General features: G+C 42.8%; 44 protein-coding genes and 1 pseudogene. 21 read left to right on the top strand and 24 right to left on the bottom strand.

Annotation, left to right across the window (positions count from 1 at the left end; genetic code table 11):
• The 7 genes from BMX05_RS10995 to ubiB form a co-directional block, all read left to right on the top strand.
• Window positions 1–429, top strand: a 429-nt coding sequence (locus tag BMX05_RS10995) for an RNA-guided endonuclease TnpB family protein (RefSeq protein ID WP_177166887.1), incomplete at its 5' end; no start/stop codon positions are given.
• A 204-nt stretch (window positions 430–633) separates the two neighbouring features.
• A complete protein-coding gene (locus BMX05_RS11000) occupies window positions 634–870 on the top strand; it encodes an HP1242/YdcH family protein (protein WP_093311811.1) in 237 nt (78 codons plus the stop codon).
• A 144-nt stretch (window positions 871–1,014) separates the two neighbouring features.
• Window positions 1,015–1,464 (top strand): ATP-dependent zinc protease family protein, encoded by a 450-nt coding sequence (locus BMX05_RS11005; protein WP_093311815.1) that lies wholly within the window; start codon window positions 1,015–1,017, stop codon window positions 1,462–1,464.
• Between the two features lie 53 nt (window positions 1,465–1,517).
• Window positions 1,518–2,429: a 30S ribosomal protein S6--L-glutamate ligase gene (gene rimK, locus BMX05_RS11010; protein WP_093311819.1), complete on the top strand. Its 912-nt coding sequence runs from the start codon at window positions 1,518–1,520 to the stop codon at window positions 2,427–2,429.
• A 255-nt stretch (window positions 2,430–2,684) separates the two neighbouring features.
• Complete coding sequence (ubiE, locus tag BMX05_RS11015) at window positions 2,685–3,470, top strand: bifunctional demethylmenaquinone methyltransferase/2-methoxy-6-polyprenyl-1,4-benzoquinol methylase UbiE (protein ID WP_093311824.1); 786 nt, start codon at window positions 2,685–2,687, stop codon at window positions 3,468–3,470.
• 37 nt (window positions 3,471–3,507) lie between these two features.
• A complete protein-coding gene (locus BMX05_RS11020) occupies window positions 3,508–4,137 on the top strand; it encodes an SCP2 sterol-binding domain-containing protein (protein ID WP_177166888.1) in 630 nt (209 codons plus the stop codon).
• Between the two features lie 21 nt (window positions 4,138–4,158).
• Complete coding sequence (ubiB, locus tag BMX05_RS11025) at window positions 4,159–5,814, top strand: ubiquinone biosynthesis regulatory protein kinase UbiB (protein ID WP_093311833.1); 1,656 nt, start codon at window positions 4,159–4,161, stop codon at window positions 5,812–5,814.
• A gap of 3 nt (window positions 5,815–5,817) precedes the next feature.
• Here ubiB and BMX05_RS11030 read toward each other — a convergent pair whose 3' ends face one another.
• Genes BMX05_RS11030 through pseB form a run of 10 tightly spaced genes read right to left on the bottom strand, consistent with a single transcriptional unit; the run spans window position 5,818 to window position 15,652 of the window.
• Entirely contained in the window at window positions 5,818–6,489 is a 672-nt protein-coding gene (locus BMX05_RS11030; protein ID WP_093311836.1) for an HAD family hydrolase, read from the bottom strand.
• Complete coding sequence (locus BMX05_RS11035; RefSeq protein WP_218139045.1) at window positions 6,473–8,389, bottom strand: NAD-dependent epimerase/dehydratase family protein; 1,917 nt, start codon at window positions 8,387–8,389, stop codon at window positions 6,473–6,475. Before BMX05_RS11035 ends, BMX05_RS11030 begins: the two co-directional genes overlap by 17 nt.
• Complete coding sequence (locus tag BMX05_RS11040) at window positions 8,379–8,951, bottom strand: GNAT family N-acetyltransferase (protein ID WP_093311841.1); 573 nt, start codon at window positions 8,949–8,951, stop codon at window positions 8,379–8,381. The genes BMX05_RS11035 and BMX05_RS11040 overlap by 11 nt, the downstream gene beginning before the upstream one ends.
• Window positions 8,952–8,957: 6 nt before the next feature.
• A complete protein-coding gene (locus BMX05_RS11045) occupies window positions 8,958–9,716 on the bottom strand; it encodes a class I SAM-dependent methyltransferase (protein WP_093311844.1) in 759 nt (252 codons plus the stop codon).
• A gap of 26 nt (window positions 9,717–9,742) precedes the next feature.
• Window positions 9,743–10,630: a class I SAM-dependent methyltransferase gene (locus BMX05_RS11050; protein ID WP_093311847.1), complete on the bottom strand. Its 888-nt coding sequence runs from the start codon at window positions 10,628–10,630 to the stop codon at window positions 9,743–9,745.
• 18 nt (window positions 10,631–10,648) lie between these two features.
• Complete coding sequence (pseI, locus tag BMX05_RS11055; RefSeq protein WP_093311851.1) at window positions 10,649–11,689, bottom strand: pseudaminic acid synthase; 1,041 nt, start codon at window positions 11,687–11,689, stop codon at window positions 10,649–10,651.
• A 10-nt stretch (window positions 11,690–11,699) separates the two neighbouring features.
• Complete coding sequence (pseF, locus tag BMX05_RS11060; protein ID WP_093311856.1) at window positions 11,700–12,413, bottom strand: pseudaminic acid cytidylyltransferase; 714 nt, start codon at window positions 12,411–12,413, stop codon at window positions 11,700–11,702.
• Complete coding sequence (locus tag BMX05_RS11065; RefSeq protein ID WP_093311860.1) at window positions 12,414–13,460, bottom strand: putative sugar O-methyltransferase; 1,047 nt, start codon at window positions 13,458–13,460, stop codon at window positions 12,414–12,416. It lies immediately after the preceding gene.
• Between the two features lie 28 nt (window positions 13,461–13,488).
• Window positions 13,489–14,646 (bottom strand): UDP-4-amino-4,6-dideoxy-N-acetyl-beta-L-altrosamine transaminase, encoded by a 1,158-nt coding sequence (gene pseC / locus BMX05_RS11070; RefSeq protein ID WP_093311863.1) that lies wholly within the window; start codon window positions 14,644–14,646, stop codon window positions 13,489–13,491.
• Between the two features lies 1 nt (window position 14,647).
• A complete protein-coding gene (gene pseB / locus BMX05_RS11075; protein WP_093311867.1) occupies window positions 14,648–15,652 on the bottom strand; it encodes a UDP-N-acetylglucosamine 4,6-dehydratase (inverting) in 1,005 nt (334 codons plus the stop codon).
• A gap of 112 nt (window positions 15,653–15,764) precedes the next feature.
• Here pseB and cysC point away from each other — a divergent pair, with 112 nt between their 5' ends.
• Entirely contained in the window at window positions 15,765–16,373 is a 609-nt protein-coding gene (gene cysC, locus BMX05_RS11080) for an adenylyl-sulfate kinase (RefSeq protein WP_093311869.1), read from the top strand.
• On the opposite strand, the gene BMX05_RS11085 is transcribed toward cysC, so the two are convergent.
• The 5 genes and pseudogenes from BMX05_RS11085 to BMX05_RS11100 all read right to left on the bottom strand — a co-directional run bounded on the left by BMX05_RS11085 (window position 16,354) and on the right by BMX05_RS11100 (window position 21,679).
• The gene (locus BMX05_RS11085; RefSeq protein ID WP_093311872.1) at window positions 16,354–17,340 is read right to left on the bottom strand and encodes a hypothetical protein; all 987 of its coding nucleotides are present in this window, start codon (window positions 17,338–17,340) and stop codon (window positions 16,354–16,356) included. The two genes, cysC and BMX05_RS11085, sit on opposite strands and share 20 nt — an antisense overlap.
• A 123-nt stretch (window positions 17,341–17,463) precedes the next feature.
• Complete coding sequence (locus tag BMX05_RS12415; protein WP_177166889.1) at window positions 17,464–17,640, bottom strand: hypothetical protein; 177 nt, start codon at window positions 17,638–17,640, stop codon at window positions 17,464–17,466.
• Window positions 17,633–18,616: pseudogene (locus BMX05_RS11090) on the bottom strand (NAD-dependent 4,6-dehydratase LegB). The gene BMX05_RS12415 and the pseudogene BMX05_RS11090 overlap by 8 nt, the downstream one beginning before the upstream one ends.
• A gap of 10 nt (window positions 18,617–18,626) precedes the next feature.
• Window positions 18,627–20,618: a tetratricopeptide repeat protein gene (locus BMX05_RS11095; protein WP_093311876.1), complete on the bottom strand. Its 1,992-nt coding sequence runs from the start codon at window positions 20,616–20,618 to the stop codon at window positions 18,627–18,629.
• Between the two features lie 149 nt (window positions 20,619–20,767).
• A complete protein-coding gene (locus tag BMX05_RS11100) occupies window positions 20,768–21,679 on the bottom strand; it encodes a nucleotidyltransferase family protein (protein ID WP_245710710.1) in 912 nt (303 codons plus the stop codon).
• A gap of 382 nt (window positions 21,680–22,061) precedes the next feature.
• On the opposite strand from BMX05_RS11100, the gene BMX05_RS11105 reads away from it, so the two are divergent.
• Complete coding sequence (locus BMX05_RS11105; protein WP_093311880.1) at window positions 22,062–24,299, top strand: flagellin N-terminal helical domain-containing protein; 2,238 nt, start codon at window positions 22,062–22,064, stop codon at window positions 24,297–24,299.
• A gap of 273 nt (window positions 24,300–24,572) precedes the next feature.
• Window positions 24,573–26,792 (top strand): flagellin N-terminal helical domain-containing protein, encoded by a 2,220-nt coding sequence (locus BMX05_RS12915; RefSeq protein WP_093311883.1) that lies wholly within the window; start codon window positions 24,573–24,575, stop codon window positions 26,790–26,792.
• 117 nt (window positions 26,793–26,909) lie between these two features.
• On the opposite strand, the gene BMX05_RS11115 is transcribed toward BMX05_RS12915, so the two are convergent.
• The 4 genes from BMX05_RS11115 to BMX05_RS11130 form a co-directional block, all read right to left on the bottom strand.
• Window positions 26,910–28,109, bottom strand: a complete 1,200-nt coding sequence (locus BMX05_RS11115) for a DUF1513 domain-containing protein (protein WP_093311886.1) — start codon at window positions 28,107–28,109, stop codon at window positions 26,910–26,912.
• Window positions 28,110–28,129: 20 nt separating this feature from the next.
• Window positions 28,130–29,305 carry an imelysin family protein gene (locus BMX05_RS11120; RefSeq protein WP_177166890.1) on the bottom strand — a complete coding sequence of 392 codons (1,176 nt, stop codon included), beginning with the start codon at window positions 29,303–29,305 and terminating at the stop codon, window positions 28,130–28,132.
• Window positions 29,306–29,326: 21 nt separating this feature from the next.
• Window positions 29,327–30,799 (bottom strand): di-heme oxidoreductase family protein, encoded by a 1,473-nt coding sequence (locus BMX05_RS11125; protein ID WP_245710711.1) that lies wholly within the window; start codon window positions 30,797–30,799, stop codon window positions 29,327–29,329.
• Between the two features lie 125 nt (window positions 30,800–30,924).
• Window positions 30,925–32,250 (bottom strand): imelysin family protein, encoded by a 1,326-nt coding sequence (locus tag BMX05_RS11130; protein ID WP_093311894.1) that lies wholly within the window; start codon window positions 32,248–32,250, stop codon window positions 30,925–30,927.
• A gap of 436 nt (window positions 32,251–32,686) precedes the next feature.
• On the opposite strand from BMX05_RS11130, the gene BMX05_RS11135 reads away from it, so the two are divergent.
• The 3 genes from BMX05_RS11135 (at window position 32,687) to BMX05_RS11145 (ending at window position 35,784) form a co-directional block, all read left to right on the top strand.
• Window positions 32,687–33,718, top strand: a complete 1,032-nt coding sequence (locus tag BMX05_RS11135) for a TRAP transporter substrate-binding protein (protein WP_093311899.1) — start codon at window positions 32,687–32,689, stop codon at window positions 33,716–33,718.
• 87 nt (window positions 33,719–33,805) lie between these two features.
• Window positions 33,806–34,405: a TRAP transporter small permease gene (locus BMX05_RS11140; protein WP_093311902.1), complete on the top strand. Its 600-nt coding sequence runs from the start codon at window positions 33,806–33,808 to the stop codon at window positions 34,403–34,405.
• Window positions 34,402–35,784 (top strand): TRAP transporter large permease, encoded by a 1,383-nt coding sequence (locus BMX05_RS11145; RefSeq protein ID WP_093311907.1) that lies wholly within the window; start codon window positions 34,402–34,404, stop codon window positions 35,782–35,784. Before BMX05_RS11140 ends, BMX05_RS11145 begins: the two co-directional genes overlap by 4 nt.
• Before the next feature lie 88 nt (window positions 35,785–35,872).
• On the opposite strand, the gene BMX05_RS11150 is transcribed toward BMX05_RS11145, so the two are convergent.
• Window positions 35,873–38,059: a bifunctional diguanylate cyclase/phosphodiesterase gene (locus BMX05_RS11150; RefSeq protein ID WP_093311910.1), complete on the bottom strand. Its 2,187-nt coding sequence runs from the start codon at window positions 38,057–38,059 to the stop codon at window positions 35,873–35,875.
• Window positions 38,060–38,203: 144 nt separating this feature from the next.
• Between BMX05_RS11150 and uvrD the strand changes: the two genes are divergently transcribed.
• From uvrD to BMX05_RS11180, 5 genes are all read left to right on the top strand, one after another.
• Window positions 38,204–40,423 (top strand): DNA helicase II, encoded by a 2,220-nt coding sequence (uvrD, locus tag BMX05_RS11155; RefSeq protein WP_093311914.1) that lies wholly within the window; start codon window positions 38,204–38,206, stop codon window positions 40,421–40,423.
• 480 nt (window positions 40,424–40,903) lie between these two features.
• Window positions 40,904–41,968 (top strand): potassium channel family protein, encoded by a 1,065-nt coding sequence (locus BMX05_RS11160; protein WP_093311919.1) that lies wholly within the window; start codon window positions 40,904–40,906, stop codon window positions 41,966–41,968.
• A 50-nt stretch (window positions 41,969–42,018) separates the two neighbouring features.
• Window positions 42,019–42,795, top strand: coding sequence for an NAD-binding protein (locus BMX05_RS11165; RefSeq protein ID WP_177166891.1), 777 nt, complete (start codon window positions 42,019–42,021; stop codon window positions 42,793–42,795).
• A 25-nt stretch (window positions 42,796–42,820) separates the two neighbouring features.
• Window positions 42,821–44,365 carry a coiled-coil domain-containing protein gene (locus tag BMX05_RS11170; protein WP_093311926.1) on the top strand — a complete coding sequence of 515 codons (1,545 nt, stop codon included), beginning with the start codon at window positions 42,821–42,823 and terminating at the stop codon, window positions 44,363–44,365.
• A 270-nt stretch (window positions 44,366–44,635) separates the two neighbouring features.
• Window positions 44,636–46,771 (top strand): mechanosensitive ion channel domain-containing protein, encoded by a 2,136-nt coding sequence (locus tag BMX05_RS11180; RefSeq protein WP_093311932.1) that lies wholly within the window; start codon window positions 44,636–44,638, stop codon window positions 46,769–46,771.
• Between the two features lie 288 nt (window positions 46,772–47,059).
• Here the strand turns inward: BMX05_RS11180 and BMX05_RS11185 are convergent, their stop codons facing one another.
• The 3 genes from BMX05_RS11185 to BMX05_RS11195 form a co-directional block, all read right to left on the bottom strand.
• Window positions 47,060–48,364 carry a GGDEF domain-containing protein gene (locus BMX05_RS11185; RefSeq protein WP_093311936.1) on the bottom strand — a complete coding sequence of 435 codons (1,305 nt, stop codon included), beginning with the start codon at window positions 48,362–48,364 and terminating at the stop codon, window positions 47,060–47,062.
• Window positions 48,365–48,792: 428 nt separating this feature from the next.
• A complete protein-coding gene (locus BMX05_RS11190) occupies window positions 48,793–49,224 on the bottom strand; it encodes a lysozyme inhibitor LprI family protein (protein ID WP_245710712.1) in 432 nt (143 codons plus the stop codon).
• A gap of 106 nt (window positions 49,225–49,330) precedes the next feature.
• A complete protein-coding gene (locus tag BMX05_RS11195; protein WP_281246224.1) occupies window positions 49,331–49,678 on the bottom strand; it encodes a GNAT family N-acetyltransferase in 348 nt (115 codons plus the stop codon).
• Window positions 49,679–49,719: 41 nt separating this feature from the next.
• On the opposite strand from BMX05_RS11195, the gene BMX05_RS11200 reads away from it, so the two are divergent.
• Window positions 49,720–50,976, top strand: a complete 1,257-nt coding sequence (locus BMX05_RS11200; protein ID WP_218139046.1) for a DNA methyltransferase — start codon at window positions 49,720–49,722, stop codon at window positions 50,974–50,976.
• Between the two features lies 1 nt (window position 50,977).
• The gene (locus BMX05_RS11205) at window positions 50,978–51,886 is read left to right on the top strand and encodes a hypothetical protein (protein ID WP_093311939.1); all 909 of its coding nucleotides are present in this window, start codon (window positions 50,978–50,980) and stop codon (window positions 51,884–51,886) included.
• Here the strand turns inward: BMX05_RS11205 and BMX05_RS11210 are convergent.
• Window positions 51,875–52,165 carry a GNAT family N-acetyltransferase gene (locus BMX05_RS11210; RefSeq protein ID WP_177166892.1) on the bottom strand — a complete coding sequence of 97 codons (291 nt, stop codon included), beginning with the start codon at window positions 52,163–52,165 and terminating at the stop codon, window positions 51,875–51,877. The genes BMX05_RS11205 and BMX05_RS11210 overlap by 12 nt on opposite strands.
• A gap of 131 nt (window positions 52,166–52,296) precedes the next feature.
• Here BMX05_RS11210 and BMX05_RS11215 point away from each other — a divergent pair.
• The coding region (locus BMX05_RS11215; protein WP_143051968.1) for an RNA-guided endonuclease InsQ/TnpB family protein at window positions 52,297–52,763 on the top strand (467 nt) is incomplete at its 3' end.

A 52,763-nucleotide genomic window follows, 5' to 3' on the forward strand; every position in this document is an offset into this window, starting at 1 on the left:
CAGAAGGTGGCGAAACTTCACGCCAAAATCTCCGATTGCCGGCAGGACAACTTGCACAAGCTGTCCCGCAGATTGATTAACGAGAACCAAGTGATCTGCGTCGAATCCCTGAAAGTGAAAAACATGATCCGCAACCCGAAACTGAGCAAGGCCATTGCTGACGCTGGCTGGGGCGAGTTCGTGCGCCAGTTGGCGTACAAGGCGGAATGGGCAGGGCGCTCACTGGTCGCCATTGACCCGTGGTTCCCCAGCTCCAAACGCTGTTCGGGTTGCGGACATACCGTATCGTCGCTGCCGTTGTCGGTCAGGAAATGGCGCTGCCCCGAATGTGGCGCAGACCATGACCGCGACATTAACGCCGCGACCAACATTAAAGCCGCCGGGCTGGCGGTGTTAGCCCTTGGAGAGAATCCGGGCTGGCGGTGTTAGCCCTTGGAGAGAATGTAAGTGGCATGGGGTCAGTCCCCGTGTCCTGTTCTCGATGAATTGGGAATCCCCTTCCTTTAGGGAGGGGAGCAGTCAACGGCTCAGTGCACTTAATTGACGCACGGCAAAGGCAAGGCATTGATAAAAGGCGCATACTCAAAGACAAGCAAGTTTATCCACAATGCTCCAACCCAATAGGTGCGCCTTATGTTAGAAAATCATAACCTTGTCAATGAATTTCCCGAATATCGCGACAAAATCCATGATCTTAAAATGGCAGATGCACATTTTGCGCGCTTATTTAACGAATATCATCAAGTAGACCGTGAAGTACACCGCATTGAAGTGGGTGCAGAAAATCCTTCCGATGTTTATACCGAAGATTTGAAAAAAAAGCGCCTGCTCTTGAAAGATCAGCTGTATGCCATTTTGCAAGATGCCTAGCCATCGGGTGGGGGAGACATTCCCCTCCTTCGGCAAAATAGATGCTAGGTAATCTGGCGGAAATTGCCTAGAATACTTAATAGACGCAGGCTTTCGAGCCTGTATTTTTTTGTGCTCTTATTTTTGGCACCGAGAGTTCAACGCATGAGCAAACCTGTACTATTTCATTCCCAAAAAATTACTGTTGGCTGGAAAGAAGTCATTCGCTTTCCCGATCTGGGTATTCAAGTGCGTGCCAAAATTGATACAGGTGCGAAGACTTCCGCCTTACATGCAGTAGAAATTCAGGGTTTTGAGCATCAAGGCCAGCAGTGGGTACGTTTTACTTCTTTTAATGAGGAAGCTTTAGGCGATCCTGAAGTGAAATGCGAAGTCCCTGTGTATGATGTACGCCGTGTGCGTAGCTCTAACGGGCACGCACAGCAAAGATATGTGATTAAAACTCGGATGCAGCTTGGTGCCTTAGAACAAAAAATTCAGCTCACTTTAGTTGACCGCAGTAAGATGGACTACCCTATGTTATTAGGCCGTCGTGCTATGGAACACCATATTTTAGTGGCGCCTGGGGCGTCCTATTTGCACGGACAACCTTAAAACGCCCTACGCCCCCTTTCCTTTTTTTCCTGATATTTTTAAAAGGTGCTGCGATGCATATCGCTATTTTGTCGCGTAATTCGTCTTTATATTCCACGCGGCGCTTAATTGAAGCAGCCGAACAAAAAGGACATAGCGTCAGGGTGATAGATACCTTACGCTGTTATATGAATATCGCTACCCATAAACCAACGATTCATTACAAAGGCACAGATTTAGAAGCCTTTGATGCGGTGATTCCACGGATTGGCGCTTCTGTTACTTTTTACGGCTGTGCTGTTTTGCGTCAGTTTGAAATGATGGGGGTTTGTCCTCTGAATGAGTCTGTCGCCATTACTCGATCACGCGATAAGCTGCGCTCTTTGCAATTATTATCCCGCAAAGGTATAGGGTTACCTGTGACAGGCTTTGCACATTCTCCAGATGATATTCCTGATTTAATCACCATGGTTGGCGGCGCCCCTATGGTCATTAAGCTGCTTGAGGGCACGCAAGGTATTGGTGTGGTCTTAGCTGAAACCAATAAAGCGGCTGAAAGTGTGATTCAAGCGTTTATGGGCTTAAAAGCCAATATTATGGTGCAAGAATATATTCGCGAGGCAGGCGGCGCCGATATTCGTTGCTTTGTAATCGGTGATAAGGTGGTGGCAGCAATGAAACGCCAAGCTGCAGCAGGTGAATTCCGTTCTAATTTGCATCGTGGTGGGAGTGCTTCTCTGATCAAAATTACGCCTGAAGAGCGTTCTACTGCAGTACGTGCTGCGCGTGCTATGGGCTTAAACGTTTGCGGCGTGGACTTATTACGCTCCAATCATGGGCCTGTCGTGATGGAAGTCAATTCTTCCCCAGGTTTGGAAGGGATTGAAAACGCCACAGGCAAAGATATTGCGGGTTTAATTATTAGTCATCTAGAAAAAATGGCTTTATCTTCAGCAAAAAGCACGCGCACGCTGGGCAAAGGTTAGCGAAAGTCATTGACAGGTGCTCAAAGATTTTCCCCTGTGATAGCTCCCCCTAAGATAGGGGGAGGAGGGCAAAAGGGAAGTTTAACCTGATCTTGGGTCTTCTCGTTTGATCGGTTGTGCTACGCTTGCCCCATCCTGCGTGGCTGCACAAAATGAACAGCAGGCCAAATCCATCCTGCGTTCTGGCAAGCATTTGTATTATCATAGGGCAAATTTGCTTTTGTTCAGGAAATATCCTGCGTTATGAGGTTGCCCATGTCTGATTCTAATCCGCATCTATCAACATCTGCCCAAAACGAATCCCACACCACGCATTTTGGTTATCAGCAAGTGGACGTGCACGAAAAACAAGCCAAGGTGGCAGAGGTTTTCCATTCTGTGGCAGCTAAATATGATTTGATGAATGATTTGATGTCGATGGGGATCCATCGTTTATGGAAGCGCTTCACTTTAGAAAAAAGCGGCGTGCGCAAAGGTCAGCGAGTCCTTGATATTGCCGGTGGTACAGGCGATTTGACGATGGCTTTCTCGCGCCGCGTGGGCCCAGATGGCCAAGTGATTTTGGCAGATATCAACGCTTCCATGCTGCAGGTGGGGCGTGATCGTCTCACTGATAAAGGCTATGTGGGTAATGTGGAGTATGTGCAAGCCAATGCAGAGGTTCTGCCTTTCCCAGAGGCGCATTTTGACTGTGTTTCGATTGCGTTTGGTCTGCGTAATGTTACGGATAAAGATCGTGCACTGGGCGAGATGGCGCGGGTATTAAAGCCTGGAGGTCGTCTATTAGTCTTAGAGTTTTCTAAGCCGAATAACCCCTTGCTGAGTAAGGCCTATGACACTTATTCTTTCACTGCTTTACCTTTTATGGGGCGTCTAGTCACTCAAGATGCTGATAGTTATCGCTATCTTGCAGAATCTATCCGTATGCATCCTGATCAAGAAACCCTCAAGCAGATGATGCAAGATGCAGGCTTAGATCAGGTGCAATATTACAATATGACAGGGGGAATTGTTGCACTGCACAAGGGTATTAAGTTTTAATCTTTGGATGCCGTCACAGCTGCCAAGGAGTTGTCTTATGTCCCTACTGACCCATGCGCTTTTAGAAAGTGCACAGAACTTGCTGAACTGGGTGATTCAACAATCACCGAGTAGCCAAGCAGATCTGCAAAAATTACAGCATACACGTATTGCCTTGATTATCCCTGAGCGTGGTGCGCTTTGGATTGAAAGCAATGGCCAAGCACTTTATTTAAGTGCGGCGACTGTGTTGCATGCCGATGGGTTAGCAGCAGAAGCAGATACTTGGCTCGTTGCGACCCCAAGTGAGTTAATGCAATTATTGAGTGCGCAAGATCAACACGCGCACCTGCTTTCTGGTCATTTAGAAGTGGGTGGGGATATGCGCAAACTACAAATATTGCAAAAAGTGCTCACGCAAGCACCGATAGATTGGAATTTAACTTTTGTGCCTTTGCTCGGCAGTTTGCCAAGTCAAAAACTTGCCAATATCCATGAGGTGATACAAGCGCAATGGCGTGGCGATTTGCGTGCTTATCTACATGAGGAAACTCGGCTAATTCCTGGCAAGCCTGAACATCTCAATGCACAAGATGAGCTACAAGCATTGCAGATGCGTCTAGAAAATTTGCGCATACGCCAGCAAGATTTACAAACACGTGTACAAAATTTAAGCGCGTTGCGCTGATGGTATGGGGAGCTGGCTCACTTGTCTCGTTTACATCGATTACTAAAAATTGCCCAAGTTGTTGCTCATCAACGCTTGGATACCTTAATTCCTATTGAGCGCCTGCCAGCACCTTGGCGGCCCTTATTAGGGCGCTTTTCTCCTATGCGTTTATTGCCAGAGAACCACAAATCGCGTGGAGAGCGTTTGCGTCTTGCATTAGAAGAATTAGGGCCAATTTTTGTTAAATTTGGGCAAATGTTATCAACGCGGCGTGATTTATTACCGCAAGATATTGCTGACGAGCTGAAAAAGCTGCAAGATCAAGTGCCTCCCTTTCCTGCTGAGCAGGCGCAAGCCCTGATAGAAGAAGCGCTCGGGCAAAATATTCATCAGGCATTTCAGGAATTTAGCTCCCAACCTATGGCCTCGGCATCCATTGCACAGGTACACGCTGCCCGCCTGCATTCTGGGGAAGAAGTCGTTGTTAAAGTAATACGACCGCATATTGATAAAATTATGCGTAAAGATATTGCTTTGCTTTATACCTTCGCCCGTATTTTATTAAAAGTTTGGCCAGATTCTAAACGCTTACATCCGGTTGAAGTAGTTGCAGATTATGAAGTCACTTTATTTGATGAACTAGATTTATTAAAAGAAGCCGCGAATACCTCGCAACTGAGACGAAATTTTATTAATTCAGGCTTACTCTATGTTCCCAAAGTTTATTGGGAATATAGTCGCCGTAATGTGATGGTACAAGAGCGTATTTATGGCATTCCTATTGCGCATTTAGATTTACTGCGTGCCCAAGGCACGAATATGCATAAATTAGCAGAGCGTGGTGTTGAAATTTTCTTCACGCAAGTTTTCCGTGATAATTTTTTCCATGCGGATATGCATCCAGGTAATATTTTTGTTGATTGCACAGACCCTAATAACCCTCAATATATTGGGATTGACTGTGGGATTGTGGGTAGCCTAAGTGTTGAAGATCAAAATTATTTAGCGCGTAATTTATTAGCTTTCTTCACGCAAGATTATTATGAAGTGGCACGTTTACATATAGAATCTGGCTGGGTGCATGAAGATACCCGTGCCAATGAATTTGCTGCGGCAATTCGCGCAGTGTGTGAACCCATTTTTGAAAAACCTTTAAAAGATATTTCTTTTGGCCAAGTACTGATGGGGTTATTCCAAACAGCACGCCGTTTTAATATGGAAGTCCAGCCACAATTAGTTCTCTTACAAAAAACCTTACTGAATATTGAAGGTTTAGGACGTCAGTTATATCCTGATCTAGACCTATGGACAACAGCAAAGCCATATTTAGAAAATTGGATGAAAGCCAGAGTTGGCCCAAGAGGTGTTTGGCGCAAAGTGAAAACTAATTTCCCCGATTGGTTAGAACAAATGCCAGAATTACCTTTACTGGCCCATGATACTTTAGCCCAGCTTAAAAATTGGGAACAACATCAAATTCAGCAACAACAAGCATTAATTCAAGTTCAGCAAGAAATTCATCAGCAAAACGCACGCAGACGCGCGCGTTTATTAGGTTTATTAGTCTTGGGTTTGGCGAGCTATCTTATTGCCACAGATACCCCCGTAGACCTCTTATGGCAGCATATTGAACAACAAACTTGGCCGGTTTGGGGGTTAATCCTACTGGGTGGGTGGTTGCTTGTGAGGGGGTGAGGGTTAATCAAGGTTTACATTTAAAACCTCTGTCAGCGAGTCCAGCGTTTCTATATGAAACCTAGCATCATATCCTGGTTTTGCAACTTGCTGACAGTACATCCCCCGATGAATTCTAACCGTAGTCACACCTAAAGGATTTAAATTAACAAAATCCTTAGCCGGATTATCACCAATATAAACCATTTGTTGCCAAGTACAGGTCTCTCTTTTTTTAATGATTTCAAAGCAATAAGTGGATGGCTTGGCATGTTTTAAACCATATCTATGTGTGATCATGGTTTTTCGAAACCAAGGTTGAATATTTAGAGCTTCTATTTTGATTTGCTGAACGACTTTGTGCCCATCAGTTACTAAATAAAGCGGATATTGATTCGCTAGTTTTGGCAGAAGATTTTTTGCATCATTAGATAAACTAAGTGAAGGCAGATGATGCCGATAAATTCGCACACACTTTGATACAAGTGTGCAGCTCTCTTTATGATGATGAGCTAACCATAAATTAAATATGCGTCCTCGCCCTTCTTTATTTAGAATATCCAACATAAAATAAAAAGATGCTCTTGCATCCCAGCCAAAAGCCGACTCTCCATAGTCGGCTACAGCCTTTAAGCCACTCTCAACATAAGTACGCTCTTCATAAAGCGTATCATCTAAATCAAAAACTAGAATCATAAAGAAGAATATCCTGAGGAACGCGGATTTGACGGGCTTCTTTATCAGAACGCAAGTAAGGTACTAAATCGAGGTTTTGATTATCCCATTCAAGTAATGTCCAGTACCAAATATCTAAACCGACAGCAACAGAAGCCGTTGATGCGCCACCAAAACGTGCATTTAGTTCTATAATGTGTGGATTGCCTAATGAATCAATAATCACTTGCAAAACAACAGGGCCATGTAGAGGTAGGGCTTCAAGTAATTGAGTACATTGGGCTTCTAACCTAGTATCTCTAAAAGTGGTTGTCACGACTGACTCACCCTGAGCTACCTGATTTCGTTCACGTAATACCAAACCTTTCACTTTGCTTGTCTTGTCTAACCAAGCATCTACGCTGATTTCTTTGCCTTCAATAAAAGGTTGGTAAATAGGCTGAGCTAGCTTAGCTCCCCACTCTAGTGCAGCATCAAGAGTTTCAATATTTAGCCCGATTGAACGACTGCCTGCACCGTAACGCTCTTTTACTACAAAAGGCCCTTTGCCTTGGGGATGTTCCCACGCAGGTATAATTGGAAAACCTTTGATCTCACCAAATTTTGCAAATGCTAATTTATCAAGGCTGGTGGTAATTGCCTCAGGCTCTGAAACAATGACTTGTATTCCTTCTTTTTCCAAGGCTTTCCGGTGTGTTGCCCAAAACTCTAATTCACCATCTCTAGTAGGAATCACAAGCTCTATTTGATTTTCTTTAAGAAGATTTAAAATTTCTTCAAAGTTTTCCACAGATGTAGCAGGCAATAAAATTAATCCATCGCATACAAATTGCGCATGAGCATCTTTATTTATGTCGCCAGCATAAACAAGGATCTCCTTATCAAAACGATCCTTCGCCTCTAAAATAGATTTAATAAGTGGGATTTTTCTAGATGCGCTACTGATTAATATATTGCCATTTTGTTTTTTCTGCTCACAAATGAGCTGAGATTTTTCAAACTCAATGATTTCCGAAATGGCAGATTCTAACGTGTAAGCTGGCTCCCAACCGGCTATTTTTTCCTTAAATAAAGACATATCTGCACACGAAGCTTCATAGTCCATATCAATGTCATCAATTAAGTCTACCTCCAAATTTTGGAATCTTCTTTGGAGGATATCCACAACATCAGAAACCCTTCTAGACTTTCCTGTACCTAAATTGATAATACCATTGATATCAGGTGTTTGTGCAAGTCGCACTAGAGCAAATGCTGTATCTTTAGCATAGATGTAATCAAACATACCCTCTGGACGGAAGACAGTGATCTTTTCTTCTCGAAGGGCAGAGCGTATCCAACGAGAAATAACGTCTCTAGAATTGCATCCATATCCACGAAAAATTCTAGCACAAACAGATGTAAACTGAGCTGATTTAAAGCCATTTAAGAAATTTAATTCTATTTCATGGGCCAACTTTGCCATACCAGTTAGGTTTCTTGGTGCGATCGGTGTGCTTTCTGATAAAAAAGTAGGAGTCAAAGCTGGTTTTTTGAAAATATATTTACTTGGATCATAAATTAGATAACTACTTGCAAATAAAACCTTCCTTAAAGTAGGGGTATCTTTAAAAATATCCATTAAATGATGACTAAGCCTTACATTATTCCAAAAGTTCTTCTCCCAGAAATCATAATTTTCTGTACTTCTTTCAAATGTTGCTGCCAGATGAATAAATATTGTTGGTGAAAAACCTTCTATCTCCGCATGCGATATATGGTTAAGATCTCCCTGCCTGTATCGAACTTTTTCTGAAAGATCTTTTGGTCTTTTTTTTAAATCACCAACAAATACTTCAGCACCAAGTTGAACTAAAATTCTTGTTAATTCAGTACCAATAACACCAGCACCACCGCTAATAAAAACTCTTTCATTTTTCATAAATAGCACCATGTATTATGCTGTCGCAATATTTATTATTAAGAAGTATATGATTTCTCATAATTCCTTCTAATTCAAAACCGCAATTCTCCAATACATTTATGTGATCTTTTCTGAATGCATATGTTTCAGTGTAAAGGCGATTTATTTTTAGAGATAAAAAAGCGACCTCTTTTATAAGATTTAAATAGTTTGAAAAATATTTTCTATAAAGTACTTTATCTTTCGTAAGACAATCATTAAGGAGGAATGAAATCTCTGCCCTACGATGTTCCCAAGCAATATGGACTAATCCACCATAGCCGATACGCTTTTTCTTTTTAAAGAAAGTAAAAAGTATATTTTTAGGATAAGGTTCTTGCATTGATGGCCATACTTCATTGCTGAAATATGTTTTTTGTTGGTCTTGAGAGATTGGTGCTGGCTGTCTTAATACATCTAGCTGTGCATTACGCCATACTCTGATGTCTTCAATATCTTCCTCCTGAATAACCCTCAGCTTAAAATCTTTAGTAGAATATTCTTGCTTTGGCAGACAAAGATATGATTTAAAATCTTGCATAGTGAATTACTCAATCACAATGTAGGAAGTAAGCGGACTTAAAGGTGATCGACGAATGGAAAAGTTCTGCAAGCCTAAAACCTCTTTCACTGCTAATGTCTCACCCGGAAACTCAGGACAATTTAATTCATCAAATGCAAGAATACTTCCTTTTGTTAAATGTGGGAGAATTTCCTGCAAACAATTTTTTGTTGGTTCATATATATCAAAGTCAAAATAAGCGAGTGCAACAATAGTTTCAGGATGGCGCTGTAAGTAGTTAGGCAGGGTATTGCTGGCATCTCCTTTAACTAACTCAAACTTTTTTTTATGTGCAATAGGTGCATTTTGATTATGAAAATCTAGAATCTCATCTAATTGCTGCTCCCAATTTCCGGAAACGCTATAAGCACCTAGAGTACACATATTCCCATCTTTTTCATCCACAGATGGAAATCCAGAGAAAGTGTCAAAACCGATAATTTTTCTATTATAATTATAAGGCTCTAGCATACCTCTTAACGCAGAGAATAGTGCCATATTTTGGCCCCATCTAACACCAAACTCCATAACAACACCATGTATGGGAATGATTTTCTCATATAAACTTTGTATAAAATTTATTCTAGCTAAATTCTGCCTTGTTATAAACAAGCCTAAGTTATCAAGAATCTCTGTATCTGGTATTTGAGCTGTACGCAGCATATTGGCAAGCTTTTCTTTTGATAAAACTTCTTGATTTGTTGAACCTACAATAACCTTATGTTGGTTGTCGGTAGTTTTCATTTTTAATTTCCTTTTAAGAAAAAATTTTAATGAGTTGGAGATAGAAAACCAGTAATATTTCGTCCTAAGCCTACATCTGCAAGTGCCTCATAAAAATTATTGGCAGCCAAGCTCCCTTTAGCACCAATTAAATTCTCTAACATAATGCGTGCTTGATGTGCCAAAGGTCCTTGGTTAGGGTCTGATATATAATTAGAGCCTTGATGAGCCAAATATATGTCAATTGGAAAGTCTGCTAACAAAGATTGGCATTGCCATCCAGTTGCTTGTGCTATAGATTTTAAGCTAATAGAATCAAAATAAGAAAGGTGATCAGGGATTGCAATCCAAAAGCGTCTTGGTATTGATTCATTTGCTAACAAACTTTCTTGTAGATCACTAAAATCATTAGGCACGGTAACAATAAGGGTTCCTGTATCCTTAACAATATTTCTAATAGAGTTCAATAATGTGACTGGATCAGTTACATGTTCTAAAACATTATTCAACCAAATTAAATCATAGCGTTTATTTTCTTTTATTCTTCTTTGTAGCAACTCAAATATATTGCCTTGTTCTACATAATCTAGAATGCTTGGATTCATGTTTTTTATGCCGCTAATAGAATGATCCAAACCCTCTATATCCCAACCTCTCTTTTTAGACTCGGCAAGTGCAAATCCCTCACCACAACCAACATCTAGTACTTTGCCAATCTGGAAACTGTCACCTTTTAGTGACTCTAGTTTATCTAATTTCTGGGAGATTTTTATCTTAATTACTTGTAGTTCTTCTTCTGAATATTTTCTTCTATAACTACCACATTCGTTTTGGTAGTATTTATTGGCATAATAATCTGATAACTCTTGTTCGGATGGTTTGTTAATAACCTGCCAGAATCCAAGTGGGTGTTTTTCTAATCTAGTGTCATTCATGTTAAATATATTCCCATATTATTTTTTTATATGATCAAAAGTAAGTGGTGTCCCAAAATCTATATCATAAGCAGATGCTTTACCTATAATTTCATTGAGATACTTTGGTGGTAGTCCATTTGCAGGGCGAATAGACCTAATATTATCAGATGTAAATTTCTCACCTTTTTTTATTGATTTGACTACATATAATGACCTACGGTGTTTCAATACACCTGCTTCACTTTTGGTAGGGCGATAACAAGGAGAACCCACAGCAGACCAAGCGATTTTAGTATGTTCTACTAGCTGCTTTAATTCATCTGGTTCAAGAGAAAAAGCACTATCAACACCACCTTCTGCACGCGATAACGTAAAATGCTTTTCAATAATACAGGCACCTAGGGCAGTGGCTGCAGTAGCTGTAATATTATTTAAGGTATGATCAGAAAGCCCAACTAAAACGCCTGTTTGTTTTATTAGATCAGGGATACTTGATAAATTTGCTTCTTCTGGTGGTGTAGGATAAGCACTAGTACAATGCAATAAGGCAATGTCCTTCGCACCTGCTTTTTGTGCAGATTTTACAGCAAGATCTATCTCTTCAAAAGAAGCCATGCCTGTTGAAATAATCACAGGCTTACCTTTGCTTGCCACATATTCTATTAACGGAATATCGACAATTTCTGGTGAAGCAATTTTATATGCAGGTGTATTTAGCTCTTCCAACATATCTACTGCAGAATAGTCAAAAGGCGCCGAAAATATGGTGATATCTACAGACTTTGCTTTTTCAAATAATCTTGCATGCCATTCCCAAGGTGTATGAGCTTCTTCATACAGTTCATATAGATATCTTCCATGCCATAGACCACCCTCCACTTTAAATTCTGGTGCATTATGGTTAATCGTTATCGTATCTGCACGATAAGTTTGCAGTTTAATAGCATCTGCCCCTGCTTTTTTTGCCTGCTCTATTAACTCAAATGCTCTATTAATATCACCATTATGGTTCCCTGACATTTCAGCAATAATGTAAGGTGGTGCATGCTTACTAATTAAACGACCGTTAATTTTCATTATATTTCTCTTATAAGTAATTAAGAGTTAATTTTTCTTTCTGCCAGGCACTAAACATCCACTCTGCTCTTTTCCAATCTTCTATCGTATCTATATCTTGGACGCGAGAAAGTGGTAATTTTATAGGAACAGCATAATCACCAAAAACAGGTTTTCCACTTAGCCAAGCTTCTCTAGTACCCCAATAAAACTGACCAGCATCATGCCAGGCTTCTTCTAAATCTTGCGAACGAATATGAAAATTTTCTGGATTAAACATCTCAATTCGGCCCGAGGCATTTACACGCAGTGCACGTTGAATTGGAAAAGCATAATTGGTTACGCTAAATGTAAAATCAGCTGCCTCTTCTTGTAAGCACTGCAATCCTTTTTGTAAATCCTGCGGTTGAATAAAAGGTGCTGTAGCATATATACAGCATGCCAGCTTGACATTTTGCTTTGTTAGCTCTTGATATAAATTGATAGTATGTTCAATAACTGCTTGGGTCCCAGTAAAATCATCACTCAGTTCGGCAGGCCGCATAAAAGGAATTTCAGCACCATATTGTAAGGCGACATCTGCAATTTCTTGATCGTCAGTTGATACGATGACTCTATCAAAACAGCCAGAACTTAAGGCAACTTCAATTGAGTAAGCAATTATAGGTTTGCCACAAAATGCTTTAATGTTTTTGCGTGGAATGCGTTTGCTGCCTCCACGAGCGGGGATAATAGCAAGATTCATTTAAACCTCTTTAGATTTAAATAACATGATTTCAGAATGAAAACCGTCTGCTGTTTTAAATCCGAAAGGAATAACATTTTTTGTTACTAACTGATAGTTTGGTAACATATGTTCATAATCTTCAGAAAAAATAGGCTTATCTACACCAAAACGATGTTGTGAACGCAATTGCTTTCCTTCACGCATATTACGTAATAATATCCATTTTGCTTTAAGCCTATCAATATTATCAAGATAGTTCTTGACAATTTCTGGCTCCATTTCCTGAAAAGAGATGAAGTTTACAAATAAGTCTATTTTTCCCCGTAAAGCTTCAATTTTCCAAGATGGTAGCACAGTTATTTTTTTAAGTTGATCAATAAATATTTCATCGTTATCCTTTAATTGTGAATACTCACTGAAGTTTTCTTGCATCACAATGTTTTTTAAATAATATTCTGAACAGAATATGGTTGGCGGAATATCTATATTAATATAGCTTGTATTTGGCATGGTTTGGTACACTATTTCACCTAAAGTACCAAACCCACCACCAATTTCCAATATTGAACCAATTTCTTCTAAATCAGTGTATTTTTTTAAAAATGATAATCCGAGTAAATAGTTTAGTGATGATCTACTGTATTGCTTGCCTTCAATATCGAAATGTTCTATAGGAGATCCTATCTCACTTTCACTAAATTTTAGCAGATCAGGGGATTTGTTATTTGCATGTTCAGAGGCACAAAGCACACGATAATCAGCTAGAGCGGCACTATAACCAGAAAGAAAAGCATTTAAATAATTTTGCTGTTTTAAAGATAAGCCCTGACTTTCAACAAATTTTTTTAAAGAATGCATGGTCTCTTCTGGAAGTGCATTTCCAGGGTAACCATAAGTAGGAACAAAAAAGTTGAGTGCGCTTGGTAAATTCCGAAAATGAGCGACTCCCTTTTCAGATAGTTCTTCTATCATTAGCTTAGAAGCTTCTCTCCAAAACACACTTGGCTGATAAAGTGTTGACTGGCTTTCTAGTTCATTTAGTAATTCTTGATAAAATATATTCATGTAATACCTTCAAAAAATAAAAATTGCTCTAAATAACAATATTTTTTACACTGGACACAATTTTATCTATTTGCGCTTGTGTCATCGATGGGAAAAGAGGCAGACTAATCACTTTTGAGTAATAGGCTTCTGCTATAGGGAAATCACCTCTATTAAATCCTTTCTGTTTGTAATAAGGCTGCATGTGTACAGGAATATAATGTAAATTGACGCCTATCCCCGCTGATTTTAGTTCACTAAAAATATCTATATGTGTTTTTTTTAACTTTTCCAAACAAAGTTGGATAGGATATAAATGGAATGCTGAATATGTCTCCTCGTCTTGATAAGGACAGGTAAAATTTGTACCGGAAAATGCTTGATTATAATGCTGAGCAAGCATTCTACGCTTTTTGACAAACTCATCCAACCTTGTTAGTTGAGAAAGCCCCAAGGCAGCTTGGAGTTCCGTCATTCGATAATTAAAACCTAAATCTATTTGCTGATAATACCAAGGGCCATCCGGTAAGTGCGTCATCGCTTGAGGATCACGAGTAATACCGTGACTACGCAATAAATGCATTTTCTCAGCTAATGCGCTTTGGTTTGTCGTAGCCATACCACCTTCAGCAGTGGTAATAATTTTCACTGGATGAAAACTAAAAACACAAATATCAGAATACTGGCAATGGCCTATATATTGGCCTTGATATTGACCACCAATAGCATGAGAAGCATCTTCAATAATTTTAAATCCATATTCTTGACTTAATTGATAAATCCGCTGCATATTGCAGGACTGGCCCGCAAAATGTACTGGAATTACAATCTTTGGTAATCGATTTTCGGCTTTGGCCTGAAGTAATTTTTCTTCAAGTTTATTGGCACATAAATTATAAGTTTGCGGATCTATATCAACAAAATCAACTTGGGCTCCACAATAAAGCGCACAATTTGCCGAGGCAACAAAAGTGATTGGCGAGGTCCATAGCCAATCACCTTGAGTAAGTCCTAAAGCCAAACAAGCAAGATGCAAAGCACTGGTGGCACTATTAACAGCGACGGCATGCTGTGCCCCTACTTTATTGGCAAGTGCTTGCTCAAATGCGGGCACTTGAGATCCTTGTGTTAAAAAATCAGATTTTAGTACCTGAATCACTGCATCTATATCTGCTTGAGAGATATCTTGACGGCCATAGGGGATCATATTATCTAATGCCTGCCATTTGATTAAATAATTTAATTTCCTCTATCCCTAAAAAATTAGGATTAGTACCTGAGTTATATTCAAAACCTTGATCCACTGCTTTTCCTTGTTCACCTAAAGCATTTTTTTCAAAACTATTGGTGCGCCCTATAAAGGTAATCGAAGGAGTAATCACATAATGATCAGAAAACTCTAAAGTCAGATGTGAATCATCTGCCGGACACATAATCTCATGTAATTTTTCTCCGGGGCGAATACCTATGATTTCTTGTTCTAACTCTGGAGCAATGGCAGTGGCTAAGTCAGTAATACGCACTGACGGAATTTTGGGAACAAAAATCTCGCCACCTTGCATACGCTCAAAGTTTTTTAAGACGAAATCAACGCCCTGTTGCAGAGTAATCCAGAAACGTGTCATCCGTGGATCGGTAATGGGTAAATGTTGACAACCTTGAGCTTGTAACTTTTTAAAAAAAGGCACCACAGAACCACGGGAACCAACAACATTACCATAACGCACAACTGCAAAACGTGTCGGATGACCTCCTGCCATATTATTAGCGGCCACAAATAATTTATCAGAGGCTAGCTTAGTTGCACCATATAAGTTAATGGGATTGGCGGCCTTATCTGTAGAGAGTGCGATCACTTTCTTAATATCATTGGCTAAAGCAGCATGGATAACATTTTCTGCACCATTAATATTGGTTTTAATACATTCCATAGGATTGTATTCAGCCGCGGGCACCTGTTTTAATGCGGCTGCATGAATCACATAATCCACACCTTGCATGGCTTGAGTTAGGCGTCCCTTATCACGTACATCACCAATAAAGTAACGCATACAAGGTGCATTGAATTCTTGTTGCATCTCATATTGCTTGAGCTCATCCCTAGAAAAAACAATCAATCTCTTAGGGTTAAAATTTTTTAACAGAGTTTCTGTATATTTTTTACCGAAAGAGCCTGTGCCTCCAGTAATAAGAATTGAGCTGTTATTGAACATAAAGGTTACCGTATAAATGATGAATTTTTTTGCAAATTGATAGGTACTTTGTTATTTTTGGTCTACTAATTAAGATCCAATTTTTTATCGGAAGTTTATTGAGGGCTAACTTATGAACACAACCAACCTTTATCAGCAAGATATGCTGGTAACAAAAGCACATAAATCTAAAATGAAAAACCAGACCCCCAAAGTCCTGTGGTTTACGGGGCTTTCGGGGGCTGGAAAATCTACTTTAGCTAATGCATTGGAAGTAGAGCTATACCATCTCGGCTATCATACGCATATTCTAGATGGTGACAACGTACGTCAAGGCTTAAATAAAGATTTAGGGTTTACTGATGCAGATAGAGTTGAAAATATTCGTAGAATGGCGGAGGTTGCTAAGTTAATGAATGAAGCTGGTATTATAGTAATAACTGCTTTTATTTCTCCTTTTGCAAGTGAACGAAAAATGGCGCGTCAGCTTATCGGAGAAAATCAGTTTATAGAAATCTTTGTGGATGTTCCTTTGCAAATTGCAGAAGCCCGTGATCCGAAAGGTTTATATAAAAAGGCAAGGCTGGGTGAGATAAAAAACTTTACAGGTATAGATTCTGTATATGAAGTCCCTAATGACCCTGATCTTCATATAAAAACAGACCAACTTTCTATACCTGAATGTGTAAAAACTATAATAAAGCACATGAAATTGAGCGGCTTTAGACCTGATACCTGCTGATATAGCTTTTAAGTTCTTCTGGGATGTAGTTACTTGATTCCAAATAATTAATCATGTTTTGTTGTATATTACTTTTTAGTTGGTGGCTTAACTTAAATTGGTAAAAATCTTTTTGTGGCTCTAAGTTAATGTCAAGCTTGCTTGCAAACTCTAACTCTTTACCTTTTGGCATGTTTTCAGTGAGTCTCCTACAAACTAACAGATTGTTTTTTTTATCAGAAATAATGGCGCTTTCTAATGCTGCCTCTGGGCCTGAATATTTCTTAGATAACTGGTGTGTTAAATGTCGCCTTTTATTAAGATGGGCAAGTATCTGTATTTGAAGATTTGTTAGTTTGGTGTTTAATTTTTTAAATCCATAAATCAATCTTTCCTCAGGTATTTCGCAGCCTGTATGTTTGCTTAATATTTTCCAGAATCCATGTAAATCATCTTTCATTAACTCAAAAGGTAAAATAATAATCTTAGCAAAATGCCTGCTATAAGCATCGCATAAATACTTTATATCTAAAGAGCTTTGAATGAACATAGACTGCTGATTCACAAAGTCTTGTGCGTCAGTGTAGCCACCTTGCTTAATGCTTTGGCTATAAATGGACCTAATCCAAGATAAAGGGTCTCTTACTACTATTAATATAGTTTCTGAAATTTTTAATAGGCTCAACAGATAAGCTGTTTCATCAATATATGGCCTTATAAAATAAGAGTTTTCAGGCTCATTAAGATAAGCAGTAGAAAGGCTCTCGTGAGATACCACGACAGATTGACCATCAACAGAAGCATTATCAAATCTGATTTGAACTTCATTAGGATCTCTATCTAAACCTATCGTTTTATCTCTGATGAAATAGATAAAGTCCTCCATACCACGCCAGCATAAGCAGTGATCTTTAGATTGAAACCAGACATTCTGCATATAAGTAGTGCCGGTTTTCATTAAACCTATATGAATAAAGTTGTTTTTCATTTTTTACCTTTGGTTCTGTAATAAAAATTCAGCTAGCTTAAAATCAAATTCATCATCTATATGTGGGGTAGCGGTCTCGTTGACGGTGGCAACGGCTGCTTTTGCCCCTGTATAAGCGGCTATTTATTGTTCAAAACGATCTACATATGCGCCAACACTAGAAACAAAGGTTGTTTCTAAGGTATCTAGTACGTATTCGCGTTCTTTTCCTGTAAACACAGGCGCATGTAAAGGAATAAAATCCTTGGTTTGATAATACTCACGAATAAAATCAATCAGGGGTGTCAGAGCATTAGACATTATAAATCCCTGCTTTATAGGCAGCGAGTTTTTCCGGCTGAGTAAACCAGGTTATCGTCGCTTGCAAACCTGTGCGAATATCATATTCGGGTTGCCACTGGGTGAGTGATGTAATTTTGGTATTATCACCCCACAAACGAAAAACTTCAGATTTTTGTGGGCGCAAGCGCTGTTCATCAGTGACAAAAGTCACATCTGCATCCATGATTTCCTTGATAAGATGCAAGGTATCAGCCACAGAAATTTCATAATTCGATGCAATATTCACGGTTTCACCAATGGCTTGTTCACATTGAGCTAAGGCTAACAAACCACGGCAAGTATCTGCAACATAATTAAAATCTCTGGTCGGGCTGATATCCCCCAGTTTGATTTCTTGAACCCCTGTGGCAATTTGACTAATGATAGTGGGAATGACAGCGCGTGCGGATTGCCTTGGGCCATAAGTATTAAAAGGACGGGCAATCGTCAACGGCAGATTAAAGGCATTATAAAAGCTCATTGCCATCGCATCAGCCGCTATTTTAGAAGCACTGTAGGGGGATTGCGCCTGTAATGGATGGGCTTCATCAATAGGGATATAACGCGCCGTGCCATAGACCTCACTGGTGGAGGTATGAATCACGCGTTTCACTTGATTTTCTAATGCCGCCTGGCAAATATTGAGTGTCCCCTTAATATTGGTATCAACATAAGTATCCGGCGCGACATAAGAATAAGGAATAGCAATTAAAGCTGCCAAGTGAAAAATAATATCCACACCTTGCGTAATATGCTTACAGTAATGTGGATCACGTATATCCCCTGTCAGCACTTGGACTTGCTTTAGATGGGCAATATCTTCTAACTATCCCCAAGTGTTAAAAGAATTATAATGTGCCAAGGCTTTCACTTGATAACCTTGTGCTAACAAAAGTTCTACCAGATGGGAACCAATAAAACCATCAGCACCAGTGACTAAGACTTCTTTATACATAAAATCGTACCTATTTTATTAAATCTTGACATAGCAAGGCACTAATTTCTGTAAACCAAGAAACTTTATCTTTTTTTATTTGTCTATAAATAAATTGCATGTTATTAAAGTTATAAGGTTTGGTGGTTTCCCTACTCACCTTAAGGTCAGGAACAAAAGTGTAAGTTTTAGTTCCAGAAGCAGCGGATAATATATGTACTGAAGTTTGAGGTGTGACTACAGCATCCATATTTACCATAATCGCCACAACATCTTCCAGATCTTCTTTCTGGTTAATGTTAGGTGGATCAATAATATCAATACCCAGCGCACGTATTTGTGCTAGTTCTTCTTGGCATTCATCATATTGTAAGTTAACAAAATAAAATTTTTCTTGTAAATCCCAAATCGGCTGTAAATCCTCAATGCGTGCATAGTACATTTTGCGGTGCTCTTTCATATTAGAGCTACGCCAGCTTATTCCTAGAATCGGTTTGTCTTGGTAGTTAGAAAAAAATGATGCCCACTGTTCAGCTTTAGATGGGTGAGGTTTTAAGTAAGGGGTAACACCTCTCTCAGTAAAGTGTGTGGCTTGATCACAAAATTTATCTAAAAAACAGCCGCCTGTATAGAAGTGATGGCTCTGGCTACTTGGTATATCGCTTTGCTTAGCAGCTTTGTTACTATAGAAAAGACCATTAATGGTATTAATTGAGCTATCATTTTCTTCTAAGAAAGTGATTCCATCAAAAGAGCTAGAGAACAAAGGGATGAGTTTTTTACTTACCACAATACTCACTTCACTAAAGTTATTTTTTAGGTAGTTGAAATAACGGGCATAAAAAATTTCGTCGCCTATACCTTGCTGCCTAAAAACAATGATACTGTCTGTTTTTTCTATGGTTTCCCCGCGCCATAATCTAGCATTATCACCCAAGTATTTTTTAATGGTTTGGCTTTCTATAAAAACATTGGTTAATGCTTGCTCAAGATCGCCGCTATGCTGGATGCTAAGTGATTTTTTATAAAAGTGAGCAGCAGTATCTAATTCCATTAAGTTGTGATAGCAATAACCTACAGAGCTATAAATTAAGGGATGATCTAATTTTAGGTATTTCTCTGAAAAATTTATGGCTTGCTCAAATCCTATATGGTCTGCAATAAATTTTATAATCGCAAGAATCACTTCTGGATGACCTGAAAATTTTTCTTCTAAGGTGGCTATTAAGAGTTGTTGTTGCTTAGTTTCACCCTGTATTCCTAAGAATGAAAATAAGTTAAGGTAACTCTTGTAGCTATTAGGTGCATATTTAATGGAAAGATCTAAATTTTTCTTAGCTAGCTCTAGCTCTCCTTCTTCTATATAAATAGCAGCAAGATTTGTATAAGCATCCGCATTGAATTTATCTAGTGTGATTACTTTTTGTAAGTAGTCTTTAGCTTGTTGTTTACGTTCTTGCTTCTCGTAAAGTACGGCTAAGGCGTTCAAAGCAGATAAATATTTCTCGTCTAGTTCAAGGCATTTTAAGAAATGAGCTTCAGCATCTGCAATTTTATTTTTTGCAAGTAATGCCATGCCTAAATTTAGGTTTGCGGGACAGGATTTAGGATTTACCTTAATAGCATTTTCTAATGCCTTAATAGCTTGATCATACTCATGAGTTTCACGATAAGCTAAGCCAAGATTAACCCAAACTTTATCATTTTTAGGGTCAAATAAAGACGCTTTTTTAAAAGTGTTAATTGCCGTTTTTTTGTCTCCTGTATCAAGTTGGGCTAAGCCTAAATACATAAGCAAACTAGCATCTGTTCTACTATAGGTAACGGCTTTCTCTAGTAAAGGCAAGGCTTGTTGGCAGCAATCACCTTCTACGTAAAGCTTGCCTAGCGTTTTTAATGCTAGTAGATGCTCAGGTGCTAGGGTTAATATTTTCTTGCTTGTTTCTATGACTTTCCCCCAATTATTCTTCTTTTGGAAGTTAATAAGTCTTTCTTCTAGTTGCAAAATCTTTTGATTCTTCATGCCAATAGCCCTATATTATAATGCTGTTGATATCCATTTTTGCGCGTTGAAATCATTTAAACGGCTAGTATCAAGCCAATATTTACGAAGAGGAAACAGGTTGATTTTTCTCCTTCACCCAACTTATTTGCAAATAAATTAGGCATATCTCAAAACTGGCCTTGAGGAGCCGCTTGTACTAACTCAGGTTGTAGTGCATAAATACCTGCATTAACAAAAAATTTATATGCTGGTTTTTCTACAATGCTCTTAACATGATAACTATCAGCCTCAATTACACCGTAAGGTACTTGATATTCATATTCACGTACACCTAGAGTAGCAAGTCCTTGATGCTCTTCATGAAAGTCTAATAAGTTGCCAAAATCTATATTAGTGAGTAAATCCCCATTCATCATAATTAAGGGGGATGAAATTTCTTGATTAGGCAAAAGCCCTAAAACGCCGCCTGTACCTAGGGGTTTTTCCTCGTTGATATAGTCTATTTTTACTCCCCATTGGCTGCCATCACCAAAATAAGATTTTATCATTTCTGCTAAATAACATGCAGAAATATAAAAATGATTAAATCCTGAATTAATAAAATTTTCTAAGATGATTGCTAAAATAGGTTTGCCACCCACTTTTAATAAGGGTTTAGGGCAGTTTTCGGTTAAAGGACGTAGACGAGTTCCCAAACCACCAGCCATTAAAAGGACACTGTTTTTGCGTGCCTCTGGATACAAGAGTTTTTCTAAAGTTTCTAATCGCAAAAGTTGGCCGCTTTCATCCACTACAGGCAAATGCAGCAAGCTTTTTTGCTGCATTAGCTTGCGCATACGGGTAGCACTCCAAGTATTGAAGGCCACACTTGGATTTTTATGCATCACTTGGGTGATAGGGGTTTGTAGATCTAAAGATGCTAATAGCGCACGCCGGATATCACCATCGGTCACGGCTCCTAGTAAAGTGTTTTCTGAGTCCGTCACCAATAAGATACGTAAAGCACCCTTATCCATCATATGGATAGCCATCTTTAAGGGGGTTTGTGGGCTAATCACAATATCTTTCCAGTTTCTCATTTCAAGTTCCCACCTATAGGCGAAGTCAGCTTTTTAGTCGATGAGCATATTTTGCCAGCTTATCTTAAGAGTTTATCGACTCAAACAAGCCCCCCTTAACTTGTATCTCTTAAAGGGTTTCTAACGCAAGAAGTCTACAGCCCGACCACGCATTGTCTAGTAATAGCTCAGCTCACAAAAATGTATCTTGATGTTACTGTTTTTAACTTAAGAAATGAGCGGGCTACCCGCTATTTGAGCCATATGCATAGAAAAACAAGGTTTAGATGCATTTAAACAGTATATTTGGCTGAAAAAATCTAAAGAATGACATCTATTTTCCTAATGAATAAACCTGTACTTTTCTGTCGATCATGTTGCTGACATAAGGAAGAATCAGACCATGCCTCAAATTATCAATACCAATATGGCGTCTTTGATGGCGCAAAGAAATCTAAATAAAGCGCAACAAGCTAATGAAACCGCATTACAGCGTCTTTCCTCTGGTTTACGTATTAATAGCGCAAAAGACGATGCCGCTGGTTTGGCGATTTCAACCCGTTTTGATGCACAAATTCGCGGTACCAATATGGGGATTCGCAATGCCAATGACGGTATCTCTTTAGCACAAACAGCGGAAGGTGCTTTGGGTGCCGTCAATGATAACTTGCAACGCATGCGTGAATTAGCTGTGCAAGCAGCGAACGGTACTTTAAATGATACGGACCGTGCTGCCTTGCAGCAAGAAGTGTCTGCTCTAGTTAGTGAAGTGGATCGTACGGTACGGGATACCAATTTTAATGGCACTCAGTTACTGGATGGCTCTTTTGGTGGTGTGAATTTCCAGATTGGTGCGAATGCAGGTCAGACGGTGGGTGTTAGCATTGGTAATATGAGTACGAATGTACTTGGTGCTGCAGATACGGCGGGTGTCAGTGCTTACGGCAATAATTCGACCCTAGCAAAAGGTGATGTAGTAGTCAATGGGGCTGTGATTGGGCCTTCTTTTACTTCGGATGATAATGCCTCTTTTACGGACAAAGCTGCTTCAGCAATTGCTAAAGTGGCTGCATTTAATGCCCTAGCTGATAAAAGCGGTGTGATGGCTGAAGTCAATGTGAACCGTGTGGAAGGCTCACAAATGACAGCAGCAGGTGCCGCTGCAAGTGCCGTGCTGGCAGTCAATGGGATTCAAATCACCGTCGGTGTGAGTGGTCAAGATCTTAATTCTGATCGTGAAGCTGTGGTGGCCGCAATTAATGCCAAATCTGATCTGACAGGTGTCACTGCGATCAACACGGGGGATGATGCGACAGGTGTGGTATTGGAAGCCAAAGATGGGCGTAATATCAGCTTAGGTCTTGCAACAACCGCAGGGGGCGGCGGTGCGATTAATTCAGCAGCATCCGCTGCAGCTGCCTTAGGCCTCAATACAAATATGTTGGTAGATACGGCTGCTAATATTGCGGATGCAAACAATTATGGCACTGCCCATACCCACGCTGGGGGATATACTTTACGCTCCGTTGATGGCCGTGATATTGAGATCACCTCGGCCACCAACAATATTGATCATGCAGGCTTAGTAGAAGATACCTATGAAAAAGGGGTAGCTTCAGTTTCCAATACCCTCGCCAATAAAAGTGTAGGCAGCACGACTGGTTTAGCAGGTGCTTCTGCTGCCTTTGGTAATGTGAATAATCTACAAACGGGTGATTTAGTGATTAATCAAGTTGCTATCACCTCAAGCCGTGCGACGGATGATACTGCTTCAATTGCTGGTAATGCTGGTAGTGCGATTGCTTTAGCCGCTGCGATTAATCGTTCTTCGGAGCAAACAGGGGTTACTGCAGAAGTGGATGAAAATTTGATCCTAGGCGGCGTGATGGATCTTTCAGCGAGTGATGCGCAATATGCAGGGGATTTTGATTTGAATGGTGTCAATATCCAGTTTTCAGTGACTGCAGATACAGGCACACGACGTCAGGAAATTGTTACTAAAATCAATCAAGTTAGTGCACAAACTGGGGTAACTGCGATTGATACCGGTGAAGATAATAAAGGAATTCAACTTGTTGCAGCTGATGGACGCAATATTGTGCTTGATAATATTACTGCAAATAATGGGGGGATGACTTTAGGGGACTTACAAACTGCAACCGGGATTGGCTATACAGGCAATACCGCAGATACAGGTGTGATTCATAAAAGTACGGTGACTTTAACCGCAGCGCAAAATATAAGCATAGAAGCAGGTACTCAGGGTGCCGCTGGTTTAGCTCATGCTGGTTTTAAAGTAGGGACTTATGGTCAATCAGAAGGTGGCCAAGCGTTAAAAGATGTTGATATTTCCACCATTGCTGGGGCGAATCAAGCACTGGAAGCCATTGATAACGCTTTACATCGTGTTGCGGAAGTGCGTGGCGATCTGGGGGCTTTCCAAAACCGTATGGAATCGACGATTCGTACACAAGAAATTGCCTCAGAAAATTTGACGGCCTCTAACTCTCGTATCCGTGATGCAGACTTTGCTGCGGAAACTGCGGAACTGTCGCGCACCCAGGTACTCCAGCAGGCGGGTGTTTCTGTATTAGCCCAGGCAAACCAGCGCCCTCAGTCTGTATTGTCTTTATTAGGCTAAGGCTGGTTGGTATTTCACTAGGAATCGCTTGGATGGCCTGTGAGCCTTATTCTTGAAGTAGCAGGCCAGCCTTTCCTTGTGTGCTTTTGGGGACCAAGGAAAGCAAGCATAAAGGTGGATTTTGCAGTAAAGTTCGTTGGCTCTTCGCCGTTAACTCAAATACACCCAGTTTGATCTGGTGGCTATCTAACAAAGTTCGCTAAAGCTTGGTCACAAGACGCCGATACTTCAGAGTGTGAGTGTCCCAGCAAAAATAACTTAGGAGTTATTCTCATGGCTCAAGTCATTAATACCAATATGGCGTCCATCATGGCGCAGCGCAATCTGAACAATGCTCAGAAAGCCAACGAAACTGCCTTACAACGCCTCTCTTCTGGTATGCGTATTAACAGCGCCAAAGATGATGCCGCGGGTCTAGCGATTTCTACTCGCTTTGATGCGCAAATTCGCGGTACTAACATGGGTATCCGTAACGCAAACGATGGTATTTCTTTAGCACAAACTGCTGAAGGTGCCTTGGGTGCGGTAAATGATAACCTACAGCGTATGCGTGAGTTAGCGGTACAGGCAGCCAACGGTACTTTGAACGAAACTGACCGTGCAGCACTACAGCAAGAAGTTTCCTCCCTGGTCAGTGAAGTTGATCGTACGGTGCGTGACACCAACTTTAACGGTACCAAACTGCTTGACGGCTCTTTTGATGGTGTGAACTTCCAGATCGGTGCCAACTCAGGCCAAACTGTGGGTGTCACCGTCGGTAATATGAGCACTAATGTACTGGGTGCTGCAGAAAGTGCAGGTGCCAGTGCTTATGGCAATAATGTAAGCCTTGCGAAAGGGGATGCCGTGGTTAACGGCGTGGTGATTGGCCCATCTTTCCGTGAAGATGACAAGGCTTCTTTTGCCGATAAAGCCAACTCAGCAATTGCCAAAGCGGCTGCCTTTAATCTGCATTCAGATGAAACAGGTGTAAGAGCAGAAGTTGATGTCAACCGTGTGGAAGGCGGTAATATGGCAAATCGCACTACGGCCACAGCTGCAAGTGCGGCCATTGCGATTAATGGTGTGACTGTCACTATTGGTATCGGTGGCCAAGACGCTGAAGCAGATCGTGAATCTGTCGTGGCAGCAATTAACGCTAAATCGGATCTAACCGGTGTAGTTGCGATTAATACAGGCGATGATGCTACCGGCGTAATATTAGAAGCAGCGGATGGCCGTAATATTACTCTGGGTATTGCAACTGATGTGGGTACTATAAATTCAGGTGCGAGCGCAGCTACTGCTCTTGGCTTGAATCAAAATATGTTTGCAGGTGCAGCAGCCACTTTAGATAACTCAGCGTCTTACGCGACTGCCAATACCCATGTAGGTGGTTATACCCTGCGTTCTGTGGATGGCCGTGATATTGAGGTTAAATCTGCAACTAATAATATTGCCAACGCAGGCTTAGTTGAAGACACCTATGAAAAAGGCGTTTCTTCCGTTTCTAATACCCTTGCCAATAAAAGTGTAGGTGGTGCTAGCTTGCCCACCGCTTCTACTGCCTTTGGTACCTCTAACGACCTGCTAACGGGTGATTTGGTTATTAATAATACCTCCATTGCTGCGACCCGTGCGACCGACGATACAGCCTCTATCGCAGGCAATGCGGGCAGCGCGATTGCCTTAGCGGCGGCGATTAATCGCTCTAGTGAGCAAACAGGCGTGACTGCAGAAGTCGATGAAAATGTTATGCTTGGCGGTACGATGAGCCTTGCTACCGCTGGTGCTACTGCTGCTGGTTCCTTTAGCTTAAATGGTGTGCAGATCCAGTTTTCGCAAACGAGCGATACTGGTGTACGTCGCCAGGATGTGGTGGCTCAAATTAACCAAGTCAGCGCACAAACCGGCGTTACAGCGATCGATACCGGCGAAGATAGCAAAGGCATCCAGTTAGTCGCTGCAGATGGTCGTAATATTGTACTTGATGCTACTGGTACTACCGACATGGCAGGTTTACAGGCAGCTACAGGTATTGTGGGAAGTGCTACTGGCACCGATGTGGTTTCTATTACTAAAAGTACTGTGACCTTAAAAGCCGCCCAAGATATTACTGTGGAAGCTGGTACCAATGGTGCCGCTGGTTTGGCTAACTCTGCCTTTAAAGCTGGGACTTATGGCCAATCTGAAGGTGGTCAAGCACTGAAAGATATTGATATCTCCACAGTGGCGGGTGCTAACAAAGCCCTTGAAGCCATCGATAATGCCATTAGTTCAGTCGCGCAAGTGCGTGGTGATCTGGGTGCTTTCCAAAACCGTATGGAATCCACTATCCGTACTCAGGAAGTCTCTTCTGAGAACCTCACAGGTGCGAACTCTCGTATCCGTGATGCGGACTTTGCTTCTGAAACTGCGGAACTGTCACGTACTCAGGTACTTCAGCAGGCCGGTGTTTCTGTGTTGGCGCAGGCAAACCAGCGTCCTCAGTCTGTACTATCTCTACTTGGGTAATTAATCCCATTGACTGGGTTGCTTGCAGCCCAGTTCTAAAAACACTACCGGCTCCTTTAAGGGGCCGGTTTTTTTATGTGTATGTAATTGCCACGCAGAGTTTTGTGACGATCGGTATCAAACGCTTAAATGGTTATCCCATGACCAAGGGGCTTGTACCAGTGATTCCAAAGTTGCCGTTTGCGGATCCAACCACGCCAGCACCCCAGTACCAGAAGTGACTAAAAACCCAAAGCTTTGCTTTTGTGGATGCCAATAAGCACGCACGCCTGCGGCATCTTGCAAGGGCAATAAGGCATGGCAACGTCCCTGTGATAAATCCCATAGGCTCACTTGATGTCCACGCGGCGCAGTGGCACACCCCCAACGACTATCTGGGGTAATCGCAACACTGGCAATATAAGCCGCTAAGGCTTGCCATTGGGTGGCACTGGCTTGCAAGGCTGTTAAGGTACCGCTAGCTGCTTGATAATAAGCCAATAAAGGTGTATTCGCTGGCGGTGTGCCCTGATACTGATACCCCACCAAGATATCCCCATGCGCACTTTGATCAAGGTGACGCAAGCTTAATAAAGGGTCTTGTGGACGATACGCCGCCAGCACTTCCCCTGTATGGCGATTTAATTGCACCAAGGCCGAATCAATATGCGGTAGATTTAAAGCCACACGTCCATAATCTGGATGTGTGAGTAACCCGCCATTGGCAATCCACAAACTTTCCCCATCCACACTCAGTTTTAACTCGTGCGGACCTATACCCGCTGTTGGCCAGGCGCTGACACGCTGCCAAGTCTGTTCTGGTGCTTCAGGCACCTGATAACAGCTTAGCAATCCCTGTGCTTGTGCGTTGCCAAGTGCATCTTGGTGATAGGTATTTTCACAAGAGTATAAAAAACGCCCGTCTGCACTAAAGACCCCATGCCCATAAAAATGGCCTTGTTCAGGTGTCGTTAACGTCGTGACTAAGCTTTCTTGTTGCCAATCCCAAATGTAGGTCTGTGTCCCTGGACGTCGTGCTACAAACGCTGCCCAAGGACGTTGAGGATGCAAGGCCGCGCCATGCATCCGTGTTGGGCTGGCATACACGCGCGCTTGGGTTGGCAAGTGCGGCTGATTTTGTAATAAAAGACGCGTATCCATGGCTACTAGATAATGCTGTCCTTGTGCATCTGTCGCGGCACTTAATAAGGAAGCTTGCCAAGAAGCGCCTGGTGTCTCTGTCGTTAAATGCGCCCATAAAGGCGCACTCAAAGCACTGGTGGTCAAAGTTGCTAAACGCCCCAGCCAATAACGACGTTGTGGGTTAAAGTCTGCCATCTGATAACCTAAGCGCCTCCTTAATCCCCATCTTGTGCATTAAAGCCAATGACAACACCAAGCAGAGGATTCAGTTCTTGATTAATCATGCCTTCCAACTGGGTGAGTTGGTGAATGAAGGTTTCTAATGCTTGAATCCCCTGCGCATCTTCCGCTTTTAAAATTGCAAAAGCTGAATCTTGCGTCAGCGCTGCCAAACTTTGCTGAACTTGCTGCCAAGCCTGATCGATACGCTGGGCTAAAGGCGCTTGCCCTAAATCCACCACATATTGACGTAATCCATACCCTTGGTAGGTCTCAGGCAATAAGGTGGATACTTCTTGCGGCAAATTAAGTGCTTGATAATCACCAGACCAGACACCTGCTAAGGTATCAAGGCTGCTTTTGATCGCTTGCAAACTGGTTTGACTGCGCCAAAATTCTAATTGCCAAGGGCGCCTTTGCTGAGGCTCCCCCAAAGCGCGTCCTAATTTGCGCTCGCTGACCAGTTGCAAATACAAGTTCATATCGCGCACTAGGGTACTAATTGCGGCACTGGCACTAGGAAAATAGCCTTCACCCACGGCAGCTTGGCGGACTTGATAAGCCAAGCCCTCCTCTGCTTGCCACGCTTGATACATCTCTTGGCTCACGCGTGCTAAATTGGCACTGATCGCTTGCCCCAAAGCACACAGATTTTTTTGCCCCTGTGCCTTAGGATCAAATAGCAGATATTCCAAAGCGGGCAAGCCTTGCAACGCGATACTGGCTTGATAAACCGCTTGTGCATCAGGTGTTGGCTCAACGGCTAACCAAGCTTGGGTTTGCCGTCCAACCAAATCCTTTTTATCCGGCCAAAATTGCACCCGCCATGCGCGATTTTCTGCCGCCAAAGGGCCAAAAGTTAACCAGCGCACTTGTGCCCAGGCTTGCATACTCTGTTGCCATTGTTGGCGTAAAGAAGCGAAATCACTTTGAACACAGGCTTGCGGCCAAGCCTGTGCCAGCGCCGCACTGGATTGCGCAAATTGTTGATGGGCAGGCAATAATAAATTGACGCTGATATGTCCCAAAAATGCATCTTGATTGGCATGGGCTAAAGCGGCAAAGGTTTGCGCATCGAGTGCATCACTGGTTTGTGCATAAGCAGGCAAAGCAGCAAAACTTAGGGTGCTACTGAGACAAGCCACGGCGATTTTTTGACTTAATCGAGACAAGGTGTGATTCTCCATCTTGGCTTACAAAGAATTTAAAAAGGCCAAAATCGCTGCTCTATCTTGTGCGTCCAAGGCTTTAAAACCGGCTTGCGCACTGGCAGCTTCCCCGCCATGCCACAAAATAGCCTCGGTCAAATTGCGTGCGCGGCCATCATGTAAAAAATAGGTATGGCCGTTGACCACTTCGGTTAAGCCGATACCCCATAAAGGCGCGGTACGCCATTCCCGCCCATTGGCATGGAACTCTGCCCGCCCATCTGCTAAGCCGTCTCCCATATCATGTAAAAGCAAATCTGTGTAAGGCCAAATGTTTTGTGCCGATTGTTCTGGATGCTGCTCACTCGCGGCCGTTTGCCAATGGGGTGTATGACAACTTGCACAACCCAATTCATTAAATAACAGTTTGCCACGTAGAACTTGCGGATCTTCTGCATGACGACGCGCAGGCACAGCCAAATTACGGGCATAAAATTCGACGGCTTGGCTAATATGTGGCTCAACTTCTACCCCAGTGGTGGACTCTGGGCTGATGCCATTAGGCGCACGTTCACATGCTTGTGTGGGCATACAATCCGTATGGGGATGCAAATGCGTGGTCAAGCCCATATCTCCAGCAAAGGCACCAGAGTTTTGTTGCATCACCGTCGGCATACCTGCTTTCCAACCAAAACGCCCGAGCTCATGCGCTTGGGTTTGAATATCCCATACCCAATTGGCTTTTCCAGAAATACCATCTTGATTGGCATCCTCAGGATCGGCTTGCGCCACTATGGCCTCCGCAGGGATCATTTCTAACAGCCCCAGTCCTATCATAGGCGGCGCGACTCGTGGCGAAAGCTGAATATTCTCCGCAGGTGCACCATAGGCAGGATCAGCAATTTGATAATGAGGTTTTCTTAGCTCGACTTGGGTGCCATCAGCCAAGGTTTCCGTAAAATAGGTATACTCAATCTGCATACGCCCTTCAGGCTGAAATCCAGGCACCGCGAAATCTTGTAACTGAGTGCCATAAATCGGATCAGGAATCACGCCTTCGGTACCTTGCAAGCGTTGCGCTTCTTGCTCAGGGGTTGATGCCGGAATACTCAAACGCAAAAACATAGAGACTGCACTCGTATCGCCCGCTTCTGGTGGATGGCCGCGACCATCTTTAATATGGCAATTTTGGCAAGCGTTGGTGTTATATAAGGGGCCAAGACCATCACGTGCATCTGTGCTTGCAGGTGCAATGACCCAAGGGTTGCGGAAAAAACTATTGCCTACATTAAAATCCAGCTTACGCATCAAGCTCATATTGGCCGAGGGTAAAGAAAAGGCATTGCGGTCTGTCTTAAACACCGTGGCCTCACCACCGGCACGGACTTCACTGGGATCAAACTCAGCCAGCGGTCTTTGATCCGCATGGGCAGATGCAATCAGCAAACAGGTCGCGCTGAGGGCACCGAGCAAGGGGTAAATAATTTTTCTATTAAAAAGCATCATGTGTTGAGGCATCCTCGCCTCCTCCCTTTATAAAAGCTAACCAAAATATTTTTTGATCTATATCAAACGGTCTATAACGAAAAAAGCCGTATTGATGGCCCAATACGGCTTGTCACCTTCATTCGGGAAAATCCCTGTTAGAATTCATGATCTGCAGTATCTGGATTGAGGTTTGCAATCCCGAGTGCTTGGGCAGCATCTTGAATACTTTGGGTTTGCGTGACCAAAGCCAAAATGGCATCTTGAATCACACGTGCCCCTTCTTGATTACCGGGGCGAATCAACATATCAAATTTCACCGGAGAGCCTTCAGCTTCTGCTAAGGTCACCAAAGTCTGCAAACGTTTTTGCGTGGTTTCTAGTTGTGCCTGCAAGCGTGTATCCAAATCTGCATTTTTCTGCGCAACTAAGGCCGCTAAGCTTGGCCCTTGCACCCAAGTGCCATCCAAGCGCTGATAACGGCCTAGATAAACATTTTGAATACCTAAGCCATTGTAATAATGGGAATAATGGGTGTTATCACTGAAACAATCGTGTTCATCTTCAACCGAATTTGCTGTCAGTGCCACCTTCATACGCTCCCCAGCCAATTCCCCTAAAGACAAAGAGCCCATGCCGTAGAGCATCTTTTCTAGACCTTGCTGAGCAGGCGCTTGTGTCAGCTGCGCACGGTAATTATCCGCTTGATTGGGCTGCCATTGATCACGCATCCACGCCAAATCTTTAATTAATAACTCAGTGGCTGCCCGTAAATAAGCAACGCGGCGCTCACAGTGGCCACCGGTACAAGCATCATTGGTGACAAAATCTGTATAAGGACGCTCGCCAGCACCTTCGTTAAAGCCGTGTAAATCTTGACCCCAGAGTAAAAACTCAATCGCATGGTACCCAGTAGCGACATTGGCCTCCGAACCACCAATTTCATTAAGCTCAGCTAATAATTCTGGTGTAATGTGGGTCACATCCAGAGTTTGCGCGCCGACTTGAATACTTTGATTAGCAATAATATTGGCTAAGGCACCGCCATTACCTTGCTCGTGCGGGTAAGCATCTTGCTTGACATAATCAATCAAGCCTTCATCCAAGGGCCAAGCGTTTAATTGACCTTCCCATTCGTCAACAATCACATTGCCAAAGCGGAAAACTTCACTTTGCTGATAAGGAACACGTGCTTGTTTCCACGCTTGGCGTGCGGTTTCCAAGGTCGCTGCCGATGGTTGAGCAATCAGGGCTTCAACGGCATTTTGCAAAGCTTGTGCACTGGTTAAGGCATCTTGGAATACCGCTAAAGCTACCTCTGCATACTGATTGACCACAGCGTCTGCGGTGATTTGTGCGGCTTGTTGCACTTTCGCAGGTGCTTGGGTACTGGCATGTACTGAAATTGCTGGCAATCCTGTGCCTAAGGCCAGTGCACAACAAAAGGTTAAGGCTTTGGGGGGACTCGGTAACCAAGATTGCATTTTTCCAACTCTCCTTAGACAGGCTGCGAATATGCCCTAGGTGATATTTATTCTCTATCATAAATTTTTATGGGCAGCATTTGTATTCGCATATCATATTGATAATTCTTCTCAACTGCAAGTCCTAATCAGCCAGAGAGACCTTGTTCCTATTTCCACCCATTTCCCTCGGTTGGCTTGTGCGGAAATCCACACATTTAATCAAGCTGAGTCACAAAAATTCCCAGCAAGTACATTAATTACAGAAAATATTTTTATTTAAATGCTTTTTGTATCAAGAAGTTAATTTTTTCTGTGGCTAAAAATTTCAACTTGGCCCTAAGTTTGCGTTATAGACGTTTAGGTGAAACTCTCACACCTAAAATTCCTAAGTACAACAAATAAATGATAACAATTGATGACAGCCTGAGCCGATTCAGGACTAGGAGTTCAGACCATGCACCTCAAAGCATTTGCAAAAAAATCAACACGTTCAACCACTTTAGCAGCAGCGATCACCTTGGTAGCTGGGAGTTTGTTAACCAGTGCTGCCAATCTGTGGGCCGCCACCCCAATTACTGTTAAGTTTGCCCACGTGGTGGCAGAAAATACGCCAAAAGGCAAGGCAGCCTTGCGTTTTCAAGAGTTAATGCATGAGCGTTTAGGAGATAAAGTCAAAGTTGAGGTTTACCCAAATTCGCAACTTTTTGGCGATGATAAAGTGTTAGAAGCCATGTTACTTGGCGATGTACAGATCGCGGCGCCTTCGCTTTCTAAGTTCCAAAAATACACCAAGCAGTTGCAAATTTTTGATTTACCTTTCTTATTTAAAGATATGGCTGCGGTAGATCGTTTTCAGCAAGGGCCGGTGGGGCAAAAGTTGCTGACCTCATTAGAGCGTAAAGGCTTGATGGGGTTAGGCTATATCCACAATGGCATGAAGCATTTATCGGCGTATGACCCGATTCGCGTACCTGCAGATGCTGCGGGCAAAAAATTCCGTATCCAAACTTCGGATGTTTTAGCCGCCCAGTTTGAAGCCGTTGATGCGGTCCCTTTGAAAAAGCCTTTCTCTGAAGTGTTCACCTTGCTACAAACCCGTGCGATTGATGGTACAGAAAATCCCTGGACCAATATTTATTCAAAGAAATTCTTCGAAGTTCAGCCCTATATCACAGAAACTAACCACGGTTTACTGGATTACATGGTGGTGACCTCAGCGCGTTTCTGGAAAAAACTTCCAGATGAAGTCCGCACAGAAATGAAAAAAGCTATGGATGAAGCCATTGCCTATGGTAATCAAGTTGCACGCGAGCAAGAAGAAAAAGACCGTCAGTTAATTATTGATTCTGGCGTGACTCAAGTGATTAGCATTGGTGAACAAGAGCGGGCTTTATGGGTAGAAGCGATGCGCCCTGTTTGGAAAGAGTTTGAAAAAGAAATCGGTGCTGATGTCATTCAAGCAGCTTTAGACGCCAATCAACCTTAATTTAATAACCGTTTCTCTCCTGCTTAGCGCTGCCTACTTTGGGCAGCGCATTTTTTACCCTGCAGGTGCATTACGGGAGGAATCCTGATGGGATTACGTCTAATTCATCGTTTAGAAGAAAATATCCTCGCCATTTTATTAGTCTTTATGACGTTTCTAGTGTTTGCCGAAGTGGTGATGCGCTTTGTCTTTAACGCTGGGATTGCTTGGGCGCAAGAAGTCACCTTGTATACCGCTGCTTGGTTTGTCCTCTTTGGTGCCTCTTATGGGGTGAAAGTCGGTGCCCATATTGGGGTGGATGTGGTGGTCAAGCTCCTGCCTGCCCCTTTACGTCGTTGGGTCACCCTGACTGCTTTGGCCATTTGTCTTGTGTATTGTGCTTTGTTTTTATTGGGAGCTTACGACTATATCAGCCTCATGTATGACATAGGAATCGAGATGGAAGATGTCGCCTTACCTAAATGGGTGGCCTTAATGATCTTACCAATCGGTTTTATGCTGTTGGTTGTGCGCTTTCTGGAACTGGCTTGGAAGGTATGGCGCGGTGAAACAGAAGGCTTTCATCTAGCGGATGAAGGCGAAGAAAGCATGCAGCTCGCACAAGAACTAAAAGCAGAACAAGCTTCTGCAATCAGCCAAACAGTGGCTGCCGATGCAACAAAAGATGCTCAGGAGCCTAAATCATGACCATAGGCATACTTTTTTTATTACTCTTTGGCTGTATCTTTATGGGAATGCCGATTGCTTTTGCACTTGGCTTTTCCAGCGTGACCACGATTTTGCTATTTTCGGATGATTCTCTGGCCTCGATTGCGCTGAAATTATTTGAAGCCTTATCGCATCACTACACCTTATTAGCGATTCCGTTTTTTATCTTATCCTCTGCCTTTTTATCTACAGGTGGTGTGGCCAAACGTCTGATTAATTTTGCTGTAGATGCTATTGGTCATGTGCGCGGTGGCTTAGCTATGGCTTCCGTCGTGGCGTGTATGCTATTTGCCGCTGTTTCTGGCTCTTCACCTGCGACTGTGGCGGCGATTGGCTCCATCGTGATTGCGGGTATGGTGCGTTCTGGCTATCCAGAATCCTTTGCTGCTGGGGTCATCTCTAATGCGGGGACCTTGGGAATTTTAATCCCACCTTCGATTGTCATGCTGGTGTATTCCGCGGCAACTGAAGTTTCTGCTGCCAAAATGTTTATGGCCGGTTTGATCCCTGGGTTAATGATGGGTGGGATTTTGATGATTGCGATTTATATCGTCGCACGCATGAAAAACTTACCCGCACAACCTTTCCCAGGGGTTCGCCAAGTTTTGCGCTCAGGCAGTATTGCTATGGGCGGCTTAATGCTGATTATTATTGTTCTCGGCTCAATTTACGGCGGCATTGCCAGCCCAACCGAAGCCGCTGCAGTGGCCGCTTTATATGCTTGGTTGGTCGCTGTTTTTGGTTATCGGGATATGGGGCCGTTAAAAAATATCCCTTGGCGACATGCTCAAGAGCCTTTAGCACGCTGCCTTGGCCGTAATCTATGGCAAATTAGTTGGGCCTTCCCAAAATCTTTTTGGGATGAGGAAGTGCGCAAAGTGGTTTTGGATTCAGTCAAAGTTAGCTTAATGCTGCTGTTTATTATTGCTAATGCCATGCTCTTTGCACATGTACTGACCACAGAACGCATTCCGCACACGATTGCAGAAACCATTGTCAACTGGGGATTACCCGCTTGGGGCTTTTTGATCGTAATGAACCTGCTGCTGTTAGCCGCAGGGAACTTTATGGAGCCTTCGGCTATTTTGCTGATTATGGCGCCGATTTTATTCCCGATTGCCACTCAATTAGGTATAGATCCGATTCATTTAGGGATTATCATGGTGGTCAATATGGAGATTGGTATGTTAACACCACCGGTCGGTTTGAATCTTTTTGTGACCGCTGGGATTACAGGGCGTCCTATGACTTGGGTGATTAAAGCCGCCTTACCTTGGTTGAGCTTATTGTTACTCTTCCTCATTCTGATTACTTATATTCCAAGTATTTCCCTGTTTTTACCTAACCTCTTGGGTTAAACAAATCCGGCTTGCTAGGGCAATAGAGGGCCTCCTTATGGGGGGCCTTTTTTGCGCGCTGGATAAGCGCTTCCCCACCCTCACCTCATTAAGGTGCTAACGCTTGGGCACGGCTCTGCTGCCAATCTTGTAAGACTTGCACAAACTCAGTGGCCGGAACCGGCGGGCTAATGTAATAGCCTTGGGCAAAATCACAATGTAAACGTCGTAAAAAGGCAATTTGTGCAGCGGTTTCCACCCCTTCACCGACCACATGTAAACCCAAACCATGGCCAAGGGCTACAATCGCACGGGTTAAAGTCCCCGGTTGTTCATCACTGGTAATTTCTTGTAGAAAACAACGATCAATTTTAAGCACATCGACAGGAAAACGCTGTAAATACCCTAAGGAAGAGTAACCAGTACCAAAGTCATCAATCGCCAAGGTAATACCTAAATTGCGCAATCTGTGCATAATATCTCGGGTTGCGCTGGCATCTTCCATCAAGCAACTTTCGGTTAACTCCAGCTCTAACAGATGCGGTGGCGCTTGGGTTTCTGCGAGAATTTTTTGTACTAAATCCACCAGCTTGTCATTACGCAACTGATGCGCGGAAATATTGACCGCAACTTTAATTTCTAATCCTTGCGCACACCAAGCGGCAATTTGACAACAAGATTCATAGAGTACCTGCTCGCCTAATGCCCAAATCAGTCCGGTTTCCTCCGCTAGTGGCACAAAAATCCCTGGGGAAATCATGCCATCTTGCGGGTGTGGCCAACGCACTAAGGCTTCCGCTTGGGTAATCCGATTAAGACGCAAACACAGCTTAGGTTGGTAATATACTTGTAAGCTTGATCTTTGTAGGGCTTGGCGTAAATCTCTTTCCAAGCGCAAACGTTCTAAAGAACCATCCTGCATATCCTCGCTGTACAGCTGCACATTATCGCCACCAAGTTGCTTAGCACGATTACGTGCCATATCCGCTTGATTAATCAGAACTTGTAGCTCTCGGCTGTGATCAGGAAATAAGCTCACGCCAATACTGGCTGACATTAAAAGTTCATGGCCAAGCAAAATAAAGGGGCGCTTTAATTGCTCGATAATCCGCTGACCAACAGATAAAACCGCGTCATAATGACGGCAGTTTTTAAGGACAAGTACAAATTCATCGCCACCTAAACGCGCTATGGTATCTGCATCCCGCACGCAGGCACTGATACGCTGCGCGGTTTCCTTTAATAAGGCATCGCCGACCTCGTGGCCTAGGGTATTATTAATGGCTTTAAAACGATCTAAATCTACATGTAATAAAGCCACTTTTTGATTGTAAATCCGTGCATGATTTAAGCTGACATGCAAACGATCACGGAATTGGTTACGGTTGGCTAATCCAGTGAGGGAATCATAATTGGCTAAATAAGTGAGGCGTTCTTCTGCTTGGCGTCTTTGGGTTAAATCAGAGAACATCCCGATATAGTGATATTCGTTTGTATAAGTCGAGGGTACGGCATACACCTTTAACCATTGGGGATAGACTTCCCCGGATTTTCGCTGTTCTTCTAGCTCACCTTCCCAATGGCCACGTTCACGTAAGGTTTGCCCAATTTGTCGGTAATGTTCGACAAGGTCAGAAGTCACATGCTGATAAATTTCTAAAAAACGTCGGTTTAATACCTCTGCCTTACTAAAGCCACTGATACGTGTAAAAGCCGCATTAACAAAAATAATGCGGTATGCATGATCTAAAATAAAAATGGCTTCCGTGGAGACATCAAAAACCCGCCAAGCTAAACGCAAGCGTTCGTGTCTTTCTTGCTCATCACTAATATCACGACGGGTTCCCAGCATACGTAATGCGCGTCCGGTGTCTGGCTCCCGTTCCACGACACGGCCGTTATCTTCAATCCAACGCCAAGCACCACTTTTATGCTGAATCCGAAAACGGCACCGGAATTGATCTGTATAGCCTTTGAGGTTATCCACCAAGGCGCGTCTTAATTTGGGGTAATCTTCCGAATGCACAAAGGGCTGCAAATTCCCCATAAAATGCGGTACTTCGTCTTCTTGATAGCCAAAAATTTGCTCAAAATGTGAATGATAAATGGCATCGGATTGTAAATCCCATTCCCATAACCCCAAATTGCTTGCCTCAACCGCGCGTGCAAAACGTTCCCTTTGATGAGTGAGCGCATCAATTTCACGCTGTGCTTGTACCAGTTGGGATTTTAAACGCCCTGAAACCTGATGTTGTCTTACTTTGCGTCGATACGACGTCCTGTCTTTTTTGGCCATAGCTTCATGTTCCCGCAGTCATCCAATTAGAATTCTTGTTATTATTTAATGCAACTCAGTGTACCTGATGCGTATCTTTTGTGCATAGTTTCCGCTGGTGATGCCCATAGACCAAATTTCTAATCACATCTTCTTGAGAGAATTATGACGCTTTCTTCTACCTCTGATCTTCTAGTCGATCTCAACCCACAGCAAGAAGCTGCGGTTACCTCAAATAGCCCTTATTTATTAGTGCTTGCCGGCGCAGGTTCAGGCAAAACGCGTGTGTTAGTGCAGCGTATCGCGTATTTATTACAGCAACAATCGGCCTATCCTTGGCAACTACTTGCAGTCACTTTTACCAATAAAGCCGCACGTGAAATGCGCGAGCGTTTGCAAGCGGTCGGCATCGCCGAGGCAGATACGGTTTGGATGGGTACTTTTCACGGTATTGCGCATCGAATATTGCGCCGCCATGCGCATGTATTGGGTTTAGAAGAGAGTTTCCAGATTCTGGATGCAGATGATCAATTAAGGATCATTAAGCGCTTATTTAAAGATCATCAAATCGATGATGAAGCCATCTCACCACGCCAAGTGCAACATTTTATTAATCAACAAAAGGAAGAAGGTTGCCGTGCTGCTTATGTATTGGCTGTCACCCAAGAACAAAAACAATATGCAGAAATTTATGCTTTGTATGAACAAGCCTGTCGGCGTAAATCCTTAGTAGATTTTGCCGAACTTTTACTCGCTGTACATGAGCTTTTACGTGATCATTCCGATATTTTGGCGCATTATCAGCAAAGATTCCGTCATATTCTGGTCGACGAATTTCAAGATACCAATACTTTGCAATATGCTTGGCTACGTTTGCTTGCTGGGCAAGATGCTAAACTCACCGTGGTTGGTGATGATGATCAATCCATCTATGGCTGGCGCGGGGCACGAATTGAAAATATCCACGCCTTTAGTGAAGATTTTCGTCCCTGTGAAGTCTTGCGTTTGGAGCAAAATTACCGCTCTAGCGGCCATATTTTAGCCGCCGCCAATGCCTTGATTGCGCATAATCCACAACGTTTAGGCAAACAACTCTGGACCCAAGGTGCGCAAGGGCAAGCCATTCAAGTGTATGCTAGCTTGGATGAGCAAGACGAGGCGACTTTTATCGTCAATCAAATCCGCAAATTACGCCAAGCGGCAGACTTCACTTATACCCAAGTTGGGGTGTTATATCGTTCGAATGCGCAATCGCGTGCTTTAGAAGAAGCCTTACGGCGTGCGCGCTTGCCTTATCGTATTTTTGGTGGTCAGCGTTTTTACGAACGCTTAGAAATTAAAAATGCTTTGGCTTACTTACGTGTGTTAGTGCATCCACAAGATGATGCTGCGTTAGAACGCATTATTAATGTGCCCGCGCGTGGGATTGGTAGCCGTACGCTTGAGCGTCTGCGTCAGTATGCCTTACAAGAAGGCATCGCCTTGTGGGATGCCGCACAAGCCTTATGTACCCAAGGCCTGTTCACAGGGACAACTCGTGCCAAAGTGCTCGCGTTTCTGCACCTAATTGAACATTTACAAGCGCAGATTCAACCCCTAGCCCTGCATGAGATTATCCAAGAAGTGCTGAACACCAGTGGCCTGCTTGAACATCACGCCTTAGAAAAGGGAGAACAAGGACGTACTCGGGTAGAAAACCTGCAAGAGCTCATCTCAGCGGTACGGACGTATCAGCCGATGCAAACCGAGGCCATAGAAACTGGAGAAGATACCCAAAATGCAGGTAGGCAAGTACTCGCAAGCTTTCTTGCGGATGCAGCTTTAGATGCCGGTGAACATCAAGCTGCAGAACACCAAGAAGCGGTACAATTAATGACCTTGCATGCGGCCAAAGGCCTAGAATTTCCTTATGTTTTTATTGCTGGGGTGGAGGAAAATTTATTTCCTCACGCACGCTCAACACACGAGCCGCAAGAACTAGAGGAAGAAAGACGCCTCATGTATGTAGGGATTACCCGGGCAATGCGTACTCTCTACCTGACATATGCACGTAGCCGGCGTATTTTTGGTCGTGAGGAGCGCCATCTACCTTCGCGCTTTTTGCGCGAGATTCCAAGCCAACATCTGCAGGAAATCAATACGTTTCCAGAAAAACGGCCAGCACCAGCCCATCAAGCGCCTAGAAAATCTAGCGTCCAACAAACGCAAGTAGCGCACCAAGCCCTTAATTTACAGCTGGGGCAAAGAGTGAAACATCCATTATTAGGCGAGGGCATTTTAATGGCGTGCGAGGGTTATGGTGAACGCGCGAAAGTCCAAGTGCGCTTTGCAGAAGGCGGTGATAAGTGGTTGATTTTAGGCATGGCAAAATTAGAAGTGCTTTAATTCATTATACAAGATTGGGCTGTTAAACAGCCCAAGTTCTGTGACAACTCACCTTATCATTGAATTTTTATATATCAAAAAACGACAACTTATTTACTTGTCTCCTTCCCTTATTTTTATACAAGTCTTTTATTGATATATTAGAATATACATTCTGTGTACCATTTTATATCCTCACTTTTGCACTTTAAAATCCTCAATTTATTGTATCTTTATGTAAGTATTGCAATATTTTGTTAATAGTGATGACAGTTAACTCTATACTGTGTTTAATAACGACCTTACCTTGAGCTTGATTTGCTTTTAGGTAACTAAACTTGACCAAGTAAACATGATAATAAAAAGCATCTTTCTGCACTAAAAAGGCATTTTGTTAGCGCACTTATTTGTTGTAGAAGCTCGTGGTCATTTGATCTTAAATATAGTTTGCTGTCAGCCTGTTGCACTTAAAGTGCATTGACTCAGATAAAAGGAGGTTCTATGAATTATACTAAAATATTTAAAAACCTTGGCTTTGCAGTTGCGGGGTTAGCAATTTACCTCGGACTGCTATCTACCTTAATTCACTTTGAAAAACAAGCCGAATCCCCCAGTATTAATACCTTAAGTGATGCCGTCTGGTATTCTATAGTGACTATGACCACTGTCGGTTATGGGGATATGTCGCCACAAACTGAGCTAGGTAAAATTATTGGTTATATTTTTATCTTTGCCAGTATGGGGGTGTTAGGTTTTCTTATTGGACGCATTAGTAGCTTTATTAATGAGATCCATGAAAATCGTCGCCTAGGTTATAACGGCACTAAGTTTATGAATCATGTTGTCATTATTGGTTGGGATCGTTTTGCACAAAATGTTGTTGACCAATTAGTGGCTTCTGATATTAAAGTGGCTGTCATTATGGATCAGCGCGCCCAATTAGAGCTAATTTCAGAAAACTATGATCGTGAACAAGTGTATTTCTTACTTGCAGATCATCATAATTTTGAACTAGCACGTAAAGCCCATATTGAGGCCGCGAGTATTGTCTTTGTCAACCTTGAAGATGATACAGAAAAACTCGTTTATTTAATGAATAGCCAGCAGTTTTATTATCGTGATTTAAAATATGGTGTGGTTGTTAATGATGATGAACTCATCCCTGCGTTTGAAGCTGCCGGCGCGGATATTGTGCTCTCCCGTGATGAATTTGATGCCAAGCTCACAGCGAGTTTTATTTTTGAGCAAGAAGTCGGCAAATATACAGAAAAAATGATTTCAGGCTCGAAAAAAGAGGATGATTTTGAAATCCAGCAATACAGAGTGATTAGCCAAAACCGCTTTAGAGATAAGCTGTATTCAGAAGCTTTTTTTGATATTAAAAAGCAATTGGATGCAGTCCTAATCGGCTTAGCGACCACGATTGAAGGGGAGCGTGTTGTTTTAAGTAATCCAGATGATCCTAATTTAAGAATCTCCGAAGGGGACTACTTGATTTTGATTGCGTCAGGTCAAGTTTCCAAAAAGCTACAAAGGTCTTTTGGAGTGAATGAAGGTTCGCTCTAAGTAGGATCTATTGACATTCTGAAATTTCTTTTTACCTAGGGGACATGCTGATGTCGTCAATACTACCGAACTTTAAGAACTTTATCGTAATTGTGGGTTGGGATAAGTTTGCTGATTTAGTCACAGAACAACTTGCCAATACCCAAAGACAAGCGATTGCTTTAGTCGATGATCAGAAAATTGCTGATCGGGTCAATTCCACTTATGACAATCAAAAAGTTGTCGCCATTAAGATGGATTATTTTAATATTGAGAAGCTGAAAAAACTGCCTTTAGATCGTGCTTTTGGCATTTATGTCAATCTAGCAACGGATCGAGACCGCTTAATGTATGTGTTTCAATTACGCAAACATTTCCCTGAACTTGCCATTATTACCCCAGTGGTTAACCAGAAGCTTAAAGAAAGCTTTGCCGTGATTCCGAATATTTTCCCTTTATCTCGGGATGCAATTAGCGCGAAAATTTTTGCAAGCCATTTATTTAAGCAGGATGTCGCAACTTATCTCAATGAGCTTTTATCTCCGGCCACTTGTGATAAAGATCACAAATTACGCCAATATAAAATTTTAGCTGATAACCCCTTATGTAATGAGATGTATGGGGATGCCTTTATTAAGGTTAAACAGGATTACAACGCAGTTTTAGTCGGGATTTCTAAACGCACCGCGGAAGGTAAATACGAATTACGCAAAAATCCTACCGATGAAACCTTGGTGCAAAAAAATGATTACTTAATCATTTTAGTGAATGAGAAATCAGCACAAGCGTTAGAGCAAGCTTTTGGGATAGTGACAGAGACCCCCAATGACGACTCAGCGCCTTTGTAATCCCCCTCTCAAGACAGATGATAATATGAATAAGACCATAAACTCCCATCAGCCGCGAACGGCACGGCGTGCCCTGTTAGGGGTGGCCTTGAGTCTCGTGTTGGCACAAGGTGCGCTTATGCCCACCAGCTTTGCCAATCCTGTTGATCTTTCCTTGCAGGCCAAAAGTTTACAGCAAGGCTTGCATCAGTTGAGCAATCAAGACTTGCTCACGCAAGCGAGTCAAAGTTATCAGCAAGCCTTAGCACAATTTAATGCTGAACGTCGCCTGTTGCTTCAGCACCAAAGCTTATATCAGCAAACACAAGCGGCGAATGCGGATTGGCAGATGCCGGAACCTCTAGCACCCACAGGGTTAGAGGTTGACGAGGCTGTGCTAACGCGTGCAGAAGCCCATATTCAAAGCTATCAAGCGCGTGAACAAAGCTTGCTACAAGAACGCACTATCTTAGAAAATTATTTGCGCCAATATGATGCGAGCTTGCAAGCCACTGAGCACTTTTTAGCGACTTTGCAAGAGTTACAAGTGGCTATCCTTGAGCTCAGCCTACGTATTCAAGATGGCAGCTTGCAGCCTGGACAGCGCCCCTTGTATCTAACGCAAGCGGCGATCACACAGCGCGCACGCACGCTAGAAACCGAGCAGGCGGCTTTACAGGAAAGACAGGCACAATCTCGCCAGCAGCTACAAAACCTGCAGCAAAACCTAGAAACCATCCAAGCGAGCCTTGCGAGTACGCAAACCCAACTCACACAGATGCGCAACCAGTTGGAGGAACAAAACCGCCAACATGCCCTGCAAGAGAATTACCGCAAGCAAGATAATCAAGCCCTTGCAGAGAGCTTTGCCCAGTTAGAAGATGAGCGCGTTTTTTTACAGGGTGATTTCCAGTTATTACTTTTGCGCTTTAATCAAGGGTATGAGCAGCTGACCCCTTTAGCACAAGCCTTGGAAGCACCAGTAGACACTATCGAAGCACCTGGCACTGGGCTTGGTGTTGCTGAGCTGGAAACCCAGATTGCCGCCTTGCAAACCCAAATAGAGGCGCTGGAGCAGCGTTTGCAAGAATTGCAGCCTTATCAGCAGCAGCAAGAAAAGTTTGTTGAGCAAGGGGAAGCCTTTAAGGTAAGTGCAAGCTTTTTACAAAAGCAACTGGCGCAGATGCAGATGCTAATTCGTATTGCCGCTGAGCGTCAGTTACCCTTAGCACAAGAGCTGGATCAAGCGACCTTAGAAGATCAACGTGCCCGCATTGACCAGCAGGTACAAGAGGCGAACGCTAAGTTAGAGGTTGCCCAAACCCAAGTGTTAGCCCTGAAAACTCGTCTTGAAGAAATCAAGTCTGCACACCAGCAAGCCAACCAACTTTTGGCAGATTTGCAACAAAGTTTGGCATCATCCAAACAGGCGCAACAGTGGGAGCAAGAAGTTCTCAGCCTAGATAGCCAAGCCCTCATTGATCACTTTGTGAAAGGGGTGCAAGCTGTTGGCGATCAGCAAGCCGCTTTGCAAGCGCAGCAGCAGGATGTAACCCAAGCACAAGCGGATATTCGCGCGCTCATTGATTAAACCGCAAGCTTAAGTGATCCTTTAATCAAACGTCCTCATCCGCAAGTCCAGCAGGAAGCGCAAAGAATCCAGCGCCAGCTTTATGAACTTGCTGGTTTAAAACTGGAAGAGGCAAAGACCAGTGATACCACATCTGAAGCGCCAGCGAGCACTCAGCTCCCGCAATTTTCTGGTGATCTGCAAGGGTTACAAGACTATCAAAGCCTAGCGGCCAGCCGTCAGCAGTATTTAAACAGCCAAGCACAAAACCAAGCGCAGATTGTCAGCCAATTGCAAGCCTTGGAAGAATTGCAAACGACTTATGTGCAAGGAATTTCTGATCTGCATTTGCTCTCGTTACAGCAATACGCTACCGCGATGGAGCTGAAAAAACAGCTCGGCCGTGGTGAGTTACCCGCTGAGCAAGCCCCTGAAGGCTTATTGCAAGCCTTGCGCAAAGAGCCATTACGTACACTGGAACAAACGCTTAGCGAGGCGATTAATCAGCGTGCGCACACACGTTTTCGTATTATTTCTTTAGGGGGGCAAATTGCAGAAGAACGTGCCCAGCAAGAAGCCCTAGCCACTGAAGCTGCAAAAGCCGCTGAGGAAGGCGCCGCTTCAGAAGATCCAGCCGCATCTGCACCCACCAGCACAGCGAGCACAACAGAAGAGGCTACCCCAGCAACCCCAACGCAAGCCGAGGCTTTAGCGCCTTTACAAGCTTTAGTGGGCCAGCGTTTGGATTTGTTGGCTGATTTAGATCGTCTAGAAGCAGAACGTCTACAACAAGAAGCCACGTTAACTGGTAGCGAGCGTCTGGAGCAACAGGCAGAAAACCGGATGCGTGAGGGTAGTGGTTGGCTAGAAGCGATTTTGAGTGTGTTACCTTCGGATCGTGCCGCTGAACTGACTGAGTTATTGCGTGGCAATTATCAAAAGCTTTTAATTGTTGAAGCGCAGCAGGCGTTATTGGCGACAGAGAAAGAAAAGGTTGCCCAACTGATCCAGCTCACGCAGGAAGATCGCCAAGCTAGCGCCCAAGCCCTACCCCTGTTAAAGGCACAATTACAGGCATTGACCTTGCAACAAGATACCCTCTGGGTGAGTGCGCAAGCGCAATTACAGCCGCAAAAAGCAGACCAACTCAAAGCGGATTTTAGCGTACGTACCGGTATTTCTTTACCAAGTGCGCCCCCGTTATTAGAAAAGAATAAGGCAGATTTTATTGCTCGGGTGCAAGATGAGCTTTTAACCTTGTATGTACAAAAGCTCGCATTGCAGCAATGGATTCCGGTATTAGAACAGCGTCAAGCGAGCACCTTGTTAAATGAGATTGCTCATTACCGCGACCATGAAGGCCAGCTCAATGCTTTGGATGCTTCCTTTATGCGCATGGTGAAACGTCTCACTGGGCATACGCAAGAAGAACTGGCTCAGTTACCAGAAAGACAACAACCCAGCACCCATTTAGAAACCATTTATTTCCTTGAGGGGGAAATTGGTGCCGATCACGAACAACGCTCGCAGGCTTTATTACGTGCCTTGCTGCGTTTTGTGTTTGAGCTGTTCGCGATTATTTATGGCACTTGGTTTTTAATTATGATGGCTAAGCGCTTTGTCAATCGCAGATCACAAGAAATCGAAATGCGTGCCGGCCCAGAAAGTACACACCAATTGTTTGTGTTGTCTTTTAGTTTTGTTGCTTTCCGTCTGGTAGTGGTCTTGCTTGCGGCGACTTTAGCATTAAGTCGTATGGGCTTTGATATTGGAGTCATTGTTGCCAGCTTGGGGATTGGTGGTTTTGCAGTCGCTTTAGCCGCAAAAGAAACCTTATCGGATCTGATCGGTGGGATTACCCTGTTTGTGGAGCATTCCTTCAGCATTGGCGATGTGATTCAAATCAGCAGCTCAGATCCTAAAATGGGTGCGGCTGAGGTTGGCCGTGTGGAAGCTGTTTCTTGGCGGGTGACCCGCATCACCAATGTAATGAACTACAGTATTACCATTCCGAATGGTCGGGTTTCTGAATCTGTGATTATTAACTACACTCGTCAAGCCCAGCTACGCGATTTTACCCATGTTTATATTTCGCCGGCTTATAGCACCCGTCAAGTGGTGGCGTTAATTAACGAGGCAGTTGATGAATGTAACCTGATCCGTCAGGACCTACAAAAGCAGGTCCTAGCGACAGGGAACACTGTGATCGACAAGGTCTTGGTGAGCCGTTATGAAATCCGCTGGTATACGGATATTCCTTATCTGGCACGCGCCCGTGTTTTAACGGAGCTTTGGACACGTTTGTGGCAGAAATTCCATGAGGCAGGTTTATCCTTGGAATATGGCCTACCGCAGGAAGTACAAGCGCCTGCTTTGCCAGCTCAAGCCAAGACTTTACCTCAGCAACCACCGACTCATAGCGCCTAGTTTGTGGTAGCCCCTAGGATTTACTAGGGGCTTTACGCACCATAATAGGGTTTTTTCTGATCTATTATGGTGTGTTTTAATTAAAAGTGGTCAGGTAAAGGTTTTAACTATAAACTAAATTAGTTAATGGTTGATTGTAATGCATAATAAAATTTACACTCTTTTTTCATTAAAAGCGATCCATGGAGATAGCCACATAAGGAACTAGGTTAAGTGCTTGGTGCTTATAGATCTTATAAAAATTTAAGCAGTTAAATAGGACTAAATCTGCTGATGATTGTTATTTAATCAGTTGACTGAGTGCAGATGTCTGTTTCGTCCCTGTTCTTTTGCAACATAGAGTGCTTTGTCGGCTGCCTTAATCAACTTCTGCAGCTTTGTCTTTTCCGAAGGAATAATTGAGGCCGTACCAATAGTGATGGTGACATGTTTTGCAACCAGAGAAGCTGTGTGCGGTATATTGGCTTCTTTCACTTTATCGATCAAATTTCCCGCCTGCTCATTTATCTGCTGATCTGTAGCATCTGTTGTTGCAACAATAAATTCCTCTCCTCCAAAACGAGCAACGATATCTTCTTGGCGCTTAAAGTTTTGTTTGATGCAATTAGCGACTATTTGTAAAGCTTCATCCCCTTTAATATGACCATAGCTATCATTATATTTTTTAAAGAAATCGACATCGATCATATAAATAGTGATTTTTTCCTGTTGGCGCATAATGCAATGCCATAAATCATTAGCCGCCTCATCAAAATACCGCTTATTGTATAACCCAGTGAGGGAGTCCTGCATTGATTGTAGCCGGATAATTTGGTTTGCCTTTTCAAGATGATTACGTATCCGAACTTGTTCTGTTAAAGCTTTGCCTAACATTTCAGAGGATCTTTCATTAATCTGCTTTTCAAGCGTATATTGTGCAGACATGCCTTTGAGTTTCCAGGCGAGAGTTTGTGCCATTTCTGGTGATATGTCAGCTGGCTGACTAAGGCAAAGTTGATCAATAAATTCATTGATATTTTGGTTCGAGTATTGCTGATCCTGCTTTTTGAAATGATAGGTATATATGGCATGGGTATAGTCCTGTTCTTGCGCGAGGATCTCAGTTTGTAGATCCAACCACAAGAGATCTCCCCACAAAAAGGTACCATGATAAAAAATAGCTCTGGTAAAATCCGGAGGCAACATATCTGCGACTTCTAGAACTGCATAACCCTTTTCCTCATCCAGCGCAAGAAGTCGAGTAAAAAGCCTTTCAGGGTCATAATCTTTAAAAACTAGCTTAAGGCTTTGAGAATTATCTTGCATTTTGATTTGGCCGATACTTCCCCACCCCAAGTTTCGACCGCCGTTTTCATACCAGGCAAGAACGAATTTCTGTCCCGCCTGATGAAGCAGCGTCGGATTGTAATATTCAGTTTCTCTCAGTGCTTCAAACAATTGATTCAAATAAGATATCGGATACCAATCCTCTGCAGAAACATTCTGGATTAGGGAATCAACATCACACGAACTGAGCGCGCTGATACTGTAGAACGTGTTTGCCATACCCAATAAAAATGAGCCATGCACTTTAGCTTGATCTTTTCTAGGCACCCACTACCTCCTATAAATCATCAATAGCTTCCGAGGTCATTATTGTGCTAACAGTCACATCATTCAGAAATAGTTTGAATTATATTTATGATATGACTATTACGTACAAAAATCCTTAATTATTTTATTTATTTGGCTAGCTTTCTAAGCTTATGTACGGCATCGCTTATAGAAATATAAGCAAAAATTTGAATTTTAAAAATCGATCATAGCTTCTTATTTTATTTTCCGATCTAAAAGCTCATATTGTAGAGCAGGATACCTGCAGCAGTACCTCACCAGAATTTGCACTCTGCTTCTTTAATCCATGATAAGATGATTTAGTTAAAAGAAGTTGGCTTATGTAATTTTTTTTCGCAAAAAGTAAACAATGTATTCCTTAACGGCTTCTGCAGCTTTTCATTCGCCGTAAGGATGTGCTTGATAGGCTAGTGTTTTGGTTCAGGTAAGACGGGAGGTGCATCATCCATATAAGTTAAAAAATTCGTCCAAATTTCATGCGTTCTTTGCTTCGTTAGTTTAGTTTTGCAAGAGATAGCCATAACACCTCGAATTGTACCCGCACGCCACTGAGTATAAATAGAGTCACAATGAGATGACATGTAAGCCTGCCAGTTCTCTTGGGCCACTTTAATGGCTTTAACTAGTTCAGGATCATTTGCATGATGCTGAAAACTCGCATCCAGATAATTCAATAGTTCCGCTTTTGCAGACTCTAGTTCAATTGATGCGCACTGGTTAATTTGAAGTGTACTTAATGCATTTTCGCAGTCAATGCTTGTATTTTCAGCATGAACTGCCACAGTAAAAACCAAACTTGAAAGAGTCAATAATAATCGCTTTTTTATTAGTAAAAACATACAAATCCCCCTATTTTTAGAGATGCTTTTTCGGCTTTTGCCTTGATCTTTTCATCAAGGTGGCTATCTAAATATGCCCTTGCCATCGCTTCTCCTGCATACGGATTTATTCCGTAATTTGGGAGACTATAAAAGCACATGATGTTTTTTGTAACCATTTATACATTACTAATGCATCTACATACCCGTTTTTAGGGTGATTAAATGCCCGAGGAAGACGACCAATAGTTTCGAAGCCAAGTTTACTCCATAGGCGAACCGCCCCTTCGTTACTGGATGCTACAAAATTAAATTGCATGGCTTGATAGCCAAGTTCAGATGCAACTTTTTGAGAATGTTCGCACATTGTTGTAGCGAACCCTCTACCTCGTGCTTTTGATGAAACCATATACCCACAGTTGCAAACATGGTTATACCTCCGAGTGCCAGAAACACCATGGACTTTTAAAAACACCCATGGTAAAATGCTTTTTTTACATGATACGAGATTATTACATGAGCAAAATTAAAGCTCGCTCAGGCACATTCACAGATAATATGAAGCTACCTGTCCACAGGTGGTTTCGTTATTCAGCTGGATATTCGGCTGAGTGGGTTCAATCTGAAATAAAAAAATTTGAATCAGAGCATGACACAAAAGCTGTTGTTCTTGACCCATTTTTAGGCTCAGGCACTACAGCTTTTGCAGGTGCTTCTTTAGGCAATCGGGTTTACGGCTTTGAAGGCCACCCCTTTGTAGCGAGAATTGCTAAGGCAAAGAATCAATGGATACTTGATGAATTAGATTTTACAGAAGCTTGCAATCAGGTTCTTAACTTAGCAGAAAAACGCAACAAACAAACTGAACGCCATGATGAATCAAATTTACTAGGGAAGTGCTATGACATCGAAGCACTATCTAAGCTAGATAATTTGCGGTTTGCTTATGAAAAACTGGCCGACGAAAATCCTGTTTGGGAGCTTGTATGGCTTAATATAACTTCCATTCTTAGGGCATGCAGTAAAGCGGGAACGGCCCAATGGCAGTACGTCTTACCAAACAAATCCAAGGCAAAAGTTATTGATGTTAAAGATGCTTTTTTAGGAAAAGCTAAGCTGATGGCCCAAGATATGGAGTACGCAAAATGCGCAAACTGGTCTAATAGCGCCCAAATATTCAAGCAGGATGTTCGGGGATCAATAGAATCACCAAAGTGCAATCTGCTTATTACTTCTCCCCCATATCCAAATAACTATGACTATGCAGATGCTACAAGACTCGAAATGATGTTTTGGGGCGAAATTAGTGGCTGGGGTGATCTGAAAACAGCCGTAAGACCAACAATTATGAGGTCATGCTCTCAGCATTCTGCGGCAGATAAAATAGTGCTCGATGAAATCCTTGAGGAACCACTTCTTGCGCCAATTTTGGAAGAACTCACTCCTGTAGTTAGGGAGCTTGAAAAAGTAAGGCTCGGAAAAGGCGGTAAAAAAACTTATCACACTATGATAGCGGCATATTTTTTGGACTTATCAAAAATCTGGAAAAACTGCAGGCCTGTGATGGATAAAGGGTCAGAAATATGTTTTGTAATAGGTGATTCTGCCCCATACGGTGTTCACGTTCCAGCTGAAAAATGGCTCGGTGAACTTGCCGTGTATCATGGGTTTAAATCATTTTCTTTTGAAAAGCTAAGAGACAGAAATGTGAAGTGGAAAAATAGAACACATACTGTTCCACTTCATGAAGGAAGACTTTGGGTAAAGGGCTAATATGGCAAATAATAACGCATCATCTGGGCATAAACTTGGACAATTGGTAGGAGATTGGTTCGAAGAGCACTTCGTTTTTCCATTACTTCAAACGGTTGGAGAAAAGCTAAACCTTTTTGTTGATTCTAGGTTTGTAGAGAGGACGGCAAGAGCAGGAAAGATTTTATGGAATGATATTGACGGAAATGCAGTCGATTACGATGCAGTTTTGGAACTTGGAGGCACATCTGAAACGCGAGGAGTTCCTGTAGCATTTATTGAATGTTTTTGGCGTCGTGGAAGTCGGCACTCTAAAGATAAGGCGAGAGATGATAGTGGTAAGCTGCTTCCCATGAAAGACACTTATCCTACCGCTAGGTTTTTAGGAATTGTTTCTGCTGGGGATTTTACCAACCCTGCTAGAGAGCTTGTTCGCACAAGAGGAATTGACCTTTTTTACATACCTAAAGCAAAAATAGTACAAGCTTTCGCTGATTGCGGGCTAGTGGTTGATTATCCAGATAAGCTAGCAGAAGAGCAAAAATCAGAATTAGTTAATAATTTTGAAAACGGTTTTACGCCGGAAAAGAAAATCGAAGTTAAAAATAAGTTACACGATCTAGTTGGAATAACGGCAATAAATGGTTATGTCGATCGTGTGCGTTCAACTCTATCCGCCTTGCCACAAGAAATCAGGTTTATACTGCGCCACGATTCTCAACCGATTTCATTTGAAAGTGTTGTTGAAGCTAGTGAATTTCTTGAAAGTCCTTCATTTAAAATGGATTCTCCGATTGAAACCTACATATATGAGGTTACATACACCGACGGTTCTGAATTTATCAAGGAAGTAGATACACTAGAGGAGTTAAGATCGCTGCATGATGAAATTCAATTGCTTGAAAAGCATATGAGGGAGCTATTGGTATAACAAGGCGCTGCACACGGACAATTTTACGCTGCGCTCCAAATTGCCGGTGAGCGCGGCGTTACCAGGCCCAGCTTGGTTTGTTTTTATATAGTATGTACCGAGAATTTCACCAGCTTCCTCAAAAACATACGTCTTTCGGGGTGTGTCTAGCCAAATTTTTTCTGCCTGTTCCTTGGTGGTTTCAACATCGTATGCGTAAGTTTCTCCGGCTTTTACAATTTCATGAAAAATCGGCCAGATTGCATCCCAATCATTCCTTACTGCTTCTCTAATATTCATCAATTTTGCGCGGGAACCCCCGTCCTTTTAGGGCAGGGAGGGATAGCGCGGCGGCGTCAGCCGCCCCTGTTCCCGCTCCTCCGTTTTAAGTGGGTTGCTATCTTCACAAAAAATGTACTAAAATGTGACACATGATGAAACGCGCCTATAAATATCGATTTTACCCGACGCCCGAACAAACTGAGCTGCTGGCCCAGACCTTCGGCTGTGTGCGTTTTGTCTATAACGCGATACTGCGCTGGCGTACCGATGCCTTTTATCAACGCCAGGAAAAGATCGGCTATGTCGCTGCCAACGCCCGACTGACCGACATCAAAAAAGATCCCAAGTTGGCGTTCCTGTCTGAGGTGTCGTGTGTCCCCTTGCAGCAATGCCTTCGCCACCAGCAAGCCGCCTTCAAAAACTTCTTTGAGGGCCGTGCCAAGTACCCGGTATTCAAGAGCAAGCGGCACCGCCAGTCGGCGGAGTTCACCCGCTCGGCCTTTAAATACCAGAACGGCAAGCTGTATCTGGCCAAGAGCAAAACCCCGCTGGACATTCGCTGGAGCCGTGAACTGCCCGGCGAACCCAGCACAGTGACCGTTTCCAAAGACTCGGC

Origin of the sequence: Allopseudospirillum japonicum, from assembly GCF_900108915.1 — a bacterium.
Lineage (GTDB): Bacteria > Pseudomonadota > Gammaproteobacteria > Pseudomonadales > Halomonadaceae > Pseudospirillum > Pseudospirillum japonicum.

Bases quoted from the DNA above. Each gene is read 5' to 3' on its own strand.
- BMX05_RS11000 (WP_093311811.1), top strand. From the start codon at position 634: ATGTTAGAAAATCATAACCTTGTCAATGAATTTCCCGAATATCGCGAC.
- BMX05_RS11005 (WP_093311815.1), top strand. From the start codon at position 1,015: ATGAGCAAACCTGTACTATTTCATTCCCAAAAAATTACTGTTGGCTGG.
- rimK (WP_093311819.1), top strand. From the start codon at position 1,518: ATGCATATCGCTATTTTGTCGCGTAATTCGTCTTTATATTCCACGCGG.
- ubiE (WP_093311824.1), top strand. From the start codon at position 2,685: ATGTCTGATTCTAATCCGCATCTATCAACATCTGCCCAAAACGAATCC.
- BMX05_RS11020 (WP_177166888.1), top strand. From the start codon at position 3,508: ATGTCCCTACTGACCCATGCGCTTTTAGAAAGTGCACAGAACTTGCTG.
- BMX05_RS11030 (WP_093311836.1), bottom strand. From the start codon at position 6,489: ATGATTCTAGTTTTTGATTTAGATGATACGCTTTATGAAGAGCGTACT.
- BMX05_RS11035 (WP_218139045.1), bottom strand. From the start codon at position 8,389: ATGAAAAATGAAAGAGTTTTTATTAGCGGTGGTGCTGGTGTTATTGGT.
- BMX05_RS11040 (WP_093311841.1), bottom strand. From the start codon at position 8,951: ATGCAAGATTTTAAATCATATCTTTGTCTGCCAAAGCAAGAATATTCT.
- BMX05_RS11045 (WP_093311844.1), bottom strand. From the start codon at position 9,716: ATGAAAACTACCGACAACCAACATAAGGTTATTGTAGGTTCAACAAAT.
- BMX05_RS11050 (WP_093311847.1), bottom strand. From the start codon at position 10,630: ATGAATGACACTAGATTAGAAAAACACCCACTTGGATTCTGGCAGGTT.
- pseI (WP_093311851.1), bottom strand. From the start codon at position 11,689: ATGAAAATTAACGGTCGTTTAATTAGTAAGCATGCACCACCTTACATT.
- pseF (WP_093311856.1), bottom strand. From the start codon at position 12,413: ATGAATCTTGCTATTATCCCCGCTCGTGGAGGCAGCAAACGCATTCCA.
- BMX05_RS11065 (WP_093311860.1), bottom strand. From the start codon at position 13,460: ATGAATATATTTTATCAAGAATTACTAAATGAACTAGAAAGCCAGTCA.
- pseC (WP_093311863.1), bottom strand. From the start codon at position 14,646: ATGATCCCCTATGGCCGTCAAGATATCTCTCAAGCAGATATAGATGCA.
- pseB (WP_093311867.1), bottom strand. From the start codon at position 15,652: ATGTTCAATAACAGCTCAATTCTTATTACTGGAGGCACAGGCTCTTTC.
- cysC (WP_093311869.1), top strand. From the start codon at position 15,765: ATGAACACAACCAACCTTTATCAGCAAGATATGCTGGTAACAAAAGCA.
- BMX05_RS11085 (WP_093311872.1), bottom strand. From the start codon at position 17,340: ATGAAAAACAACTTTATTCATATAGGTTTAATGAAAACCGGCACTACT.
- BMX05_RS12415 (WP_177166889.1), bottom strand. From the start codon at position 17,640: ATGTCTAATGCTCTGACACCCCTGATTGATTTTATTCGTGAGTATTAT.
- BMX05_RS11095 (WP_093311876.1), bottom strand. From the start codon at position 20,618: ATGAAGAATCAAAAGATTTTGCAACTAGAAGAAAGACTTATTAACTTC.
- BMX05_RS11100 (WP_245710710.1), bottom strand. From the start codon at position 21,679: ATGAGAAACTGGAAAGATATTGTGATTAGCCCACAAACCCCCTTAAAG.
- BMX05_RS11105 (WP_093311880.1), top strand. From the start codon at position 22,062: ATGCCTCAAATTATCAATACCAATATGGCGTCTTTGATGGCGCAAAGA.
- BMX05_RS12915 (WP_093311883.1), top strand. From the start codon at position 24,573: ATGGCTCAAGTCATTAATACCAATATGGCGTCCATCATGGCGCAGCGC.
- BMX05_RS11115 (WP_093311886.1), bottom strand. From the start codon at position 28,109: ATGGCAGACTTTAACCCACAACGTCGTTATTGGCTGGGGCGTTTAGCA.
- BMX05_RS11125 (WP_245710711.1), bottom strand. From the start codon at position 30,799: ATGCCTCAACACATGATGCTTTTTAATAGAAAAATTATTTACCCCTTG.
- BMX05_RS11130 (WP_093311894.1), bottom strand. From the start codon at position 32,250: ATGCAATCTTGGTTACCGAGTCCCCCCAAAGCCTTAACCTTTTGTTGT.
- BMX05_RS11135 (WP_093311899.1), top strand. From the start codon at position 32,687: ATGCACCTCAAAGCATTTGCAAAAAAATCAACACGTTCAACCACTTTA.
- BMX05_RS11140 (WP_093311902.1), top strand. From the start codon at position 33,806: ATGGGATTACGTCTAATTCATCGTTTAGAAGAAAATATCCTCGCCATT.
- BMX05_RS11145 (WP_093311907.1), top strand. From the start codon at position 34,402: ATGACCATAGGCATACTTTTTTTATTACTCTTTGGCTGTATCTTTATG.
- BMX05_RS11150 (WP_093311910.1), bottom strand. From the start codon at position 38,059: ATGGCCAAAAAAGACAGGACGTCGTATCGACGCAAAGTAAGACAACAT.
- uvrD (WP_093311914.1), top strand. From the start codon at position 38,204: ATGACGCTTTCTTCTACCTCTGATCTTCTAGTCGATCTCAACCCACAG.
- BMX05_RS11160 (WP_093311919.1), top strand. From the start codon at position 40,904: ATGAATTATACTAAAATATTTAAAAACCTTGGCTTTGCAGTTGCGGGG.
- BMX05_RS11165 (WP_177166891.1), top strand. From the start codon at position 42,019: ATGTCGTCAATACTACCGAACTTTAAGAACTTTATCGTAATTGTGGGT.
- BMX05_RS11170 (WP_093311926.1), top strand. From the start codon at position 42,821: ATGAATAAGACCATAAACTCCCATCAGCCGCGAACGGCACGGCGTGCC.
- BMX05_RS11190 (WP_245710712.1), bottom strand. From the start codon at position 49,224: ATGTTTTTACTAATAAAAAAGCGATTATTATTGACTCTTTCAAGTTTG.
- BMX05_RS11200 (WP_218139046.1), top strand. From the start codon at position 49,720: ATGAGCAAAATTAAAGCTCGCTCAGGCACATTCACAGATAATATGAAG.
- BMX05_RS11205 (WP_093311939.1), top strand. From the start codon at position 50,978: ATGGCAAATAATAACGCATCATCTGGGCATAAACTTGGACAATTGGTA.
- BMX05_RS11210 (WP_177166892.1), bottom strand. From the start codon at position 52,165: ATGAATATTAGAGAAGCAGTAAGGAATGATTGGGATGCAATCTGGCCG.